This window comes from Aliirhizobium wenxiniae (assembly GCF_014201355.1).
GTDB lineage: Bacteria > Pseudomonadota > Alphaproteobacteria > Rhizobiales > Rhizobiaceae > Neorhizobium > Neorhizobium wenxiniae.
Window position 1 is genome coordinate 1,194,577 of the sequence record NZ_JACHEG010000002.1, and the last position, 56,340, is coordinate 1,250,916.

The window sequence follows — 56,340 nt, forward strand, 5'->3', positions numbered from 1 at the left end:
AATCGGGCGGCGATAATCCCATTCCTCGGCAAGCATGGCGAGACCGCCGGCGACATCGATGATCGACAGAGCGCGCGCACCTGCTTTGACCGCCTCGGCTTCAGCCGTCACGGCGGCGACCATGCGGTCGAAGGCTTCGAGCTCGATCGTCAGCGCCTTGTCGGCGGCGTTGGCGATGCGGCTTTCGAGATCGGCGAGTTCCGTCGTGGTGAAGCGCATGGCATTCGCCATCGTCTGGCGATGGATGAAGCGCGCCTTGGCTTCCGGCGTATCTGTCATCGGGCCGGCATTGCCGGCGGTGACCTCGATGAAATAACCCAGCACGTTGTTATGCTTGATCTTCAGCGACTTGATGCCGGTTTCCTCGGCATATTGCAGCTGCAGGCCGGCAATCACCTTGCGGGACTGGTCGCGCAGGGCACGGACCTCATCGAGGTCCGAATTGGATCCATCGGCCAGAAAACCGCCGTCGCGCTTCAAAAGCGGCAGGTCTTCGGCCAACATGTTGCCGAGCAGGGATTCAACTGCAACCGGAAGGGCCTTGAGATCGACCAGTGCATCGGAGAGTTCATCCGGCAGCATCGATCCATCGAGGAACGATGCCACGCCGCGCGCTGCTTGGAGACCGGTCAGGATTGCACCGAGATCGCGCGGGCCACCACGGTCGAGCGCGAGGCGGGACAGCGCGCGCGGCATGTCCGGGACGTGTTTCAGCGAGCTACGCAGATCGGAACAAAGCGACGGCTCATCGAGCAGGAAGGAAATGGAATCGAGACGGAGATTGATACGATCCGGATCGGTGAGCGGCGACATCAGCCGCTCCGCAAGAAGCCGGGCACCGCCACCGGTGACGGTGCGGTCGATGGCCTTGAGGAGCGTGCCTTCGCGCTCGCCTGACAGGGTCTTGGTCAGTTCGAGATTGCCGCGGGTGGCAGGATCGATGAACAGGGTCGATGCGCCGCTTTCGCGCTCCGGCCGACCAAGTGGCGGGCGTTCCGAGATCTGGGTCTTTTCGACATAGGCGATGGCGGCGGCAGCGGCAGCAAATTCGGCACGGGAAAACGAACCGAAACCATCAAGCGTGCCAACACCGAAATAAAGGGTGATGCGTCCCTCGGACGTGGCACTGTCGAACAGCACCGCCGGCTGCGGCACGGCGACGCGGCCAAGCACATCGAAGACCGGCTTCAGCTCCGGATCATGGAACATCGTATCCGGCATGATCAGTTCGCGCGGCTCGATGCGCAGGATATCGGCAAGCAGGCGCGAAGGATCGGTTTCCGCCAAGCGGAAAACGCCGGTGGAGATATCGATCCAGGCCAGCGCCATCGCCTGCTCGGCACCGCCCTTGATGCGGGCAAGCGTCATCAGATAGTTGGATTCAGAGGCGACGAGCAGCTTTTCCTCGGTGATCGTGCCGGGCGTCACAAGCCGCACGACATCGCGCTTCACAACCGACTTGGAACCGCGCTTCTTGGCTTCTGCCGGGTCTTCCACCTGCTCGCAGACGGCGACACGGAAACCGAGCGCTATCAGCTTCTGCAGATAATCATCGGCCGCATGGACAGGCACGCCGCACATCGGGATATCCTGCCCCATGTGCTGGCCGCGCCTAGTGAGCGTAATGCCAAGCGCCCGGGATGCGTCAATCGCGTCCTGGAAAAACAGTTCGTAGAAATCGCCCATGCGATAGAAGAGCAGCGAACCGGGATTGTTCGCCTTGATCTCGATGAACTGCTCCATCATCGGGGTGGCCGTGGCACGGCTTTCCTCCGAAGCGAGCTGGTCGGGGGTCAGGGCATCGATGGACAAACGTTCAAACTGGGTCACTGGGCCGATTTTCATTGCGCATGGAAAGTCGTGACTCTATCGGTGAAGCCCCTTTGAAGACAACATTTGCAGCAGCTTCAAGCGAAGCTGCCCACAGGAAGCTGGAGGATATGGTCGTGAACGATAAGGCAGGAAGCACGCGAACATCGGTAACCGAGCAGGAAGCACTCGATTTTCACTCCGATGGCCGCCCCGGCAAGCTCGAAATCACCCCGACCAAGCCGATGGCGACGCAGCGCGACCTGTCGCTGGCCTATTCTCCGGGCGTGGCCGTGCCGGTGCTGGCGATCGCTGCCGACGCAGCCAAAGCCTATGATTACACGACGCGCGGCAACATGGTGGCCGTGATTTCGAACGGCACGGCGATCCTCGGCCTCGGCAATCTCGGCGCATTGGCATCGAAACCGGTCATGGAAGGCAAGTCGGTTCTGTTCAAGCGGTTTGCCGATGTCGATTCGATCGATCTTGAAGTCGACACCGAGAATGTCGACGAGTTCATCAACTGCGTGCGTTATCTCGGTCCGTCCTTCGGTGGGATCAATCTCGAAGACATCAAGGCGCCGGAATGTTTCATCATCGAAAGCCGGTTGCGCGAACTGATGGATATTCCGGTTTTCCATGACGACCAGCACGGCACGGCAATCATCGCCGCCGCAGGCCTGATCAATGCGCTGGAGCTGACCGGTCGCGATCTGAAAACCACCAAGCTGGTTTGCAATGGTGCCGGTGCCGCCGCAATTGCCTGTATCGAACTGATCAAGGCGATGGGTTTTGCACCGGAAAACATCATCCTCTGCGACACCAAGGGCGTGATCTATCAGGGCCGTACCGAGGGCATGAACCAGTGGAAGTCGGCGCATGCAGCAAAGACTGACCGCCGCAGCCTGGAAGAAGCGATGAACGGTGCCGATGTGGTGTTCGGCCTCTCCCAGAAAGGAGCCTTCACCGAAGAGATGATCCGTTCGATGGCCGACAAGCCGATCATCTTTGCCATGGCCAACCCGGATCCGGAAATCACGCCCGAGGAAGTGGCGCGCATCCGCGACGATGCGATCATGGCAACCGGCCGCTCGGACTATCCGAACCAGGTCAATAATGTGCTCGGTTTCCCTTACATTTTCCGCGGCGCGCTCGATGTGCGTGCACGTCAGATCAACGACGCGATGAAGATCGCCGCCGCTCAGGCGCTGGCCAATCTTGCCCGCGAGGCGGTGCCGGACGACGTGGCTGCGGCCTATCAGGGTGTGCGTCCGCGTTTCGGCGCACAATACATCATCCCGGTTCCGTTCGATCCTCGCCTGATCTCGGCCATTCCCATGGCGGTTGCGCAGGCTGCAATGGAAAGCGGCGTGGCGCGTCGCGACATTACCGACATCGCCGCTTACGGCCGCGAACTTGCCGCCCGGCGCGATCCGATCGCGGCCACGACCCAGAGCATCTATGACCGGGTGCGGCGTTTCCCGAAGCGGGTTGTATTCGCCGAGGCCGAAGAAGAACAGGTCATGCGCGCCGCGATCTCCTTCTGTAACCAGGATCTCGGCACGTCCATCCTTCTCGGTCGCGACGACGTTATCCGGGCCACAGCGGAGAAAGCCGGGATCGATCTCGACCGACCGGGCATCGAGATCGTCAATGCCCGCATATCGAAGCGGACGGAAGCCTATACCGATCACCTTTATGCCCGGCTTCAGCGACAGGGCTACCTGCTGCGTGACGTGCAGCGCCTGATCAACAATGACCGCAACCATTTTGCGGCAACTATGGTCGCCGTTGGCGATGCGGATGCGATGGTGACCGGCACGACCCGCAACTATGCCTCTGCGCTTGCCGATGTGCGGCGCTGCATCGCGACCAAGCCCGGCCATCGGGTGATCGGGGTCTCGCTCGTCGTTGCCCGCGGCCGAACTATCTTCGTTGCGGACACAGCCGTGCATGACCAGCCGAATGCCGAGGATCTTGCCGACATCGCAACAGAGGCCGCACGCGTTGCGCGCCGCATGGGTTACGAGCCCCGCGTGGCGATGCTTGCTTACTCCAACTTCGGCCAGTCGGTTGGGGAGCGTTCCGAGCGCGTGCGCGAGGCGGTAAAAATCCTCGACAGCCGTCGGGTCGATTTCGAGTATGACGGCGAGATCGCTGCGGACGTGGCGCTCAACGCAACGCGCATGGAGCAGTACCCGTTCTGCAGGCTTTCGGGCACCGCAAACGTGCTGGTCATGCCGGCGATCCATTCGGCTTCGATTGCAACGCGCATGCTGCAGGAACTCGGCGGCTCGACGCTCATCGGCCCGCTTCTGGTCGGTCTCGACAAGTCGGTGCAGATCACCCAGATGGGCGCCAAGGACAGCGAAATCGTCAACATGGCAGCGATCGCAGCTTACAACGCAGGATCGTAAGCATTTCTTGATATGACCCGCCGAGTGAACTAAGTTCAGTGAACTAAGTCCACTCGGGGCAGATGCCATGAAGACGGTCAATATTCACGAAGCAAAGACACACCTTTCGCGCCTCGTCGAAGAGGCCGCGAAAGGCGAAGGGTTCGTCATCGCCAAGGCTGGAAAGCCGATGGTGAAGGTGGTTCCGCTTGAGGATGCGCCCGCAGGCGCCTCAAAGAAGAAACGCCGCATAGGCTTTCTCGATGGCCAGTTTTCCGTGCCGGACGACTTCGATACGATGTTCGCCAAAGAAATCGAAGATATGTTTTACGGCGAAGATAAATGAGGCTCCTCCTGGATTCTCATATTTTGGTCTGGCTTGCCGCCATGAGTATCAAGCTTCCGGCACAGGCCAGACCATTGATAGAAGATATCGATAACACCCTTTTCTTCAGCGCAGCCAGCATATGGGAGCTGTCCGTCAAGCATGCGCTCGGACGAGACAACATACCGGTTCACCCCCGCGTGCTGCATCGCGCTCTATTGGATAACGGCTTTTTAGAGCTGCCCGTGACCAGCGGCCATGCGTTTGCACTTGAAGCCTTGCCGCCAATCCACAAAGACCCGTTCGACCGTATACTGATCGCTCAGGCCACGTCCGAAGGCATGCTTCTGCTCACTTCGGACGAGACCATCGCCAGATATAACGGGCCGATACGGCTCGTTCGCTAGATATCAGCTGGCGAAGCGGCCCGCGTCGGCGCCGAAATGGTTGATGTAGCGGCCGGAAATGACGGCAATCGGCAGGACAATCAGGACGTCGGTGGTGTTGAAGGCCTGGTCGACCACGGCACCGTCGCCGATCATAGCTCCCAGACGCAGGTACCCCTTTACCAGCGGCGGCATTGCGGACAGGGCCTGACGCGGATTGATCTCTTCGGCGGGGATCATGTCCATGTCGCAATAGAGATCCGCCTTTGCCGACACCATCCACTCATCCTTCACCAGCGAGTTCTGGTGGAGGAAGGAAAGGGCAAGCGCATGTTCCTGCGGATCGACACCGGGGAAGGAGGCGCAGCCGAACATGGCGCCCATGCCGTGCCTCAGTGCGTAAGCCCAGTTGCCCTGCCAGAGCAGTTCCACGGTCCGCTTCGTGCGATAGTCTGGCAGAACGCAGGAACGGCCGAGTTCCATGAACTGCTTGTCGGGATGGCGCTTCAGGAGCGGCTCGATATCGAATTCCGATTCGGAATAGAAACCACCATTGGCCATGGCGACTTCTTGACGCAACAGGCGGTAGGTGCCAACGATCTGATCTTCGATTTCGCCATCGATCGCATTGTCGACCACCAGGAGATGATCGCAGATATCGTCATAGCTATCGAAATCGCGCTTGAGATGCATTGCCTCGGGAGGCAGCATCGCATTCATCTCTTCAACGAAAACGCGATAGCGAACCGACTGTGCCGCATCGATCTCCCGGCTGTTGCGCGCAAGCCGTGTTTCCAACGAGCCTATTCGGCCGAATACATCGCTCTTCTCGATGGAAGGCGCCGGTGTCGAGGGATGATCGAGGGTCAATTCGCGGTTCAGGAGTTCGATTGCCATGGTGAGTCACCCGTACCGGTTGGATCACCGCCATTAATCACGTCTCTGCAACAGGAACGTGACATCGATTGTCACAATAGGCTGCGGCTCAGAATCCGTCAACGGAGACGATGACGCGCAATATTCTCCGAGAGAAGATGGCTGATGTCTTCTAGTAAACGGGCTGGTTCTACGGGTTTTTGCAGGACTCTTTGTGCACCGGCAGTCGACGCGTTTTGCAGAGCCTCGTCGCGATCTTCGCCTGTCAGGACGATCACCGGAACTGCGAGACTATTTGTTGTTTTTTCGACCTCGCGCAGGTCGGCGAGAACATCCAACGGATCCCCGCCCGGCATGTTCAGGTCGGTTATAATCAGGTCAGGCCGCGCGCCGGGGGCGCGAACAAGATTGTAGAAACTCGGGACATCCGTGACCCATCGAACCTTGTGACCATTCTTCTGCAGCATGGTACGCAGCAGCATGGCACTGACCGGATCATCTTCGGCAAGAACGATATCCAACTCGTTTTGGATATCGAACGGCACAAATGCTTCGCTCCCCTCCTCATGGGACGGCATGCTCTGCGACTGATTGGCGATACGGCTGAAACCACGCATGCGGCCACTCAACACGTCGACAAGCGACCGCTCTCGCAGGGGGCGGATCAGCCAGGCATCGAACAAATCCTGCGGCTGCGAGGCCCGCTCCTCCGGATTGACGAGAAGAATGCGATGCAGAGGTTTGTGAAGCGGCTCGCAGGCATAATCCGATGCCAGCCGGTGATCGACGATCAGATCCGTGAAAGGCGCTTGCCCTTCCGCCGCTCGGTCGATCAGCATCGACACCTCCTGCGTGCTGCAGAGATGGCGGCAACGGCCGCCCAGCGCCTCGATCGTTGCAACGGTAGCCTGAGCCGTTGGTCCTTGCGGCGCGAGCAAGATCACACGAGACCGCGCCAGCATGCCGCTTCTATCGGTTTCGCCCGCCGCCACATCTTCGGCAAGGCGAACAGGGAAGCGAATTTTGAACGTACTCCCCTCCCCCTTCCGGCTCTTGACCGATAGGGAACCGTCGAACTCTGCCAGAATGCGCGACGCAATGCCGAGGCCGAGGCCGGTCCCTCCACTACGAGCTTCCACCGATCCGACCTGTTCGAACTCACCGAAAATTCGCGCCTGCTCCTGGGGTGTCATTCCCGGACCGGTATCGATGACAGCGATTTCGACGTTCTCCTCGGCAAGGGCCACCCGAACGAGCACACCACCGCTGGAGGTGAATTTTACCGCGTTGCCCATGACATTGAACAAAACCTGGCGGAGGCGGGCGGGATCGAAATCCAGCAATTCCGGGAGATCGGCGGCAAAGGTCGCGGCAATCTCGATGCGTTTTTCGTGGGCGCGTGGAGAGAGCATTTCCACGACGCTTTCCAGCAACTGGCGAAGATTTTCCGCTCTGGTGTTCAGCCGGAACCGGCCTGCCTCCATGGTGGAGAGATCGAGGATATCATCGACCAGCTGGGCCAGGAGATGGCCGGACTGGCGAATGCCGCTGAGATAGTTCTGCTGTTCGGCAGTCAGCTTCGTCTGGCTGAGCAGATGTGTCATGCCGAGAATGCCATTCAGTGGCGTGCGGATCTCATGCACGACCGTCGAAAGGCGGCGCGATTTCGCCTCGCTAGCAGCTTCGGATTCCTTCAGGCGGTTCTTCAGCGAGTGCCTGCCCGGCGACAAACGTGTCAACTGGAAAATAAGGTTCTGCAGTGGGTTCAGGTGTCGAGGGGTTGCGGCTGCGAAGAAATCCATTTCTTCTGGCGGCTCGACGATGAGTTCAGACAATTGCTCCGCCTGCCCTTCAGCAGAATGGGGCTGGGAGAAGGCCTTGGTCAGTCTGTCTTGCAACTCGGCGAGGGTGCGCATGGATTAAGCCTACACGGGCTTTCCTTCGCAATCCTTAGGCCGACGGCTTAACAGGGACTTAATCGCTCGATTTCGATCCGACAAGCTCATCTAGAATAACCAAGCCGGCTCCGATAGTTATGAAGCTGTCGGCCAGATTGAAGACGGCAAACGACCACGTCTCTGTATGAAACAGGATGTAATCTATGACGTGACCATAGACCAAACCGTCGATCAGGTTACCGACAGCGCCGGCTATGATCAGGGTGAAACCTGCATGCGCAAATGTTCTCGAAACCGGGGTGCGGCGCCAAAGCCAGAGAACGACACCAACGATGACGATGCGCATGCCAATGATGAATTCGCGCTCCATGCCGGAGAGAAGCGAGAAAGCAACACCGAGATTATAGGTTCGGAAGAGCGCCAGGAACGGGATGACCGGCACCGCCTCATGCATGGGCAGGTAGGCTTCAACCGCCAGCTTGATCACCTGATCGAGGATGACTGCGGCCACGATGACGATCCCCGCAATCAGGGGGTGGGACAGAGGTGTTACGCCTTTCGTCATGTTCTGTCTTCCAACGTCAGGAGGTGGCGGCGCGCTTCGAAAAGCATGACGGCGGTTGCGACGGCCAGATTGAGACTATCGGCAAGGCCCTGCTGAGGTATGCGAACAGTACGATTGGCGGCCTTGGCCAGATTGTCCGGCAGGCCGGACTGTTCGTTGCCCATCAGGATGACGACCGGCTTGCTCTTGTAGTCGGCCGTTCGGTAATCGACGGCACCGGCAAGATGGGTTGCCACGACATTGACGCCGGAACGTTTCTGCCAGCCAAGAAATTCGTCCACCGAGCATTTCACCACGGGAAGCGCGAAAACCGAGCCCATCGTGGCACGGACGGTTTCCAGTGAGAACGGATCCGTACAATCGCCAACGAGGATGACAGCAGAGGCACCGGCGGCATCGGCAGTGCGGATGATCGTTCCGAGATTGCCGGGATCACGCACGCGGTCCAGAGCCACAATGGTTTCATCGCTTTCAGGCGCCAGGTCTTCCAAGCGCTTCCAGCGCTGCTCGAAAATACCGACAACCATCTGCGGGTTATCGCGGCGGGTGACCGACGAGAGAACCTTTTCCGAGACTTCCAGAACGAGACCGCCATTTGCCACAGTGCGGGTTGCGACCTGCTCGACCAACGGCTTGCCCTTCGCAGCCTTGGCGTAAATCAGTGTGCGAATTTCCCAGCCCAGTTCCAGCGCGTCGATGACGAGCTTCAGGCCTTCGGCCATGAAAATCCCGGCGGCTTCGCGGTCCTTCTTGTTGGAAAGCGCCTTGATATACTTGATGATCGGGTTGGCGAGCGAGGTGACTTCCTTTACCTGCCCAACCTTGCGGGCACCCGGCTTTCTAAAATCGTCTGTCATTGGGAAACCCAGCGGCTGAAGAGTGAGGTGGATAGGGCACGGCCACGGGCCTGGCCGTCGATACCCGTCTCACGAATGACGAGTTCACCCGATTCCACCGTGCCACCGGCACCGCGCATGGTTTCGCGCATCAGCTCGTGGATGGAATAGAAGCTTGCCCGGATGGAATAGGCCGTCAGTACCAGCCCGACGGAATTCTTCGACAGAAGTTCACGGCAGATGTCGAGCATGACGGGCAGGTGCTCGAAAAGCTCCCAAACTTCCCCATTCGGGCCACGGCCAAATTTCGGGGGATCTGTCAGGATGATGTCATAGGTGCTGCCCCGGCGCTCCTCGCGCAGGATGAATTTCATCGCATCCTCGCAGATCCAGCGGATCGGCGCCTTGTCGAGACGCGAAAGAGCCTGGTTTTCCCGCGCCCAGCCGATGGCCTTCTTAGAGGCGTCGACATGGGTCACCTCTGCGCCGGCAGCGGCTGCCACGAGCGACGCTACCCCGGTGTAACCAAAGAGGTTGAGCACCCTGAGCGTACGGCCCTTGGCCTTTGCCTCTTCCACCTGATCCCTTACCCAGGTCCAGTGAACGATCTGCTCGGGAAAAAAGCCCATATGGCGGAATGCGGTAAAGCGGCCCTGAAAATCGATGTCGAGCAGCGAGAGCGGCCAGGTTTCGCCAAGAGCCTCGCGTGGAAACTTCCAGCGGCCCATACCGTCTTCATCGGTGTTGCCGGTGAAGACCGCATCAGCCCTGTTCCAGACGTCCGCAGACAGAGATGGCTGCCAGAGCGCCTGCGCCTCGGGCCTGACGACAAAATACGGACCGTATTTTTCGAGCTTGAGACCCTTGCCGCTGTCGACCAGGTGGAAATCGCCGGCATTCTGCGACTCAAGGATAATCGGGACATTTTCTTTCGGCAGATCGCCCTTGCGTACCATAAGCGGTCGCGTCTGCGCTGCAGACTGGCTGATGACGGGCTTGACCTCGCTCGCCTTGTCGCCTGCCTTCGGACGCGATGCGGCAACGGGAGACTTCGGCTTGCCGGTGGTGCTATGCCGGTCCTGCGCATTGCCGCCCCGAGAAGGAGCCTTCTGCCCCATCCGCTTGTCTCTGCTCTTCAACGGTTGATCCTTCGCTTTCATTTTCGTGCAGATAGCATCTGCAGCGCATTCGGCAAAGCCCATGCGATCACGCGCGACGGAAGCAAATGCGGAGAGCCATATGAGGCTATTAGAGGTCCGCGGGCCGAAAAGATGCTCACGATGTCAGGAAGATTTCATCACAGCGCTTACGCGAGACTGCGAAGGGACCGGGGCCGGTTCCGCCATCTGTCAGCCCCGTCGAGCAGCGATCGCTTTATGCTCTTTCTGCCATTTCACCGCTTCCTTGGCTTCGACGCGAGCCTGGCGGCGATAGCGGCCCTGTTTCCACCACGTCACCGATGCACCGATCGCCATGCCGACGAAAAGTGCCAGGAAAACGAAAACAAAGAAGGGCGCCGAAACGGACAATATGCTGTCTTGCGGACGGAACGGGTTAAGCGCCAGTGTGACAACCTGTCTATTCGCCACCGCCAAGACAATCAGGACGATGCCAATCGGCACGAAAACGACAAGCGACACAATACGCTTAAGCTTCGTCATAGGTCACTCCGGCAATTTCTCATTCAGCCATAGCAGATTGGCCCGGACGCCGCAGTTTCAAGACCCTGCGGCGATATCCACGCTCAATCGTCCTCGTCGGCCATGCCCGGGTTGAGGCGCTCACGCAACTCTTTACCGGTTTTGAAAAACGGTACCCATTTTTCTTCGACAAAGACGCTCTCACCCGTACGGGGGTTGCGCCCGGAGCGCGAGGGACGGTTCTTTACTGAGAACGCGCCGAAACCACGCAGTTCGACCCGGTTGCCGCCAGCAAGCGCATCCGTGATTTCATCGAGCACGGCATTGACGATGTTCTCGACGTCGCGATGGTAGAGATGCGGATTGCGTGCCGCAACGATCTGTACCAATTCGGATTTAATCACGGTTGCCCCCTGAAAAAATTAGATTTTCAACCCTTGCCAACCTGCCAAACCGAGACAAGACCGTCAAGGAACAACTTGCCGGAACCCCAACCATCGATCGCATCCGGCGTGATCGGCAGAGTGATACCGAGATAACGGAAAAGCCCCGTCAGCGCATGGGCAAACCAGAAGGACGACGAGGAATCGCTTTTTTTCCACTCGACAATCGGCAGATCGCGGGAAACGTCGCGCGTATCCAGGTAATCCAGAATGTCGTCGTCGCCGCCGAGCTTGTCGATGAGCTTGACGTTCAAAGCCTGCCTGCCGGTGAAGATCGTGCCGTCAGCAAGTTTCAGAACCTCGTCGCGCGGCAGCTTTCTGCGTTCGGCCACAAGGTCCACAAACCAGCCATAGCTATCCATGATCATGTTGCGGACCATGGTCTTGGCTTCTTCGCTGGCCGGATGGAAGGGCGACGGCTCGGCCTTGAGCGGTGAGGACTTTATTTCCTCGAGCGATACACCGATCTTCTTCATCAGCTCATCGGCCTGCGGATACTGAAAGATAACCCCTATCGACCCTGTGATCGAGCTTTCGCCGGCGATAATCGTGTCTCCGGCCGTAGCGATCATGTAACCGGCAGATGCCGCCAGGGTGCGAATGTCGGAAACGACCGGCTTCTTTTCAGCCACCTTGCGGATGGCCTGATAGAGGCGCTCCCCACCATAGGTGGTTCCGCCAGGCGAGGAAATAGACACGATCAAGGCCTTGGCCTGGCTGCTTTCAGCAATGCGATCAAGACGCTCGACCAGCTCGCGGTCATCCGTGATCATTCCCGAGATGTTCACGCGAGCGATATGGGGTGCGGCAGAACCGGATTGCTCCCCGGACATCGCCCAGTAGGATACGAAGCCAATGGCCGCCAAAAAGATCAATGCCGCGACGCGCCAGAAGCTGAGCTTGCGGCGCAACTGGCGCCGATCCGCGATTGCCATTTGGTCCATAAAATTTCCTTTGATGCCTAAAGCGCTTTACATAGGCCCCTATTTGCCCGATTGCATCGGTTCGTATCACGTTTTTATGTTCTCCATTATTGTTTGTTGAAGAATAAAAACCATATTGGCGGTCGACGATTGATCGCCCTGCCCTAACGGCGAGCGAAGAGATCGCCGGAAACGACGAAATGGAGCTTCATGCTGCAGCATATACGAAAGACAGGAAGCATACTCGCATCGATACAGGCGCCGACAAGCGCTTACGATGCTGCGCTGTCCCATTCTTCGCGCGTCAGCCGGCTGAAAATTCTCCTACCTGTGGCTGCCGGCTTAATTTCGCTTGGTTTTATTGGCGTTGCCATTGTCCGGACCTATCTGCCAGAAAATCTGTCAATCGAGAGCGCCAAAATAGAAGACGGAAAGATTGTCATGGAGCGCCCCGCCATATCCGGCCGCAACAGTGACGGGATCAGCTACTCGATGCTGGCCAACAAAGCTCTTCAGGACATCCAAAACCCTAACAAAATCACGCTCAAGGACGTCAAGGCGGCAGTGCCGATCAATGACGACCTGATCGCGCGCGTAACGGCAACAAGTGCAGATTTCGACCGTGGTGCCGACGTCCTGGATCTGACTGCACCATTCGACGTCAATCTGAGCAATGGGATCACCGCCCACTTCCAATCTGCCCATCTCGATATTCCCGGCGGGACAATGAACACTCCTGATGCGGTGAATATCTCAATGAGCCAAGGCTCTATTGTTGCAGATTCCATGAAGATCACCGATAAGGGGCATACCCTCAACTTCACCGGTAAGGTTCGGGTCCATCTCGATCCTGCAGCCATCCGCAACAAAGGCAAATAGAGCCCGGTCGCCATGATGCATCGTTGTTTTTCACTCAGCATTCCTGCCGCGACCGCGGTGGCCATGTTTTCCTGCCTCAGTGTTTCCGCCTTTGCTCAGTCCACAACGAGCAACATGAGCGGTCTCAAGCTGTCGAATGACCAGCCTATCCAGATCCAGAGCGACCAGCTGGAGATCAAGGATCAGGAAAAAAAGGCTTATTTCACCGGTAATGTGAATGTTGTGCAAGGCACAACCACACTGAAGGCCGGCAAGATGACCGTTCAGTACAAAGAGAAGGCCAATGGCGACGGCGGTGCGGCGTCGATTTCCAGTGGCAACGCCGACATCGACAAGATTTTTCTCGATGATACGGTTTTCCTGAGTTCGGGCACACAGCAAGCGACAGCCGAAGCTGGCCAGTTCGACATGGCGAGCCAGACGTTTGTGCTGACCGGCAAGCAGGTTGTGCTTTCCGATGGACCGAATGTGTTCAAAGGCTGCAAGCTGACTGTGCAAATGGCGAGCGGCCAGGCCAAGCTCGACAGCTGCGGTGGTCGCGTTGAAATCATGCTCGACCCAAAGTCGCGGCCCAAGCAATAGACTCATAACGTGAAACTTCCTTTTCTCCCCCAGTTGACGGCAAGGAAAACACCTTCGCCCGAACCCTTTATCGCACGCGACAAGGCGCGCTATGAAGGGACACTCGTCGCGCATGGACTGTCCAAGACCTACGACACGAGACGCGTTGTGAACGGCGTATCTCTGGTCGTGCGCCGTGGGGAGGCCGTCGGCCTGCTCGGGCCGAATGGCGCAGGCAAAACAACCTGCTTCTACATGATCACCGGCCTCGTTCCGGTCGACGAGGGAATGATCGCGATCAGCGGCAACGAAGTAACGCGCATGCCGATGTATCGCCGGGCGCGGCTTGGTGTCGGCTACCTGCCACAAGAGGCTTCGATCTTTCGTGGGCTGTCGGTGGAAGACAATATCCGTGCCGTACTCGAGGTCCACGAACCGAACCGGGACAAGCGAGAAGCGAAGCTCGACGAATTGCTGGAAGAATTTCACATCAGCCAGCTCCGCAAGTCTGCAGCCGTGGCCCTGTCGGGCGGCGAACGCCGTCGCCTGGAAATTGCCCGGGCACTGGCGACTGACCCGTCGTTCATGCTGCTCGACGAGCCTTTTGCAGGTGTCGATCCAATTTCCGTATCGGATATCCAGAATCTTGTCCGACACTTGACGGCACGCGGCATTGGCGTACTGATAACCGATCACAACGTGCGTGAGACGCTCGGCCTGATCGATAGAGCCTATATCATCCATGCGGGTGAAGTGCTGACCCACGGCCGGGCCTCTGACATCGTCAACAACCAGGATGTCCGTCGACTTTACCTTGGTGACAAGTTCAGCCTTTAAAATAGCGTCACAATTCGGCCGCCTCGGCGCTTGACCAAATCTTCCAAAAAAGCAATTCTTGTGCCAGATGCGCTGATAACGGCTAAGCAATGAGTGCGTGGCCGGGTGTTTTGGGAGTTTAGCGTCCACCATGGGTTTAACCGCCAGCCTTTTCCTGCGACAGACCCAATCGCTTGTGATGACTCCGCAGCTGATGCAGTCGATTCAGCTGCTGCAGATGACGCATTTCGAACTGAACCAGTTCATCGCGCAGGAAATAGAAAAGAACCCACTGCTCGAAATTTCGCCATCAGACGGCGAAACTGGCGCAGAATTGGGCTATGGCGACACAACGGATCACATTGCCGTAGAAGCTGATGTCGATGCGGGAGCATGGCGGGACGAGCAGGGTATCGTCATTACAGAAACGTTTGGCGAAGGCCTGGACGGCGGTACTGAAAACGTCTTTCCCGATGATAAGCCCGAGCGGCGAGGAGATGCGCCCGAGCTAATGGGCCAATGGAAATCGATGCCGGCGGGTGATGCCGGCGAGGATTACGATCTCAACGATTTCATTGCCAGCGAAGTCGGCCTACGGGAGCACATCAGCCAGCAAATCCCGCTGCTGCTCAAACAGTCGCAGGATCGCCTTATTGCCCAGCAGCTAAATGAAGAACTGGACGATGCCGGATATCTTCAGGCCGACCTCGGAGAGATCGCTGCCAGGCTCGGTATAACGACCGAGTACGCCGAGCAAATACTGGTGCGCCTGCAGACACTTGATCCACCCGGCATATTCGCCCGATCGCTCGGCGAATGTCTGGCGATCCAGCTTAAACAAAGGGATCGGCTCGATCCCGCCATGGACACTCTGGTCCGCCACCTGGATCTGTTGGCGAAGCGTGATTTCGCAAATCTCAGAAAGTTATGCGGCGTCGATGACGAGGACCTCATCGACATGCTTGCTGAAATTCGCCAGCTGAACCCGAAGCCGGGTGCGGATTTCGCAACTCAGGTCGCCGATGTGATCTCGCCGGACATCGTCGTCCGCCCTTCCAATATCGGCGGCTGGGCAGTGGAACTCAATCCGGAAACCCTGCCACGCGTTCTGGTCAACCAGACCTATTTTCAGCAGGTATCGAAGAACTGCCCGAAAAACAGCGGGGATTACGCGTTTCTTTCCGATTGCCTGCAGAACGGCAACTGGCTGACCCGCAGCCTGGACCAGCGTGCAAAGACGATCATGAAGGTCGCGACCGAGATCGTCCGCCAGCAGGACGCTTTTCTCATGCACGGTGTCGATCACCTGCGCCCGCTCAATCTGAAGACCGTTGCAGAAGCCATCAAGATGCACGAGTCCACGGTAAGCCGCGTTACTTCGAACAAGTACATGCTTACGCCGAGGGGCATGTTCGAGCTCAAATATTTCTTCACGGTTTCGATCGGATCGGCCGATGAAGGGGGCGACAGCCACTCTGCCGAAGCCGTGCGCCACAAGATCAAGATGCTGATCACACAGGAAGCGGCGGACGCCGTTCTTTCCGATGACGACATCGTGACCAGCCTCAAGCAGGCAGGAGTCGACCTCGCCCGCCGCACGGTCGCCAAGTATCGGGAAGCCATGAACATTCCCTCATCGGTTCAGCGCCGACGAGAGAAGCGCGCCGCGGCCAGAGTAGCCACGTTGTGATCAGCCTTTCAATGCATCCATAGGTCGAGACGTTGACTTCCTTTCCAACGAAGGCTAGAAGCGCCGCCGCTAGCGGGGCTTCCCCATAATTCCGCGCAAGGCAGAACAGATAGCGCTATTTTGCTGCAATCGGTTCGGACGGCTTGGATGAGAGAGCGGCTTGGCGTAGACTGGAACACGCAAGTCACGACAAGAAGGAATAATTCCATGAGTGTGCGTGTTTCCGGTAAGCATATGGAAATCGGTGATTCTTTCCGCCAAAAGATCGAGGACCATATCGGGGAGGCCATAACCAAATATTTCGATGGAGGCTATTCAAGCCAGGTTATCGTAGAGAAATCCGGCCCACGTTTTTCTGCTGATTGCAAAGTGCATCTCGATACGGGGATCGTGCTCCACGCCGCAGGCGAAGCCAATGACCCTCAGGGCAGTTTCGACGCTGCCGCCGAGCGGATCGAGAAGCGTCTGCGTCGCTACAAGCGGCGCCTGAAGGATCACCATGCCGGCAACCAGCCGAATGGATTTGCCGAAGTTGCCTACACGGTCATGGACCGCGTGCCCGACGAGGGCGATGAAGTACCAGAGGATTTCGCCCCAACCATCGTTGCGGAATCCACCAAGCAACTGAGAACGATGTCAGTTGCAACGGCCGTCATGGCTTTGGATATGACGGACGAACCTGTTCTTCTTTTCCGGAGCCCCGGTGACGAGAAGCTGAACATCGTTTACAGGCGCCACGACGGTAATATTGGCTGGATCGACTCCACCAATATCAAGAACTAACGAAACTCGGGAGGCGTCGGCAACGACGCTTCCCCTGCCTTCGCGGCACAAAGGAAGAAACGAATGGCATTGGCAGATCTGCTGCATCAAGATGCGATTATCCCTGCCTTAAAAGCGACCTCCAAGAAACAGCTCCTGCAGGAATTGGCAGCCAAGGCCGCCAAGCTGACGGGCGTTTCCGAACGGGAAATCTTCGACGTCATCCTACAGCGCGAGCGGCTGGGATCGACGGGCGTGGGACATGGCATCGCCATTCCGCATGGCAAGCTCAACGGTATTTCATCGATCAGCGGCATTTTTGCCCGGTTGGAGAGCCCTGTCGATTTCGAGGCGCTGGATGACGAACCGGTGGATCTCGTATTCCTTCTTCTTGCTCCGGAAGGCGCTGGCGCCGACCACCTCAAGGCGCTTTCGCGTATTGCACGTGTGCTGCGTGACCAAGATCTTGCCGCGAAACTGAGGCAGACCGATTCCGCCTCCGCGATCTATGCCTTCCTTAATGAAGAGCAGGCCAATAACGCGGCTTGAATGCCGCTTTCCTTTTCATGAAAATCGATAGATCAGATCATTTCCGCGTTTCTTCGAAACGCGAAACTGTCCCGTCTATTTTTCACCGCGATTCCTGACGCAAAACCGGTCCTCGCTTTTGCTGGTATTGCTTTAGCAGGCGAGATCGGCAACGACGGCGTCGAGGATCAGCATGCCGCTCGGGGTACAGCGTAACCTGGAATTGCCGAGACGCTCGATGAAGCCGTGTTCAAGCAGACGCTGTTCGCGGACAGGGTCTGGATCGCGGCCGGAGAGTTCCTGCCAGCGGGCGAGATCGACGCCTTCGGTGAGGCGCAGCCCCATCAGCAGAAGTTCGTCTGCCTGCTCATCGTAGCCGAGAACTTCCTGATCGTTCATCCCGTGGCCTTCGGCTTCGACACGCTCAAGCCAGGTTTCGGGACGACGCTCGGTGGCGGTGGCGATCTTGTTACGTCCACTGGTAAGACGACCATGTGCACCCGGCCCGATACCTGCATAATCGCCGTAACGCCAATAGGTCAGGTTATGGCGGCTCTCGGCGCCGGGCTTTGCGTGATTGGACACTTCATAAGCCGGCATGCCGTGACGTGCGGTGATTTCCTGCGTTGCCTCATAAAGCAAGGCGGATTGATCGTCATCCGGCACGATGAGCTTGCCTGCCTTGTGCAATCCGTAAAAGGGCGTGCCCTCCTCGATTGTCAACTGGTAGAGCGACAGATGGTCAACGGCGTAGGAAATTGCCTCCTCAAGCTCGGCTTCCCACGCTTCAACCGTCTGCTTGGGCCGGGCATAGATAAGGTCGAAGGACATGCGCGGAAAAATCTCACGCGCCAGCCGTATCGCTTTCAGCGCATCCGCAACGTCATGCAGCCGGCCGAGAAATTTGAGATCGGCATCGTTTAGGGCCTGCACGCCCATGGATACACGATTGACTCCGGCTGCCCGATAACCACGAAAACGCTCCGCCTCGACACTGGAGGGGTTGGCTTCCATGGTGATCTCGATGCCATCCGGAACGTTCCAGTGACGGGCAATGCCGTTGAGGATCGCTTCGACGGTCGAGGGATTCATCAGCGACGGCGTACCGCCGCCAAGAAAGATGCTGGTCACGACTTTCGGACCGCTCATCTTCCGCATCGTTTCCATTTCTTTCAAGAAAGCGGCAGTGAAACGGGCCTGATCCACCGGCTGATGGCGGACATGACTGTTGAAGTCGCAATAGGGACACTTGGCGGCACAGAACGGCCAATGGACATATACGCCGAAGCCCGGCTCGCCCGTATCGGGGAGCAGCGTATCGGGCAAATTAGAGGCTACGGCGTTCACGAAAGGTCAGGCCTCCAGGCAGGTTTCGACGAAAAGCTTGAAGGCGCGGGCACGGTGCGACAGGGCATGTTCGTCGCCCGGCTTCCAGCCATGCTTTTCTTCACTGGTCATTTCGCCGAAGGTCGTCTCGTAACCCTTAGGCTGGAAAAGCGGATCATAACCGAAACCGGCAGTGCCGCGCGGCGGCCAGGCGACCACGCCTTCGACCTCACCGCGGAAGAGTTCGGTATGGCCATCCGGCCAGGCGAGGCAGAGCACGCTGACGAAACGGCAGCTGCGCTTGTCGGGCGTGGTTGCACCCTCTTCCTCAAGCGCTTTTTCGACCTTTTCCATCGCCATCTGGAAATCGCGGCTGCCGTCCTCGCGCTCGGCCCAGTTGGCCGTGTAGACGCCCGGCGCCCCGTCGAGAGCATCGATCACGATGCCGCTGTCGTCGGAGAGAGCCGGAAGGCCGGAAGCCCTGGCAGATGCGAGCGCCTTGATCGTAGCGTTTTCCTCGAATGTGGTGCCGGTTTCATCCGGCTCCTCGAATTTCAGTTCGGCCGCAGACTTGGCCGAGAAACCGAACGGGCCGATCAGCTCGGCGATCTCCCTGATCTTGCCGGCATTATGGCTTGCGACAACGATCGTCTTGGTATCGAGCTTGCGCATGAAAATTCCTATTTTAGGTTCCAGAGCATCGGCTCTGCACATTCCAGGCTATTGCCGGCGGGATCACGGAAATAGATCGAGCGGGCGCCGTTGGGCCAGCGGAAATCGCTTTCGATCACAATGCCTGCCTTGTTGAGCTTTTCGACCATCCTGTCAATCGCCTGCGCATCCATACGGAAACAGAGGTGACCGGGACCGGTTGTGCCGTGCGGCGGGACAGGGAGCGCCTCGGGAGACGGCGGCTTTACCGTCTCCTTCGGATTGAAGATCAGTAGGATCGTCTCTCCGCAACGGAAGAAGACGTGGCGGTTGCCGGCGCGCAGGACTTTCTCAAGTCCCAGCACGCCGCCGTAAAAGCTTTCCGCCGCGTCGAGATCGTCGGTGTAAAGTGCGGTTTCGAGTATGCCTTCGATCACCGCTTCACCTTTCAGGCACCGATGGCGGCCTTTTGCATGGCGACCAGTTCCTGCGTGCCGGCTTCGGCAAGCGTCAGAAGCTGCAGAAATTCCTCGCGGCTGAACGGCTTGCCTTCGGCAGTGCCCTGCACTTCGACGATGCCGCCGGAGCCGGTCATGACGAAGTTGGCGTCGGTTTCAGCCGCAGAATCTTCGAGGTAATCCAGATCGATCACCGGCTGGTTGGCGAAGATACCACAGGAGATTGCCGCGACGTGGTCCTTCAGGACCTTGTCGAGCTTGATCATCGAGCGGGTTTCCATCCACTTGAGGCAATCGTGAAGCGCGATCCAGCCGCCGGTGATCGAGGCGGTACGGGTGCCGCCATCGGCCTGGATGACGTCGCAGTCGATGGTGATCTGCTTTTCACCGAGTGCCTCGAGATCGACGACCGCACGCAGCGAACGGCCGATCAAGCGCTGGATCTCAAGCGTGCGACCGCCCTGCTTGCCGGACGTGGCTTCGCGCTTCATGCGGTCACCGGTGGCGCGCGGCAGCATGCCGTATTCCGCGGTTACCCAGCCCTTGCCGGTGTTGCGCAGCCACGGCGGGGTCTTTTCTTCAAGGCTTGCGGTGCACAGCACGTGCGTGTCGCCGAACTTCACCAGGCAGGAACCTTCGGCATGCTTTGAGAAGTTGCGCTCGAAAGACACTTTGCGCATCTGGTTTACTGGTCTGCCTGAAGGCCGCATTGATCACTCCCTATATCAGCGCACCGCATCTTCAGGCGACAAAGCCCAAGCATGCGATGATCCTTTGATTTTCCGCATCGGATGACAGGCGAATTGTCGCCTATTTCATCTGCTGCAGCGTTTCCCGCCTTCTAAGGTGAGTGGGCATTTTTTGCAAAGAAAAAGCCTTGGCCGCGCCTTATCGTGACAATTGGCACGACATCTGCGATTTCCCTTTTGAGCCCTCCGCTGCAATGACTATATTTTGGAGGCAAGCAAATCGAGGTTACGTGAGGATATGAGCTTTTCTGCGGGTAGAGGCATGGATGTCGGATCAATGCTCGACGAGCGCTCACGTGAGATCTTTCGGCGGATCGTGGAGAGCTATCTCGAAAACGGCGAGCCTCTCGGCTCCCGCAATCTCTCGCGCCTGCTTCCCATGTCGCTCTCGCCGGCATCGGTACGTAATGTGATGAGCGACCTCGAACAGCTGGGCCTGATCTATTCACCGCATATCAGCGCAGGTCGACTGCCGACCCAGAGCGGGCTGCGCTTCTTTGTCGACGCCTTCATGCAGACTGGAAACCTTTCCGATGAGGAACGCGCAAGCATCGATCGACAGGTGCGCCCGAACGACAGGGACCAGACGCTGGAAAACCTGATGACGGATGCGAGCCTGATGCTGTCAGGCGTCTCGCGCGGAGCCGGCATCGTCATTACGACAAAAAGCGATCCGATCCTCAAGCATGTGGAGTTCATCCGGCTGGAACCAACAAAGGCGCTGGCCGTGCTTGTCGGCGATCACAATCAGATCGAAAACCGCATCATCGATTTGCCGGCTGGCGTGACCTCTTCACAGCTTACTGAAGCTGCCAATTTTCTCAACGCGCACCTGACCGGCCAGACGCTTCCAGAATTCCGCGGCCAGATTAAGAAGCTGAAGCAGGAGGTGCAGACGGAAGTCGATGCTCTGGCGCAGGATCTGATCGAGAAAGGCCTTGCGGTCTGGTCAGGCGACAGCGAGGAAGGCAAGCCAACCCAACTCATCGTTCGCGGCCGCGCCAATCTTCTGGAGGGATTGGGAGAGGCTTCGGATCTGGACCGGCTGCGGCTGCTGTTCGACGATCTGGAGAAGAAGGATAGCTTGATCGAAATTCTGGAGCTTGCCGAAGCCGGGTCCGGGGTTCGGATTTTCATCGGATCGGAAAACAAGCTGTTTTCGCTGTCCGGTTCATCGCTGATCGTCGCACCCTATCGCGATGGTGAGGACCGGATCGTCGGGGCCGTCGGCGTGATTGGACCAACCCGGCTCAACTATTCGCGTGTCGTACCGATGGTCGATTATACGGCCCAGTTGATCGCTCGCCTGTCGCGCGGCTCGATGTAAGTCAGCTCCTTCGTCCTCCAAGCCTTGATTTTTTGCCCGCAAACCTCGATATCGAGCCCAAATTCAAGATACAGATCAATCGGAGAACGTCATGACCGACGAAACCAAGAAAACCGGACCTGAAGCAGCTTTCGCGGATAACGAGATCGAAGCTGCAGCAGCCGATTTTGACGGTGCCGCCGAAGAGAATGCTGCTGAAGTTGCAGCCGAGCCGGATCCGCTGGATGTGCTGAAGGCCGAGAATTCCGAACTGCGCGACCGCTTCCTTCGACTTGCTGCCGAAATGGACAATCTGCGCCGCCGAACCGAGCGCGATGTGAAGGACGCCAAGTCATATGCCGTTTCCGGCTTTGCACGTGACATGCTGGCCGTTTCGGACAACCTTCGCCGCGCTCTCGATGCAGTTCCGGCCGACCAGCGCTCTGGCGCGGACGCCACGCTGACGACCCTTCTCGAAGGCGTCGAAATGACCGAACGCGCCATGCTTTCGGCTCTTGAGCGCCACGGCGTGAAAAAGATCGATGCAGAGGGCGAGAAGTTCGACCCGAACTTCCATCAGGCGATGTTCGAAATTCCTAACCCGGCGGTTCCGAACAACACGGTCGTACAGGTCGTGCAGGCAGGCTTCACGATCGGCGACCGCGTTCTGCGCCCGGCCATGGTCGGTGTTGCCAAGGGCGGCCCGAAGACAGAGGCTGCAGCAGGCGACGCCTGATATCCGGCACAGATACCGGAGAGGCGCGCAGGCGTCTCTTCAGTGTGCCGTCTCCAGAGCGGAGCTTGCCAGATTCCTGATAAGCTCCAGCTCCTGCTGAAGATGTATCCGCGTTCGACGATCCGTTTCGGCCAGGGCACTGCCTTCTTCTTCGGCAAGCGCGAAGATAATGTCGAGTTCATCCAGCAAGCCTGGATCCTTGATGGCCAGCAGGGTGATGACGGCTTTCAACAGCTTATCGTTAGCCGCGATCCGAGCGCGCGCTTCTTCATTCATGGTCTTCCTCCAGACGATCGATGGAACATGTAGCGCCTTTCCTCAAAACAAAGGGGGACGGCGAGATGTTTCGAAAGAATTGCGGCCACCTGAACCTCCGCGGATCCCCGATGTCGGCTCCCGACATCATAGGGCCTTGTTTTGGCTTGCGTCATTTAAGCAGGATCAACCTACACTTTTGCGCGATATACTTTGACGTTCGGCAGCGCCCTCAAAGCTTGATCGCGGTCACATACAGCCATTGGGTCGGCAAGCCATCATAGGCGCCGCCTGCTCCCTCTTCGACTGTGATGGATTTCCAGGGGGCGGCCTCGTAACACTCCTGAAGCCAATCCCCTGACGGGTAGTTGAAAAAGCGGCCAAGGGTATCATGTCCCTCGGTTTCGCCTGCCTTGAAACTGGCGTAGAATACTCCGCCCGGGCGCAGGGCCGTATGGATCTTCTGCAGAATGCCGCCAAGCTCGCTACGCGGGACGTGCAACAGGCATGCATTGGCCCAGATACCGTCAAAGGCCGATACCATATCGATATCCTCGAAACGCAGGACCAGAACGGGGACCGAAAGACGCGATGAAGCTTCGCTTGCCATCTCCAGGATGCCGTCGGTGGGCAGGACATCAAAACCGCGGGCAATCATGACGGCGCTGTCGCGGCCACTGCCGCAGCCGAGCTCCAGAATGGTTGCTCCGGCAGAAAGCCCAGCGAGAAAGGTATCCAGCCGTTTCAGGCTCGCATCCGAAAGCGCCGCCGCATATGTTGCCGCGTTGTCGGAATAGAAGCGCGATGTCGGATCGTCCTTACGATGCATTGTCGTCTTACCGCTGCGACAGGAGAAGCTTCGTGCCGAAGCCGACAAAAACCGTTGCGACGCCGAGATCGATCTTCCGTTTTGCCTTGAGGTAAGCCGCCGCCACTCGTGGATGAGTAATCAATGCAACGAGGCAGCTGTAATAAAGCGCCGAGACGGTCACCATTACCCCGATCGCAGCAACACCGTAAAGAAATGGCGTGCCGGCCGGCATGCTGACAGCGAAAAGCGAGGCGACGAAGAGTGCGGATTTCGGATTGGCGAGATTGGTCGCCAATCCCATGCGGTAAGCTGTCTTCAACGAAATATCGGCCTTGGTGAGGATGGCCTCTGGTGCTCTGCGCGCCTTTCTGACGTCAATAAACACACGAATACCGAGCCAGATCAGATAAAGACCGCCGGCAATTTTCAAAGCCAGATAGGCAAAGGGTGCCGCCTGAAAAAGAGCATTGATGCCGAGCCATCCGGCGATGCCCCAACACAGCGTGCCGGTAATAGTCCCCATGACCGCAGAGATCGCCACCTTGCGCGGTGCCGTCAGACAGTAGCGGATTACCAGAAGCGTATTCGGTCCCGGCGTGATGCAGGCAACGCCCCAGATCATAGCGACGGATAACAGGAACATGCAGAGCCTCTTGCTCGATCATCGGCATTTTCCCAGAAGTTCGACTTGCGGGCTCAACGCGTCAAGAGCCGATCTTCGAGAGCACCCATTATCGTCATGGATCTCGAAATAGAAAATGGGCCGCTCCTTGCGGAACGACCCATCCGGTCATCAAATTTGGCTCAGCGGCCGATCATGCGTTATTCTCATTGATCAGGCGCTTCAGGAGCTCGACCTCATGGCCGAGCTTGCTGTCGTCGCCGATCAATTCCTCGATCTTGCGCACCGCGTGAAGAACGGTCGTGTGATCGCGTCCGCCGAAACGACGCCCAATTTCCGGGAAGGAACGCGGCGTCATGGTCTTTGCCAGATACATGGCAATCTGGCGCGGCTTGACGATGACGCGGGTACGACGGTTCGAAACGAGTTCCTGACGCGACACGTTATAGTGACGGGCAACGACGCGTTGGATATCCTCGATACGGACGCGCTTTGCCTCGCCGGCGCCAACCAGATGCGCCAGAAGCTCATCAACCCGCTCGATGGAAAGCGAGGGCTCGAACGAACGACGGAACAGAAGCTGGTTGAAGGCACCTTCCAGTTCGCGGCCGCTGCTGGCGACGTTACGGGCAACGTGGCTGAGGATTTCAGTCGGAATATCGAGCGACGGATCGTCCTGCTTGGCAGCCTGCAGACGACCCTTGAGCATTTCCAGACGCATTTCGTATTCGGGGGATTCCAGCTCGATGGCAACGCCGCCCTGAAGACGCGAGCGGACGCGCGGATCGAGCGATTCCAGCTCCCAGGGCGCACGGTCTGCTGCCACCACAACCTGCTTTGCGCTGTCGAGCAGCATGTTGAGGAGGTGGCAGAATTCGTTCTGGATCATCTTACCCTGCAGAAACTGCATGTCGTCGATGATCAGGAGATCGATATTGCGCAAGCTGTCCTTGAGCGTCAGGGCATCATTGTCACGGATCGCAGTAGCGAAACGCCACATGAAATACTCAGCCGTCAGGTAGACCACACGCGGGTTACGGTTGCTGCCGACGGCAGCGTTGGCAATCGCCTGAAGAAGATGCGTCTTGCCGAGACCCACATTCGAATGAATGAAGAGCGGGTTGAAGCGCACGGCGCCTGCACCGGCTTCGGCGATCGTCTTTGCGGCGGCAAGCGCCACGCGATTGGAAGAACCTTCGATATAGGTCTCGAAGGTATAACGGCTATCAAGAGGAGAGCCGAACAACGGCCCGGACTGCGTATTGCGCGTCGCAGTTGAGGCAGCAGACAGCGGCGCCGGAAAGGTCGCGATCTTGCCGATTTCACGCGGCTGCGAAGCGCGATTGAAACTGGTTGCAGCGTTGTTTTCGACCGGAGCCGGTCGCTGTTCGACAACACCGGGAGCCTTGACCGCGCGGCTTGCGCTGCGGACCAGGATTTCCACCTTGAGAATTTCCTTGTCCTCTTCCTTGAAGAGGCCTTCGATCAGCTCGAGATACCGGTTGTTGATCCAGGACTTCAGGAAAGTCGTCGGAACGGTGAGCCGCACGACGCTTTTTGATACAGAATGAAGCTTAAGACGCGCAAACCAACTTGCATAAACATCCTGACCGACCTGCGCCTTCAATCGCGCACTGAACCGCTCGAAAAGAGCATCATGCTGCATTTCCGCTGTTTCCCCTGCCGCTTGGGAGCAAACTGTATCGAATCCCTGTCGCGCACGGTCGCTGTCACCAAGTGCCCGTGTCGATACGGTATTGATCTGCATTATTTGCCGCCTTCTGAATGGAGCCCGGCGAACTGATTTCGCCAGACATAGTCGTAAATTTCACCGAACCCTTCCCGCTAAGGAAAGGCTTTAAATCGTCCCCTTAATTTTCCCAGCTTCATCCGCCAGAACGAAGCTCATCTTCCGGTCCGCCTCGTTCAGGCCGGTCGATACGGGTCACCCCTATGTCTCATCCTCGTACGAGACATCATGAGTGCGGAATGCCAACAAACCGCCGAGGCGGGCTGCGGACACAAAAAGACTGCGGCCGAAAAGCATGCACTTTTCGGTTTGCAACCCTAAGTTTATGGAAAACGGGAGTTCTTGTCCCGCAGCAAAGAACGTGAAACATCCGCGACCTTCTCTTGATTGAGACTGTCAGCGGAAGCTCCTGAAGTTGTCCCCGAGCCCCTTGCTGGAAGCCATTTAGGCAGGATCACCTGGCAAGATCAACAGTGTTTTTTACCCAAAATTAAGCGCCGGGCGTTGACTCTTGCCGCGTGTTTAGAATGTCGCAGAGCCTGTCATAAAGAATCGCTGTTGAATCAATGAGATTCAAATTTGGCCAGCCACAACCATCGCGATTCACAGGAAAAATAAAAAATCGCTTGACTCTGTTTTGACCCTCGAAGGTCCGGCCGGAATGAACGCAAAAGCCAAACTAATGCCCGTAAGTCTCTAATAAACCTGCATTTTCCTTGTCACGCATATGACACGAAACCGTTATTGAGCCGAGCAACGACCGGTTGAAAAGGCAGAATCAAAGAAAGCCCGGTCGTTAGACCAGGCTCTCTTAAAACTTTGAAATTGATAGCCGGCTTAGGCGGAAAGTGCCTTCACGCGAGCAGCAAGACGAGACACCTTGCGGGATGCCGTGTTGCTGTGAAGAACGCCCTTGGTAGCGGCGCGAGCGATCTCAGGCTGAGCAGCCTTGAGTGCTTCAGCAGCAACAGATACGTCACCGGTTGCGATAGCTTCTTCAACCTTACGGATGAAGCCGCGAACGCGCGAACGGCGAGCCTTGTTGACTGCGGTGCGGCGAGCGATCTTGCGGGTCGCTTTTTTCGCCGAAGTTGTATTGGCCATTTCATGCCTCTCTACGAATTCGAACCAACACTCCACCGTTGCCGCCGGTCCTGCGACCCATCATCCAGCAATTCGGGAGCAATAGAGGAAGCCGCATAAAGGCTTTCCCAACTGTGGGCGGGCATATAGCGGGAATACCTGCCCCAGTCAACGCGCTTTTTAAGCCTCTACCTATTGGAAAAGGCGGGTTTGCGCTTTTCGACAAAGGCGGCCATGCCTTCCTTCTGGTCGGCGGTGGCAAACAGCGACTGGAATACACGGCGCTCGAAACGCAGCCCTTCAGCAAGCGTTACCTCAAAGGACCGGTTGACGGCCTCCTTCGCCATCAGCGTGGCGGCACGCGGGAACCCGGCAATCTTCTCTGCGGCGGCCAGCGTTTCGTCCATCAGCCTGTCGGCGTCCACCACACGCGATACGAGTCCCGCGCGCTCGGCTTCTGCGGCATCCATCATCCGGCCGGTCAGGACCAGGTCCATGGCCTTGGCCTTACCAACGGCACGCGTGAGGCGCTGCGAGCCGCCCATGCCCGGAATGACGCCGAGCGTGATCTCCGGCTGGCCGAATTTCGCCGTGTCGGACGCAATGATGAAGTCGCACATCATGGCAAGCTCGCAGCCTCCCCCGAGCGCGAAACCGGAAACGGCGGCGATCAGCGGCTTGCGGAAGGCGGCCACGGCGTCCCAGCCGGAGATGAAGTCACCGACATAGGCGTCGACAAATTCGAGCGACTGCATTTCCTTGATGTCGGCGCCGGCGGCAAAGGCCTTTTCGGAACCGGTGAGGACGACGACGGCAACACTCTCGTCATTGTCATAGGCGCTCAGCGCCGCCGTCAACTCGGTCATGACGACCGAATTCAGCGCGTTGAGTGCCTTGGGACGGTTGAGCGTGACAATCGCGACCGCTCCGCGGGTTTCGGTCAGTATCGTCTCGTAGTCGGATTCAAGGGTCACCGGGTTATCCTCCAAAATCGTCGGCGGCTTATTTCTGGCAGGCCTGGCAATAAAAGGTCGACCTGCCGGATTGCGTGATGCGTTCAACGGTACCGTTGCAGCCTGGCATGCGACAAGCCCCGCCCTCGCGATCATAGACAGAGAAGGAATGCTGGAAATAACCGAGCGATCCATCCGTCTGGATGTGATCGCGCAGGGACGAGCCTCCGGCGGCGATGGCATCGGCAATCACGGCGCGGATTGCCTCGGTCAGCAACAGCAATTCCTTTTTGGGCTTTCCTTTCGGCGTCACCAGCGTGCCCGACTGGCGTTTGGGTGACAGATGCGACCGCCACAGGGCTTCACAGACATAGATATTGCCGAGACCGGCGATTACCGTCTGGTCGAGAAGCGCGCCTTTCAGCGGTTGGTTTTTGCCGCTCAGGCGCCCGGCCAGATAATCGGCATCAAGAGCATTGCCGGTCGGCTCCGGCCCGAGCTCGGCAAAGGCCGGATAAAGATCGAGTTCGCTGCGCTTCCACAGATGCATGAAGCCGAAACGGCGCGGGTCGTTATAGATGACCTTCTGCGCTCTGCCGTCACGCTCGACATGGAAGATGACATGGTCATGCTTACTGTCTTTCGAGCGGGCATGATGAAAGTCGCCCTGAACCTCATCCTCGATGCGGAACGATCCCGACATGCCGAGATGGCTGATGACCGTCAGGTTATCCTCCAGATCAATCAGCAGATATTTTGCACGTCGGCCGAGGGAGACGATATGGCGTCCGGCAACCCGTTCGGCAAAGGCTTCAGGAAACGGAAAACGAAGATCGGGGCGGTTCTGTTGAAGCCGCGTCAAAAGCGCGCCTTCCATGACCGGAGCAAGCCCCCTTCTCACGGTCTCGACCTCTGGCAATTCGGGCATGGATACCTAACTTCCTGTTTCAACAACCGCGCCGGTGATCTATAGACCGGACGGACAATTGATTTACCGACCGGGCCATCCACCACATAGCGATCCACAATCGGTTTCGCTACCATCGGAGACCCAAGGAAAAAGACGTTAAGGAGTAACCGATGACCGATGCCCGAACCGGCGCCCATGGCGGAATGGAAACCTCCTATGGCTTCCGCCAGGTGGCCGACGGAGAAAAGCAGGGTCTGGTCAACGACGTCTTTCACAAGGTCGCCAAGCGCTACGACATCATGAATGACGTGATGTCGGCCGGCATGCACCGCGTCTGGAAGGATGCGATGATCGCAGCGCTCTCGCCGCGCAAGGAAGAAGGCTACAAGACACTCGACGTTGCCGGCGGCACCGGCGACATCGCCTTCCGCATCGTGGAAGCCTCCGGCCGCAAGGCACATACCACGGTTCTCGATATCAACGGTTCGATGCTTGCCGTCGGCGCAGAACGTGCCGCGAAGAAGAAGCTTTCAGACAATCTCGATTTCGTCGAGGCCAATGCGGAATCGCTGCCTTTCGAAAACAATTCCTTCGACGCCTATACGGTCGCCTTCGGCATTCGCAACGTGCCGCGCATCGATGTGGCTTTGTCGGAAGCCTATCGCGTGCTGAAGCGCGGCGGACGGCTTCTGGTTCTGGAATTCTCCGAAGTCGAGATGCCGTTGCTCGACAAGTTCTATGAAGAATGGTCGTTCAAGGCGATCCCGCAATTCGGCAAGATGATCACCGGCGATGCCGAACCCTATCAGTATCTGGTGGAATCGATCCGCAAATTCCCCAACCAGGAGAATTTCGCCACGATGATCCGCGAGGCCGGTTTTTCACGCGTAAGCTATACCAATTACACCGGCGGCATCGCTGCGCTGCATTCCGGCTGGAAGCTCTAAGGCATGAGCACGATCGGCGCCTATTTCCGGCTCGCCCGTGTCGGCTGGGTCCTTGTCCGCGAAGGTGTGGTTTCCGCGCTTCCGACCGAAGACATGCCGCCGGCTGTCGGCTTTGCCAAATCGATGCTCGAGCCGCTCGCGCGCTTTCGGGCGAAAAAGCAGGCACGCAGCGAGAGGCTGACGCGCGCCGTCGATCGGCTCGGGCCGTCCTATGTGAAGATCGGCCAGTTTCTTGCCACGCGTCCGGATGTCGTCGGCGTCGACTGGGCTGTCGATCTTGCCATGCTGCAGGACCGCATGGCGTTTTTCCCGACGGAAGCCGCCAAGAATGCGATCCAGACTTCGCTCGGTCGTCCGATCGAAGATCTCTACACGTCCTTCGAAGAACCGATTGCCGCCGCTTCCATCGCGCAGGTTCATCCGGCGCATGTCCACGGCAAACAGGTTGCCGTGAAGGTCGTGCGCCCCGGGGTGCGCCAGCGTTTTGCCCATGACATCGAGGGCATGTATGTGGTTGCCCGCATGCAGGAGCGGCTTCTGCCCTCCAGCCGGCGTCTTCGCCCGATCGAGGTCACACGCACGCTCGAACAGACGACCAAGATGGAAATGGACCTGCGCCTCGAGGCGGCGGCCCTTTCCGAGATTGCCGAAAATACCAAGGATGATCCGGGTTTTCGCGTTCCGACCGTCGATTGGGAGCGGACCGGCCGCGACGTCATCACCATGGAGTGGATCGACGGCATCAAGATGAACGATGTCGAGGCACTGCGTGCCGCCGGTCACAATCTGGAAAAGCTCGCCGAAGTGCTGATCCAGTCCTTCCTGCGGCATACGCTGCGCGACGGCTTCTTCCATGCAGACATGCATCCCGGCAATCTGTTCGTTGAGCGGGACGGCACGATCGTCGCCGTCGACATGGGCATTACCGGGCGACTAGGCAAGAAGGAACGGCGGTTCCTTGCCGAGATCCTATTCGGCTTCATTACCCGCGACTACATGCGCGTTGCCGAAGTGCATTTCGAGGCCGGTTACGTGCCCGGTCATCATGACGTGGCAGCCTTCGCCCAGGCGATCCGCGCGATCGGAGAGCCGATCCACGGCCAGCCGGCAGAGACGATTTCGATGGCGCGGCTTCTGGCCCTGCTGTTCGAAGTGACCGACCTTTTCGAGATGCAGACCCGGCCGGAACTGATCCTCTTGCAGAAGACGATGGTGGTGGTCGAAGGCGTGTCGCGCATGCTCAACCCGCGCTTCAACATGTGGAAGGCCTCGGAGCCGGTCGTAGGCGATTGGATCCGTGACAATCTCGGGCCGAAGCGAGTGGTCTCGGACGTGAAGGATGGCCTGAAGGCAATCGTGAAGCTTGCGGAAGCAGCCCCCGAGATCGCCGCGCAGACGGGCAAGTTCCATCAGGAACTGGTCCATATGAGCGAAAATGGCCTGCGTTTCGATCCCGAGACGGCGGAAGCGATCGGAAAGGCGGAAGCACGGCACAGCCGTTACGGAAGATGGGCGCTGTGGGTGATTGCGGCCACACTCGTCTATATCGCCGTGACGCTCTGACAGGTTTTCACGCGACATCGCCTTTCGCATTTCGGGATATCCCACGGCCGCATTTCCAATAATCTGGGAGCATGGCAAAGCAGATGTCCGAGACGAAATTTCCCATTCAGTTGACCGGCCAGCCGCTTGGCTTTGCGGAACTTCTGGTGATCGGCGATGGCCGCGCCTCGGTCAGCGCCGAGCCGGACGGCATGGCCCGCGTTCGGGCAGCAAGGGCCATTCTCGAACAGGCGATTGCAGACGGCATGCCTGTCTATGGCGCGACGACCGGCGTCGGCGCGATGAAGGATATCGAATGGTCGAGCGACGAACTCGACCAGTTCAATCTCGGCCTGGTGCGCGCCCATCATTTCGGCACCGGCGATCCCTTTCCGACCGAGGTCGTGCGCAACGCGATTGCGCTCCGGATCAATACGGCGCTGACCGGTTATGTCGGCTGCACAACGGAGTTGGTGGAGAGTTATCTCGCGCTGCTTGAGGCCGATGTCATTCCCGTCGTTCGCCGCACGGGTTCGATTGGTTGCGCCGATATCGGCCTGATGGGACAGATCGGCGCGGTTCTGACCGGTGTCGGTGAGGCCGTATACCGAGGCCGACGAATGCCCGCGACAGAAGCTTTTGCAGCGGCAGGCATTTCGCCACAGCGGATGGCGCCGCGCGACAGCCTTGCCTCACTCAGCGTCAATTCTGTAAGTTTCGCCGCCGCAGCCCGGATCATGCGCGGGGCTGCCGGTGCGTTGCGCGTATTGCTTGCCACCGGCCTCACCGCATCCGGAGCGATGGGCGCCTCGCGCGATCCCTGGCTTGCCGTCACTCATGTGGGCACGGCGCGGGAAGCGATGATCGGCTCCTGGCTGCTGAATGCCTCCCAGGGCTGGGATTGGCCGAGCGGCACCCATGTGCAGGATCCACTCAGTCTTCGAATGATCCCGCAGGTATTCGGTGCGGTGTTCGAGAGCGTGCTGACCTCCGGTCACAAGATCCTGGCGGCGACAGGCCGCTCCGACGATAATCCCGTGATTGCCGACGGCCGGGTGCTGACATCGGGCGGATCGCTGCCGCTCGACGTGACGGTGCTGATGGAATCAGCGGTGCTCTGCATGGCGCATGCGGCCCGCAATTCCTTCAACCGTTGCGTCCTTTTGGGCAACGGCCAGCGGCGCGACCTGCCGGTCAATCTCGTGCCGCCGGGCGCGATCGCCACCGGCTTCGGGCCGATCATCAAGCTTGCGGGCGATATTTATTCGCGGGTGCTTTCAATGAGCAATCCGGTCTCGGCCCAGTCGATCGTCGTGGCTGGCGGGATGGAGGACGAGGCCGCCTTCCTGCCTCTCGTGGTCGAACGTTTCGAGCGGCAGGTTCGAGCCGTCAGGCGTCTGGCGGGCCTGGAGGCGCTTCTGGCCGCACAGGCGATGGATATCCATGGCGACAAGCCGGGTGGTGCAGTCGGGCTGATCTATGAAGTGGTGCGCAAACACGCAGCCTTCTATACGGTCGATCGCGCGCTCTCGGCGGAAGTGGAAGCGATCGAAGAGGAACTTGCCTCCGACGCCTTTCTGTCGAAGCTGATCGCGATCTCGCCCATTCACGCGATCGACGATTTCTTCGCGCTTGGTGGTTTCGGCATGCAGGGTATCGAGACCTGACCGGATTTCAAGCGAAAAGCCGAACTTTCCCAGGTCTTTGCCATCGCCATACCGCGCGCCGGTCTTGATTCCGCCGAGTTCTTCATAGCTCTTTAAGGAATACATTCCTCTTCCCGGAGATTGCCTATGGCCTTGGGTCCTACGCAACGCCTGAAGGACGGTATCGCAGCCGTCGAAACCATGACCCGTTTCGCGCTTGCCGTGCTGGCACTGGCTTCGGGCGTCTATACCTATCTCGGCGTCCGCTCGATCCTCGACGGATCGCCGACCGGTGTCTTCTTCGCTGCGATCATCTACTCGGTTTCTGTCTCGGTGGGCATCTATGCCTTCTGGTCCTACATGGCGCGTTTCTACCCGCATATCACCAGCCGGACGGGCAGGACCGCGATGCTGTTCGTAATGGCGACCGGCGCGGCGATGATCCTCGCCATGTCGAGCTGGCTGAATGCGGCAGCGCTTGCGGGCTCTGCCGCCGTCGAGCAGCATCTTTCGGAAACAGTTGAAGGTTATTCCGCCGATCTGGATCGCGCCCATCAGAACGTGCTGGCGGTCCAGAGCCTTCTGCCGGATATCCAGCGCGCCTCGGAACGGTTCTCCCAGCTCGCCGCCGTCGAGCGGCAATCGGGATCGCTGACCGGCACGACGGGATCAGGCAGCGTGGTGCAGCTCCTGACCCAGATGTCGGGACAGATGAAGTCGCTCGAAGCCAATATCAACGGTTCGCGCGAGCAAGTGGCGGATCTCTTCGAGCAAGGGCAGAAGCGGCTTGAAACGATGCGTTCGCTGATTTCGGCGCCCGGCCGGATCGAGCCTCGCGCCGACCAGTTTTCGACAGAAGCGGTAGCGCTGACCGGCGTGATCAGTTCGCTTGCCCAGACCTCGATCGCCCCATCGATCCGCCGCGCGGCGGACGATCTCTCGCTCGGCTTCATTGCGCCTGTCGCAGATGGCAGCGATGCCAACCTCATCAACCGGCAGGATCAGGTGATGACGACCGTCAGAGCTTCGGTTGCGGCCCAGTCCAAGGCGCTTGCAAAAGCGGCCGACGAAATCCTAGCCAGAGCGCCGGTCGCAGAACGCCGCTTCGTGCCGCTGTCTTCGGCCGAAGCCGTGCTGCATTACGCACAGGATTTCATTCCCGCATGGGCCGGAGCCATCTCGATCGATCTTCTGCCGGGCGTGATGGTGTTCATTCTCGCCGTCGCGCATGCTTCCATCCGCAGGCAGGAGGAGAAGCTGCCCTATGCGGAGCGCATCACGGCGGCTGAACTGATGCGGGCAGTTGAAATCCAGCGCGCGCTTTCGGCCAGCGGTGTCGATCTCGAGGCTGCAGTTACCAGAGCGGAGAAGGAAGAGAGCAAGGCGGAAGGCGAAGACGCCGCCGAGGAACCGAACAACATCACCAATCTCGATCCGCGCACGCGTGGCAGGGACAGGCTGCATGACGATCGGTGAGGCCATTCGCCGGATCGATGACGGCGTGCTGATGCGCTGCGTGTTCTATGTGTTGCTGGCCGCGTCCTTGACCTTTCTGGTAATCGACGTGCGCGAGATCACCACTGCGAATGCGGAATTGCCGGGTTTCGATCCGATGCATGACGACCAGCCCGTATTACCTCCGGCGCTGACGGACGGGCGTCCTGCCTCTCCGCCGGTCGAGCCTGCGAGCCCGAGCGAGGTTTTGCGCAAGGCGATGACTTTCGAGCTCAAACCCGGCGGCGTGCTGATGGCGGAAGGGACGATCGATCCCGGTGCCGCGGGCCGTTTCGCGCAGGAGATCGAGGCTCGCGGGGAATATGTGAAAACCGTACATCTGAATTCGCCGGGCGGCTCGGTGGATGATGCGATTGCTATGTCGAAGCTCATTCGCGAGAAGAAGCTTCAGACCATAATCGCCTCGCGCGGGCTTTGCGCCTCATCCTGCCCGATCGTGTTTTCCGGCGGGGTAGAACGCATCGCGGAAAAAGAGGCCGTCATCGGCGTGCATCAGGTCTTCAACGGCAGCCGCGACCGGCCTTCCGCGGAACAAGCGATGTCGAGCGCGCAATCGACGACGGCGCGGGTTGCCCGGCATCTGGAAGAAATGGGCATAGGCTCAGCCCTGTGGCTGCACGCGCTGGAGACGCCGCCCGACCGGCTCTATTATTTGAGCGAAAAGGAAATGGCGGATTTCAAGCTGGTCACCCAGCCGATCCGGGCTGCCCGGACCGGCGGATAGCAATGGCCGCTTATCTGGCCTTACGACAGCTCAGGAAATAGGCCGTCTGTCCGGCGACCAGAGCGAGCGCCAGCATGATGCCGGTAAAGGTAATGACCGCCGACCAGCCGCCGGCACTCCAGAACTTGCCGCCGATCGAACCGGCGATGCTGGACCCCAGATAATAGGCCAGAAGGTAAAGCGAGGAGGCATGCCCCTTGTTGCTACCGGCCAGACGCCCGATCAGGGCGCTTGCCACCGCATGGGCCATGAAAAAGCCCGCCGTCAGCATGGCTATGCCGAGAATGATGAGGATGAGCGGCGATGCCAGGGTGGTCATCAGTCCAGAAAACATCAGGATAATGCCCGCCATCATCACCTGGAACTGGCCGAAACGGTCGCTCAGCGTGCCGCCGACCCAGGACGAGCCGACGCCACAGAGATAGGCGGTGAAGATCAGGCCGAGTTCTGTCTGGTTGAGGTGATAGGGTTCGACCACCAGCCGGAAGCCGGAATAGTTGTAGATGGTGACAAATGAGCCCATCAACAGAAAACCGATGAGGAAAAGCAGCGCCAGTGGGCCTTTTTTGACGTGGCCGAGCCAGGCCGAGACGTGATGGCTGGCATTGGACCGGCGCGGCTTGAAGTTGCGCGACGGCGGCAGCATGGTGAAGAAACCGATGGCAGCCGCGATGCCGAAAGCGCCGATGACGGCCAGCGCCACGCGCCAGGACAGATACTCGGCGAGAATGCCGGTGAAGACACGCCCAGACATGCCGCCCAGCGCATTGCCGGCGATATAGAGGCCCATGGCGGCACCGATCCCCTTGGGATCGATCTCTTCCGACAGATAGGCCATGGCAACGGCCGGGACGCCACCGAGCAGCAGGCCTTCCAGCGCGCGGATAACAAGGATGAGGTTCCAGCTCGGCATGACGGCGCAGGCAAGCGTGCAGAGCGAGGCCCCCATCAACGAACAGAACATCAGGCTGCGGCGACCGAAACGTTCGGAGATCGCGGCAGCACAGAAGATGGCCAGTGCAAGCAAACCCGTCGACAGCGACAGTGACAATGAGCTCATCGCCGGGCTGACTTTGAACTCGTCGGCGAAGATCGGCATCAACGGCTGCACGCAGTATAGCAGCGCAAAGGTCGAATAACCGGACATGAAAAGTGCCAGGCTAGCCTTTCGGTAGCCTGGCGTACCGCGCGTCAGATATTGCTTGGGAGGATTAGACTGAGGCGCGGTAATCGTGGGTTCTAGAATATCGATTTCGGAAGCTAAAGGACGGCTGGCGGCGGCGGACGGCATGATAAAAAGACCTTCTGGAATACGCCGAATCTAGCCAGCATGCGTTCATGTGTCCAATATATGGAGGACGCGTTCGTGATAGGTTTTGGATATGGAGCTTCGACATCTTCGTTATTTCGTCGCCGTCGCGGAAGAACTGAATTTCACCAGAGCAGCGGCAAAACTCGGCATCGGCCAACCGCCGCTCAGCCAGCAGATCCGTGACCTCGAAACGGAAATCGGCTCGCAGCTGTTTCACCGGGTGGCGCATGGCGCAGAACTGACGGCGGCGGGTGTCGCCTTTCTTGCAGAGGCGAGGATCTCGCTTGCGGCGGCGGATCACGCGAAACTTGCTGCTCAAAGGGCTGCGCGCGGCGAAACGGGCCGCCTGACACTCGGTTTTACGGCCTCCGCAACGTTTAACCCGGCCGTGACGACTATCATCCGGCAGTTTCGGGCGCGATGGCCGGAGGTTGCCCTGTCGCTGATCGAGATGAACAGCAACTGGCTGATGGAAAAGCTCTCAAGAGGTGAACTCGACGTTGCCTTCATCCGGCCGGGGCTGGAAGATCCGAAAGACGTGCGGCTGAAACGCATGGCCGACGAACAGATGCTGGTCGCGCTTCCCGCCGGCCACCCGCTTGCGGCACAAAGCCGCGTGAAGCTTGCAAGCCTTGCCGGCGAGCCTTTCATCATATTTCCGCGCAATATGGGGCTCAGCCTCTATACCGACATCCTGCAGGCCTGCAAGGAAGCCGGTTTCGAGCTGACGGTGACGCAGGAAGCCCCGCAAATCCCGTCGGTCGTCAACCTGGTTGCGGCTGGGCTCGGCGTGTCGATCGTGCCGAAATCGCTGGCGAAGATCGAAATCGACGGCGTCGTGTTTCGACCGATAGAAGGGCCTCCGCTGGTGGCGCGACTGGGGATCGCCATGATGAAGGAACAACGATCCCCGATCGCACTCAATCTTTTCGGGCTTGTTCAGACGAGCTAGTCAGCCCTTTGTCTCGCGCTCACAAAAAGTGATGCGGTTGCTGAACGGATCGATGACGGTGACTTCCAGCCCCCAAGGCGCCTGTTCCAGCCCCGGACGCATATACGGATAGTTCTTTCCGATAAGTTCTTTCTGGAAGGCCGCCGCCCCCGACATGGGGACGAAGACGCGCGCGCCGGGCGAGGCATCTCCGGCGTGTTCGGAGAGATGGATCAGCATGCCGCTGCGCGACATCTGGCAGTAAAGCGGTGCGGTGGGCGCGAAGCGATGTTCCCAATCGACGCCAAATCCGAGGAAATCCCGATAGAACTCCATCGCCTTTGCCACATCGAAAATGCGGAAGATCGGGATGGCGGGCTGGATGGTGATCGGGTCTTTTCGTTCTGTCGGAACGGCTGCTTCTATCTTTGCTGCCAGAATGTTCCAGTCGTCATAGCCGAACTGCGCCGAGACCAGTTCCAGTGCCCCACTGTGGGAGATTTCGACATTCTGTTCGGCAAGCGCCTCGCGCAGGCTTTTTGCCATTAGTTTCGCATCGCGGAAATCGCGCATGACATTATCCTTTCAACGGACGAACGGCCAAATCAGGGCCCGCATTGCTGATCCGTTCGTCATCATTGGCCGGATGGTCACGATGATGGTCGGTGGATGCGTTCACCATGGCAAAATACCGCGGGCGGCTGGCCGCATCCGGCCATGCGAATTGGTAGCGCCGCGGATTGTCGCAGGCAAGTGGCTGCCAGCCCCTCACCACATGCCATTCACCACTTGGGAGGAAAGGCGATTGCAACTTTGAGGACAAGGTCTTAGCTTCCGGGCACTTCAATGGCAGGCAAGACTATGGAACTCTCCGGCAAGCGTATTCTCCTCATCATCTCGGGCGGCATCGCGGCCTATAAGAGCCTCGACCTGATCCGCCGGCTGCGTGAGCGCGGCGCGGAGGTGCGGCCGCTGATGACGAAATCGGCGCAGGAATTCGTCACCCCGCTTGCCGTCGGCGCGCTCTCTTCAGGCCATGTCTATACGGAACTCTTTTCGCGCGAAGACGAGCAGGATGTCGGACACATCAGGCTGGCGCGCGATTGCGATCTCGTGCTGGTGGCACCCGCTACGGCAAACCTGATGGCGAAGATGGCGCATGGGCTGGCCGACGATCTGGCGAGCACCGTTCTGCTTGCCACTGACCGGCCGGTTCTCGTCGCGCCGGCCATGAACCCGAAAATGTGGGATGCGGCACCGACGCGCCGCAATGTCGAGGTTCTCAAGCGAGACGGCATTTCCTTCATCGGCCCGATGGCCGGCGAAATGGCGGAAAGCAACGAGGCAGGCATCGGCCGCATGGCCGAACCACTGCAGATCTCAGCCGCGGTGATCGACTTGCTCAATGCGGGCGCAAAGCCGCTTGAAGGCCGAACCGCGATCGTTACCTCCGGCCCGACCCATGAACCGATCGACCCTGTTCGCTACATCGCAAACCGGTCTTCCGGGCGTCAGGGGCATGCAATTGCCGCAGCGCTGGCAAAGCTCGGCGCCAAGGTTACGCTGGTTTCCGGTCCGGTGACGATCCCCGATCCGGCCGGCGTGACCACCGTTCATGTCGAGACCGCGAGCGAAATGCTGGAGGCTGTGACCGCGCAACTCCCCACCGATATCGCAGTAATGGTGGCAGCCGTTGCCGACTGGCGCGTGGTGTCATCCGCCGATCAGAAGATCAAGAAGCAGCCAGGAGAGGCCCCTGCCCCGCTGCAACTGGCGGAGAACCCGGATATCCTGAAAACCGTGGGCCATCATGCCCGACGGCCGAAACTCGTTATCGGCTTTGCGGCCGAGACGCAGAATGTCGAGGCCAACGGCCGCGCCAAGCTGGAGCGGAAGGGGGCCGACATGATCGTTGCTAACGACGTCTCGCCGGAGACCGGGGTGATGGGCGGCAATAGAAACCGCGTAAAGATCATTTCCGCCAAGGGCATTGATGAGTGGCCCGATCTCGCAAAGGATGAGGTGGCCGGGCGACTGGCGGCACTGATCGCCTCCAGACTGCCGAACTGAGACAGGAGCCATGACCATGAACCTGTTCACGAAAAAGGGTTTCGATGCCTTCGTGAAGAGATTGCCGGGAACCTCCTTCGTCGACCAATGGGACAGCCACGTCGCCAAGGTGGGCGACAAGGTGTTCACCCTTCTCGGCGAAGGCGACGAGGCTCGGATCGTGGTGAAATGTTCGGAGGAAAGTTTTGAAATCCTGACGGCGCTCGAAGGGGTCGGCCAAGCTCCCTATTTCGCCAAACGCAAATGGGTGGAGATTCGGGCGAGTGCACCGCTTTCAGAGGAGGAAGTCGTGCATTACCTCACCCGTTCCTACGATCTGGTGGCTGCCGGACTGACGAAGAAACTGCGGCTGGAGCTTGGGATCACGCTACCCGTGGTATGAAGATCAGGCGGCCTCGGCGAGCAGCTTCGGCTGAAACAGCAGCGCCTGCATGCCATCCGGGCAAACCTTGACGGCGCTGCCATCCGGGATTTCCACCCAGGTATCGGCCTCGTCGTTCAAAGGTTCGGAGACGAGGCAATAACCGCTTTTGGCACCTGCCGGGCCGGCCATAGGTGCTGCATAAAGCGTCGGCGGCTTGTGATCGGTGGCGTAACGCACGGCATAAAGCTGCTTGCCGTCAGAGAAACAGGCGGTAAAGCGCACGAGCGCCTCGCCGGATTTTTCCATCGATAGCGCCTCGACCGTGGCAACGGCCTTTTCCATTGCGCCCAGCGGATCGGCATCGAGGCCCAACTGCAGCGCGAGAAGGAAGATCATTTCGCTATCGGTCGTGCCGGTTCGGGCGCTGAACAGATCATCGGAGAGCATGCTTTCCAGGCGGCGGCGAATGCGATCGAAATTGGCGATCTGGCCGTTATGCATGAACGACCAGTGGCCGTGAACGAAGGGATGACAGTTGTCGCGCCGGGTTGCGCCCGTTGTTGCCGCGCGGACATGAGCAAGGAAAAGCGATGAGCGGATCTGCCTTGCGAGGCTTCTCAGATTGCAGTCGGACCAGGCGGGCAGAACGTCGCGATAACGACCCGGCTCAGGCCTGTCGCCATACCAGGCGATGCCGAAACCATCTCCGTTTGTCGCCGTCTTGGCGCGGGTTGCACAATGGGATTGCTCTATGAGGGAATGGGCAGGTGATGAAACAAGCTCTTCCAGATAAAGCGGTTCGCCTCGATAGGCAGCCCAGCGGCACATGGATTTTTTAACTCCGATAGAGATCGCGGCCAAACGTGGCGCATTGGGAGGAGGGTCGGGTTATTCGCCTAATGAAAAGTTAAGCTAACAGTATTCGTGACGGAAATGCGACGGGCGAAACTTCACGTTTTGCAACGCACATTAAGACTGTTGTGTGCCGGCAACGCTTTTCGGCTTACCCGCACGGTACCGTACAGACGGCCCCATTTGCGGCCATTCCGTGGCATCAAGGGTTGCCGATGTTCCACCTCGGCCTAGATACGACTTCATGTCGCAACAAGCAAAGCCACGTGAAGCCCGGGATTCCTCCGGTTTCACACCATCCGGACCAGTGGTTTCGGGTCTTCTCAGAGACTTCGACCGCTGGGCACTGTTTCTTGATATAGACGGGACGCTGATCGATCTGGCAGACACGCCTGATGGGATCATCGTTCCACCGGATCTCCCCACCACTCTTCACACGGTCTCTAAAAAATTCGGTGGCGCTCTGGCGCTGGTAACAGGCCGCGCCCTGCCTTATGCCGACCGGCTTTTCGAACCCTACCGGTTTCCGATCGCGGGCCTTCATGGCGCTGAACGACGGATGTCGGATGGGCTGATAGAGCGCGTCACCACGACACCGGAATTCGAAGTGGTGAAGGAACGCCTTGCGACAGAGGCCGCAGGACTGGACGGCGTGCTGATCGAGGACAAGGGGGCCGCAATCGGCGCGCATTACCGGCAGGCACCGCAACTTCAGGCCGAGCTTGAAGCGCTGATGGAACGCGCCGCCATAGATGCAGGCAGCGACTTCATTTTACAGCGCGGCAAGATGGTGATCGAACTTCGCCCGGCGCAAGCCAGCAAGGGTGAAGCTGTGCGACGCTTCCTCAGCGAACCCTGCTTTGAAGGCCGCTTACCGGTTGCGATCGGTGACGATCTGACCGACGAAGCCATGTTTGCGACCGCCAATGTGCTTGGCGGCCTGTCGATCAGGATCGGCGAGGCGAGCCTGCCTGACGGGAAGACCACGCAGGCGGCGATGCTTATCTCTTCCGCGGCCGAGCTGCGCGATATTTTGGCTGGTCTTTCTCGATAATGCGCCGGCTGTACTTCATCATTGGAAGGAATTTAATTTGAGCCGCCTTGTGGTCGTTTCAAACCGTGTCACCGTTCCCAAAAAGGCTGGCGATGCGCCGGCCGGCGGTCTGGCCGTTGCCCTGCAGGCGGCGCTCGAAGAGCGCGGTGGCATCTGGATGGGCTGGTCGGGCAATTCCAGCGGGGATCGCGAGCCGGAAAAACTGGATGTCCGCGAGATCGGTAACATCACCTATGCGCTGACCGACCTCACCGATACCGATGTCGAGGAATATTACCACGGCTTTGCCAACCGGGTGCTCTGGCCGATCTGCCACTACCGGCTGGATCTGGCGGAATATGGCCGCAAGGAAATGGCGGGCTATTTTCGCGTCAACCGTTTCTTCGCCCACAAGCTGGCGCCGCTCCTCAAGGAAGACGACATCATCTGGGTGCATGACTATCACCTGATCCCGCTGGCGGCCGAATTGCGACAGATGGGCTTCAAGAACAAGATCGGTTTCTTCCTGCACATCCCCTGGCCGCCGGCAGACGTGCTGTTTGCGATGCCGGTGCATGAGCAGATCATGCGCGGGCTATCGCAATATGACCTCGTCGGCTTTCACACCGATTTCGACCTCGACAATTTCGGCGGCGGCCTTGTGCGCGAAGGGATTGGAGAGCGGCTTGAGGGTGGCAAAAAATTCTCCACCTACGGCCGCACCTTCAAGGGCGGCGCTTATCCGATCTCCATCGAAACCGAGGCCTTTGCCAAATATGCGGTGAAGGCATCACGCAATGCGATGGTGAAGAAGGCCAAGGAAAGCATCGAAGGCCGCGATCTCATCATCGGCGTGGACAGGCTGGATTATTCCAAGGGCATTACCCAGCGTATCGATGCGTTCGAACAGTTCGTGCGGCTGAACCCTGCCTATCAGAACAAGGTGACCTATCTGCAGGTCACGCCGAAATCCCGCTCCGAGGTTCCGGAATACGAACAGATGCAGCGAACGGTGGCCGAACAGGCCGGACGCGTCAACGGCGCTCTCGGCCAGGTCGACTGGACCCCAATCCGCTATGTGAACCGGTCCGTGCCGCGACCTCTTCTGGCCGGCCTCTACCGCCTTGCCAAGATCGGGCTCGTCACGCCGCTACGCGACGGCATGAACCTCGTCGCCAAGGAATATGTAGCAGCCCAAGACCCGGAAGATCCGGGCGTGCTGGTGCTCTCGCGTTTTGCCGGTGCTGCCCGCGAGTTGACCGGCGCTTTGCTGGTCAACCCTTACGATATCGAGGGCACGGCACATGCCATCGCCCGCGGCCTCAGCATGTCGCTCGACGAGCGCAAGCAGCGCTGGGAAAAGATGATGAACCATCTTCTGGAATACGACATCAACCGCTGGTGCGACGATTTTCTCAAGGACCTGACGACGGATTGACGGGCATCCGTCCCGCTTGACAGGCGGCCGTACACCGGATTGGTTGGCGGCCACTCAATCTGGCATAGGAGAACCACGATGAAGATCAGCGCACGCAATCGTTTCAAGGGCAAGGTCGTCGACGTCAAGAAGGGCGCAACAACGGCCCATGTGCGCATCGACCTCGGCAACGGCCTGATCGTCACCTCTTCGATCACCAACGAAGCAGTAGACGAGCTCGAACTTACCGTCGGTTCCGACGCCTATGCCGTGATCAAGGCTTCGGACGTGATGGTCGCTATCGACTGATCACATTCGTGGGGCGGAGAGATTCCGCCCCATTCGCCGCCAACAGAATTTCCTCGCTCAGTCGTAAACCTTGAGCGTGTGCTGCTTGAGCGGTTCGGCCAGAATTTCCTTGTGAATCTCGCCAAGCGCCTTGAGATAGGGCTGCGCAAAATGTTCATCCAAGGCTGCCTGATCCCGCCATGTTTCGCGGATGAAGAAGGTGCCGGGTGTATTGATGTCCTCAAGGACTACAAACTGGATGCAGCCTTCCTCGCGTCGCGTGGGCTCGACGATTGCCAATGTCGCTTCGCGAAGCTGGTCTTCCTTGCCGGGTTTGGCGCGAAAGGCAAAAATGGCTTCAATCATGTGATTGCTCCTAAATGCATGAAATAAGGCCCTTCCAAACCGAAGGGTCGGGGCGGTCCGGCATGGGACCATCCCCGCTTAAAGGGAGCCAAGAACCTTGCTTCATTCAAGAGACGAATGGTTGTAAATACGTCAGGGACGGTGCCTTACGCCTGACGGCTCAAGCCTTCTGACAATAATGCGCAGTCGGAGCGTTTACGTCAGTCTGGTAGTCACCGGGCTGCGGCGGCGCGATCGGCTTGAACAGGGTGCGATCCGGCTTCAAATCGATCAGCGGCGTGCTGTCGAGACAATCAAGTCCGCGCACCAGAAGCACATTGCCTTCGACACCTTCCAGCTTGACGATGGAGGTTCCGATCGGGTTCGGCCGGACAGGCGAGCGCAGCGAAAATGTGCCATGCACTTCGCCATTGCTCGCCGGGCTCTGCAGCACCAGATCCCTGCGCGACTGATGAAGCCAATAGAGAATTTCGAGCCGCTCGAAGACCTCGACGCCTTTCAGCGCCGCAACCCATGGCTCATAGATCTCGATCCTGCAAAGCGGCCCGTCATGCCGACCCTGGCGAGGCGTTTCCATGCGGGATGTCCAGGGCGTCGAAATGACACCGATGAAGGTAAGGCCCGCATCAGTCGGCGCTGGCGGCGTCACCGACACCTCGTTCTGACGGATTTCGTTCTCGCGCACCATTCTCAATCTCCTGGTCCAAGACGCGGTGAGCAGACCTTGGAGCTGCCGCCCGGCAGCACGCCCATCACCACCTCGATGTTATAAAGCTGTTTCACCCGCTCAACCGTCAGAACATCCGCCGGGGCCCCGAGCCCTGCCAGACGTCCCTCGTGCAGCATGGCAACGCGATCGGCGACCATGAAGACATGATCGGGATTGTGGGTGGAGAGCACCACCGCCATGCCTTCGCTCGCCAACCGGCGGACATGGCCGAGCACCCGCATCTGGTTGCCGTAGTCCAGACTGGCTGCGGGTTCATCCATGACCAGCACTTTCGGCTGTTGCGCCAAGGCACGGGCAATGAGTGTCATCTGCCGTTCGCCACCCGAAATTTCGGTATAGGGCCGGTCCGAAAGATGCGCCATGCCTAGCCTTTCGAGTGCGGCCGATGCCACCTCGCGATCGGTACGGCCAGGTGCGGAAAAGGGCGCTACCTGTGCCGCACGTCCCATCAGAACGACATCACGCACGGTGAATGGAAACAGGGCGGCATGCGCCTGCGGCACATAGGCGATGCACCTTGCTCGCTCTTTTCGATCGAGTGTTTCGAGCGGCGCGGTATCGAGAAAAACCTCTCCGCCGAGTGGAGCCAAAAGGCCGAGCATGGTCTTGAACAAGGTCGTCTTGCCGGCACCGTTGGGCCCGAGCAACGCCAGAACCTCGCCGGGGCGCAAGATCAGGCTGACGCCGCCGCCGACCTGGCGAGTGCCGTAACCGAAGGCGAGATCACGCAGCTCCAGCATCAGGACCAGCCTCTCTTGCCGGATGCGAGCAGCCAGAGGAAGAACGGCGCTCCGACGACGGCGGTCAGGATACCGAGCGGGATTTCGGCCAGCGCCACGCTGCGCGCCAGGGTGTCGACGACCAGCATGTAGCCGCCGCCAAGCAAAAGCGCGGCGGGCAGAAGCCGGCGGAAGTCCGGGCCGACCAGCAATCGCGCGACATGCGGGATCACCAGACCAACCCATCCGACGATACCGGCAATCGACACGGAGGCGGCCGTGATCAGCGTTGCACCGAAAATCAGCGCCAGACGCATCAGTCTGGTATCGACACCCAGCGTCTGAGCCTCTTCATCGCCCAGTGTCATGACATTCATGCGCCAGCGCAGAGCCACAAGCGGCAGAAGACCGATGACCATGGCCGGCAGGATGGAGCCGACATCAGCGCGGGTAACGGCCGTGAGGCTGCCAAGCAGCCAATAGGTGATGGCCGGCAGCTGGTCATAGGGATCGGCAAGGATCTTGACCAGTGAGATACCCGCGCCGACGATGGCACCGATCGCGACGCCGGCCAGGACCAGCGTCAGCACAGGGTCACGGCCGCGCACGGCGGCTCCCACGCCGTAAACGGCTGCGACGGCCAGCAGCCCGCCGAAAAAGCTCATGAGCTGGATGACAGGCACCGGCATTTTCAGGAAGATGGCGAGCACTGCGCCGAGACTGGCACCTGCAGACACGCCGAGAATATCCGGAGAAACGAGCGGATTGCGAAACAGGCCCTGATAGGTGGCACCGGCCGCAGCCAATGCCGCACCGATCAGTAGGCCCGCAATCACCCGCGGCAGACGGACATTCCAGATCACCGTCTGCTGGATCGGATCGACATCCGGCTGACCACCGGTCAAACCGGCAAAGAGAACGCGCAGGATAGCCGAGGGTGGCACCGAATATTTGCCGATCGCCATCGAGGCCATCGCCAGCACGGTTACACCAAGGATGCCGAAGACGACCAGCTTCCGGTTTCCGCGATCAGGATCTTGCGCGCTGTTCATCAGTGCTTTTCGATCGCGCCCTTCAGAAGGGTATCGAGCTGAGCATCCGTGACCTCGACCTGATAGAAGAGCTTGAAGAATTTCTGCACATCCGCCTTCAGGTCCACGTCAAAGGTTTTGGGATAAAGCAGCGCTTCCAGCCAGCGGATGCCGATCAGGCGATTGATGCCGGGGGGCGAGTCGAACCAGCCGAAGGGAAGCGATGGTGCGGCAAACACCTTGCCATTTTTGACCGCCGCAACGCTTGCCCAGGATGGATCGTTCTTTACCGCGGAAATGAATTTCGGGCTGGCACCGAGGATGATTTCCGGGTTCCAGCCGAGCACCTGCTCCAGCGAGACATTGGTGAGCCCGCCCTTGCCGGCAGCGGCCGCGACATTGGTGGCGCCGGCAGCTTCGAGGATCTCGAGGTTGATCGAGCCGGAAAGCCCCGTCTCCAGCCCTTCCGGGCCACGGCCATAATAGACCTTCGGCCGTTCGCCGGCCGGCACTTTGGCAAGCCCCTCGCCCAGATCCTTCAGCGTGGTTTCGGCATAGGCCGCAAGCTCTTCTGCACGCGGCGTAACGCCGAGCAGCTCTCCGACCTGGCGCAGTGTTTTTGCCGAATTCGCAAAACTGCCGTCAATCAACACGTAGGAAATACCGGTCTGCTGCTGCACCTTGTCGGCCAGCGAAATATAGGTCGGGTTGACGGAGCCGACATCGATGATGAGATCGGGTTTTGCCGCGATGACCGCCTCCATATTGGCGGTGCCGCCCTGGCCCGTCAGTCGACCATAGGTCGGCAGATCACGGACGGAGGGGAGCAGGAACTGCTTTTCCTCACCGCTCGGTTCGCGCACCCAGCCGGTCAGCTTTTCGGGCGCGAGCACATAAACAAGAACGGAAGCCGGAGGACCGGCAGTCAGGACACGGGTGACATTGTCCGGAATCTCGACAGTGCGGCCACCCGCGTCGGTAAATGGCCGCGCCCAGACGGAGGTGCTACAGATGGACAGAAAGGCAATGGTAACGGCGCTGATCAGCTTCAGCATGATGGGCTCCCCCGAACAGAATGGAACCCAGTATGGCACTACGAGATATCCGATGGAATATCTCGTAGTGAAGGAGATTGCCTAAATCGATCAGGTGTGACGGAAGGTGCGGGCCACTTCCATTGCGGTAATCCGGGCGATAAAGCTCAATAATGTTCCAGCTAGAGCAGACAGCAACATTCGAGCAGATCATCAAGAAAAGCCGGTTTCTGGCGATCGCGCTCCCGATCGCGACCGAAGAGGAAGCGAAGGCGGCGATTGCTGCCCATGCAGAGGCCGGCGCCAACCACAATTGCTGGGCATGGCGGATCGGGGCGGCCTATCGGTTTTCCGATGACGGAGAGCCGAGCGGCACGGCGGGAAAACCGATCCTGGCCGCAATCGACGGCCAATCTTTGACCAATGTCGTGGTGATCGTGACCCGGTGGTTCGGCGGGATATTGCTCGGCAGCGGCGGTCTGGTGCGAGCCTATGGCGGCACGGCGGCCGCATGCCTGAGAAGCGCTCCGATGGTGGAGCTGAAGCCTTCCGTGGAAGGTCACGTGCGGCTCGACTTTTCGGATCTGGCGCGCGTCAAGGCGCGGCTTCAGGCGATCGTCGACCTCGGCATCGCCGAGGAGCAGTTTACCGCAACCGGGGCCGACCTCGTGCTTCGCGTACCGGAAGCAGAGGTCGAGGCCGTGTCGCGGCTGATTTCCGACCTCACCAGCGGCAGGTCGGAGCTGAAGATCGATTGATCGGGATCACGCCGCCTTTTATCACGCTGCCTTGGCGACGTGATATTCCTTGATGGCGGCCATCTTGATCGACGGATAACGCTCAGCTTCATAACGCAGCGAAAACGCATCCTGGGCCAGGAATACCGGATCGCCATCGAGATCGCGGGCGATATCACCGCGCTTGACGGTGAGGAATTTCTCCAGATCCACCTTGTTGTCCGACGAAATCCAGCGGCAGACAGAGAAGCGCGACATTTCGAAAGAGACCGGCAGGCTGTATTCCGCTGAAAGCCGCTCCTTCAACACGTCGAGCTGCAGCGCGCCGACGACGCCGACGATGGCAGGCGAGCCATCTTCCGGCTGGAAGAGCTGCACGACGCCTTCTTCCGCCATCTGCTGCAGGGCTTCCTTGAGCTTTTTTGCCTTCATCGCATCCCCCAACCGCACGCGGCGGAGAATTTCCGGCGAGAAGTTCGGGACGCCCTGGAAGACCAGCGACTCGCCTTCGGTCAGCGTGTCGCCGATACGAAGCGTGCCGTGGTTCGGAATGCCGACCACGTCGCCGGCATAGGCCGTATCGGCAATGTGGCGCTGCGAGGCGAAAAAGAACTGCGGCGCGGTGAGGCCGAGCTGCTTGCCGGTGCGGGCAAGCCTTGCCTTCATGCCGCGCTCCAGCTTGCCGGAGCAGATACGCGCAAACGCGATACGGTCGCGGTGGTTGGGGTCCATGTTTGCCTGGATCTTGAAGACGAAGGCCGTCATCTTGTCTTCGGCGGCATGGACGGTGCGGATATCGGCCACCTGGTCGCGCGGCGGCGGGGCGAAATCGCCGAGCGCATTGATCAGGTCACGCACACCGAAATTGCGCAGTGCCGAACCGAAGAAGACCGGCGTCATATGGCCTTCGAGGAAGGCCTGGCGGTCGAACGGGCGGCAGGCTTCAAGCGCCAGCTCCACCTCTTCGACGAAAGCGGCGCGCTCGTTTTCCGGCAGGCGGTCCATGACGGCCTGCGGGCCGTTGACCGAGATCGCCTCTTCGCTATCAGGACCACGCACCTTGTTTTCGGCAAGATGATAGGAGCCGCAGAAGCTTTTGGAGCGGCCGATCGGCCAGGTGATCGGAGCGGTATCCAGCGCCAGCTTCTCTTCGACCTCATCGAGAATCTCGAAGATGTCGCGGCTTTCGCGGTCCATCTTGTTGACGAAGGTGATGATCGGGATGTCGCGCATGCGGCAGACTTCGAAAAGCTTCAGCGTACGCGGCTCGATACCCTTGGCGGCGTCGATGACCATGATGGCAGCATCGACCGCCGTCAGCGTGCGATAGGTATCGTCGGCGAAGTCTTCGTGACCCGGCGTATCGAGGATGTTGAAGACCTTGTCATTGTATTCGAAGGTCATCACCGAGGTAACGACCGAAATGCCGCGCTCGCGCTCGATCTTCATCCAGTCGGACCGCGTCTGGATGCGATCCTTCTTCGCCTTGACCTCACCGGCGAGCTGAATGGCACCGCCGAACAGAAGCAGTTTTTCGGTCAGCGTCGTCTTGCCCGCGTCCGGGTGGGCGATGATCGCAAATGTACGGCGGCGAGAAACCGCCTCTGCCAGAGTTTCGGCCATGTCAGCAACAATCCTTCGAGTTGCCGCGTATCTAGCGACTTAGTGGATAAGTTTCAATTCGTGTTTGACCTCGGCAGCCGTGACCGGGCTAATGGAATGATGAACGCTCACACCCCGTCTTCCCCCAAGCTCAATCTCGTCCGCCTGCCGAATGGCGATGGCCTGGATCTTCCCTCCTATGAAACCACCGGTGCCGCCGGCATGGATTTGCGTGCTGCGGTGGCCGAAAACGAACCGATGACGCTGGCTCCAGGCAAGCGCGCTTTGGTGCCGACAGGCTTCATCTTCGAGGTCCCTCCAGGTTTCGAGGCGCAGATCCGTCCGCGCTCCGGCCTTGCCTTCAAGAACGGCATCACCTGCCTCAACACGCCCGGCACGATCGACAGCGATTATCGCGGCGAGGTGAAGGTGCTGCTGATCAATCTCGGCGAAGACGATTTCGTCATCACCCGCAGCATGCGCATCGCCCAGATGGTTATTGCGCCGGTGACGCAGGTGCAGGTAGCCGAAATCAGCGAAACGACGGAGACCGTACGCGGTACCGGAGGTTTCGGCTCGACCGGCGTTTGACTTGATCGACGCAAGGGCGTGGCGCCAAACGGCGCGCGCCGACGTTGACGGCTATCAAGATTGCTTCAACTGCAGCATGGCTTTGCGCCAGGCCCGTCATCGATAGAAGGATATTTCGCCTTTTTTTGATGTCCCGAGACGAAATCGTCCTCGCTTGTTGCCCCTTCGAACACTATTTTTCGACCAACTGTTCTAGTGGAGAAACGACAATGTCGGTGAACAAACCGGGCCGTGGCCGCATCTATTCCTCGATCACCGAGACGATCGGTGACACGCCACTCGTAAGGCTGGACAAGCTGGCGAAGGAAAAGGGCGTGAAGGCCACGATCCTCGCCAAGCTCGAGTTCTTCAACCCGATCGCATCGGTCAAGGACCGGATCGGCGTTGCGATGATCGAAAGCCTGGAAGCACAGGGCAAGATCACTGCCGGCAAGACCACGCTTGTCGAGCCGACCTCGGGCAATACCGGTATCGCGCTTGCCTTTGCGGCTGCCGCCAAGGGTTACAAGCTGATCCTGACCATGCCGGAAACCATGTCCGTAGAGCGTCGCAAGATGCTGGCGCTGCTTGGTGCGGAACTGGTTCTGACCGAAGGCCCGAAGGGCATGAAGGGCGCGATCGCCAAGGCGGAAGAACTTGCCGCAACGCTTCCGGATGCGATCATTCCGCAGCAGTTCGAAAATGAGGCCAATCCGGAAATCCACCGCAAGACGACGGCCGAGGAAATCTGGAACGATACCGACGGAAAGGTGGACATCTTTGTTGCCGGCATCGGCACCGGCGGCACGATCACCGGCGTCGGCCAGGTGCTTAAGGGCCGCAAGCCTGACCTGAAGGTCATTGCCGTCGAGCCGAAGGAATCGCCCGTTCTTTCCGGCGGCGAACCCGGTCCGCACAAGATCCAGGGCATCGGCGCGGGCTTTGCGCCAAAGATCCTCGATACGAAGATCTATGACGAGATCGTCACGGTTGCGAGCGCCGACGCTCTGGAGACGGCCCGCCATGTGGCCGCTCTCGAAGGCGTGCCGGTCGGCATTTCCTCCGGTGCAGCTCTGAAGGCAGCCATCGAAGTGGGCAGCCGCCCCGAAAATGCCGACAAGACGATCGTCGTCATCATCCCGTCCTTCGCAGAGCGTTATCTTTCGACCGCGCTGTTCGACGGACTGGGCGGCTAGAGCATTTCCGGACGCAAAACCGGTTCCCAGTTTCGCTGGAATTGCTCTCCCCCTCCCCTCAAGCCGCTGCGATGGCCAGCAGCTCGCTGGCCATGCGGTAGGAAATCGCCTCCGCCAGATGCAGCCGGCCGACGGTCGGCTTTCCGTCGAGATCGGCGAGTGTGCGGGCGACTTTCAGAACCCGATGATATCCGCGAGCGGAGAATTTCAGTTTCTCCGCCGCATCCCTCAGCAGTTGCAGGCCGGACGCATCAGGCTCCGCCACCTTCTCGATCAGTGCGGTCGAGCAGCGCGCATTGGTGAGCGGCCCCGACAGGCCCGCCGCAAGATAACGATCCTGCTGCAGTTCTCTCGCTGCATAAACGCGTTTGGCGACGTCGGCGCTGCTTTCGGCAGGCGCAGGCCGGATCAGGTCCGATGCGGACACCGCCGGCACGTCGATGCGGATATCGATACGATCCATCAACGGCGCGGAAATGCGGGCCTGATAATCCGATGCACAGCGCGGTCCGCGGGCGCAGGAATGACCGGGTTCACCCGCCATTCCGCAGCGGCAGGGGTTCATCGCCGCGATGAGCTGGATACTGGCCGGATAGGAAACACGGTGATTGGCGCGGGCGATGACACATTCGCCGGTCTCCAGCGGCTGGCGCAGGGCATCCAGTACCTGCGGCGAGAATTCAGGAAACTCGTCGAGAAACAGGACACCGTGATGGGCAAGCGACGCCTCGCCCGGTTTTGCCCGCAGGCCGCCGCCGACAAGTGCCGCCATGGTGGCCGAATGATGGGGCGTGCGATAGGGTCGGCGATCCGAGAGTTTTCCGCCTGAAAGCTGGCCGGCGATCGAATGGATCATCGAGACTTCCAGCAGTTCGGCTGCCGAAAGCGGTGGCAGGATGGAGGGAAGCCGGGCCGCCAGCATCGACTTGCCTGATCCTGGAGGACCGACAAAAAGCAGATTATGTCCGCCAGCCGCCGCGACTTCCAAGGCCCGCTTGGCGCTTTCCTGCCCCTTGATCTCGGCCAGATCCGGCAAATTGGCCGGGAGTGCCCGAATGGCGGGCTGTGGCCTCGAGATGACCTGAGTACCGCGAAAATGATTGGCGAGCGCGATCAGGCTGCGCGGGGCGATAATATCGACATCCGGTCCGGCCCAGGCCGCTTCCGATCCGCTATCTGCAGGGCAGATCAAACCTTTGCCGACGGCATTGGCGCTGATCGCTGCGGGAAGCGCGCCGGCGACGGCCGCCAGCGTGCCATCGAGGTTCAATTCGCCGATGACGACATGATCGGAGACCGCATCTCCCGGAATGGCACCAAGTGCCGTCATCAGGCCGAGTGCGATGGCCAGATCGAAATGGGAGCCTTCCTTGGGCAGATCCGCCGGCGCGAGATTGACCGTCACCTTTTTCGGCGGCATGGCGAGGCCGGAGGCATGGAGTGCGGCCTGTACCCGCTCGCGACTTTCTGCAACCGCCTTGTCCGGCAGGCCGACGATATGCATGCCCATCTTGCCCGGGCCGACCATGACCTGAACGTCGACGGGAACGCCTTCTATGCCCTGGAATGCAATGGTACTGACGCGTGAAACCATGCCAATCGCTCCCACAGATCATGTCCGGAACGACTGCCCTGCCCCACGGCCTGCCTTCGCGCCACCACAACCATAAGCTGACACGGCGCAAGAATTAAAACAAGAACAAAAATCGAACAAACGAAACAAAAAAGGCGCCCGGTCAGGCGCCTCTCCGTCACATCGAAGACTAACCTCAGTTGAGCTTGGCTTCGATCGCATCCCACATCAGGCTTGCGACATCGGCGCCGCCGAATTTCTTCACTTCGCGGATGCCGGTCGGCGAGGTCACGTTGATCTCGGTCATGTAGTCGCCGATCACATCGATGCCGACGAAGATGAAGCCGCGCTCGCGCAGGGCAGGTCCGATGCGGGCGCAGATTTCCTTTTCGCGGGTCGTCAACTCGGTCGGCTCGGCGCGACCGCCAACGTGCATGTTGGAGCGGCTGTCGGTTTCGGCCGGGACACGGTTGATTGCGCCGACCGGCTCGCCATCAACGAGCAGGATGCGCTTGTCGCCCTTGCGGACCTCTTTCAGATAACCTTGGGCGATATAGGGCTCGCCGCGATACATCTGGCCGAACATTTCCAGAAGCGAGGTGAAGTTGCGATCATCGCGGGCGGAATGGAAAACGCCGGCGCCGCCATTGCCGTAAAGTGGCTTCAGGATGATGTCGCCCAGCTCCTGGCGGAAGGCGGCGATTTCTTCCGGATCACGCGAGATCAAGGTCGGCGGCATCAGGTCGGCGAATTCGGTGACGAAGATCTTTTCCGGCGAATTGCGCACCCAGGCCGGGTCGTTGACGACGAGCGTCTTCGGATGAACGCGCTCAAGAAGATGGGTCGAGGTGATGTAACCCATGTCGAAGGGCGGATCCTGGCGCAGAAGCACGACGTCCATCTGAGAGAGATCGACGCGCTGCTTTTCACCAAGCGTGAAATGGTCACCCTTGATGTCGCGAACCTGCAGCGGCTCAACCGCCGCAAAGATCTTGCCGTCGCGCATGGTCAGGCGATCGGGCGTGTAATGGAAAAGCTCGTAGCCGCGGGATTGGGCCTCCAAGGTCATTGCGAAGGTGGAATCGCCAGCAATGTTGATGCTGGAAATATGGTCCATCTGGATTGCGACCTTGCGAACATGCGCCATGAGTTTCGTCCCCGATAAAGATGCCGCCTGAATTTGGGCTTGCCTGATTTAGGATGGCATAGGCCCGAAAGCAATGCGGCCGGGAACAATCCCGGCCGCACAGATCAAACTCGCATGGATCCGGCGCTTCAGGCGACCGGCTCGGCCACTGCGGCGACTGCCGTTGCGGGCGCACGCACATCCAGACGCCTGCCTGTCTCGGCGTCGAAGAAATGCAGCTTCGACGGGTCGATCGAAAGCCGCATGCTGTCCGTGATTTCGGCTTCGCCGGACAGCGCAATCGTCACGGCCTGATCGCCGACCAGACCGTGGGCGAGACGCTGCGAGCCGAGTTCCTCGACATATTCGACGGTGAAGGGCATGCCTTCGGCAGACGATACCACGCGCAGGTCTTCGGCGCGCAGGCCGACGGTTACGGCACCGGAGGTCGGCGCGTAACCGTTGAGCGAAATCTGCGACGGGCCGATGGCGAGCCTGTCGCCCTGCAGCTCCGCCTTGACAAGGTTCATGGCCGGAGAGCCGATGAAGCTAGCCACGAAGGTTGAGGCCGGGGTGTGATAGACATCCAGCGGCGAACCGACCTGCTCGATCTTTCCACCGTTGAGGACGACGAGACGATCGGCAAGCGTCATCGCTTCCAACTGGTCATGGGTGACGTAGATCGAGGTCGTGCCGAGGCGGCGCTGCAGGCGCTTGATCTCGCCGCGCATGGAAACGCGCAGCTTGGCATCGAGGTTCGACAGCGGCTCATCGAAAAGGAAGGCCGCGGGCTTGCGGACGATGGCGCGGCCCATGGCAACACGCTGGCGCTGACCACCGGAAAGCGCGCGCGGCTTGCGATCCAGATACTGGGTGATTTCGAGCATGCGGGCGGCCTCGGCTACGCGAGCATCGATCTCGGCCTTCGGCGTCTTGCGGTTCTTCAACCCGTATTCGAGGTTCTGGCGCACCGTCATATGCGGGTAGAGCGCATAGTTCTGGAACACCATGGCGATGTCCCGGTCGGCGGGTTCGACCTCGTTGACCACGCGGTCACCGATCTTCACCGTGCCTTCGGAAATGGCCTCAAGGCCTGCGACCATGCGCAGAAGCGTGGACTTGCCACAGCCGGAAGGGCCGACGAGGACGATGAACTCGCCGTCCTTTATGTCGAGGTCGATATCGGTGACGGCACGGACGCCGCCGTTATAAATCTTGCCAACGCTGCTGATGTCGATCGCGGCCATTGTCGTTTTCCTTACTTGTCGCTTTCGGTCAGGCCCTTGATGAACCAGCTCTGGAAGATCACCACGATTGCCACGGGCGGGAGCATGGCGAGAACCGCCAGGGCGAATGCCTCGTTGTAATCGGGGATGTTCGAGCCGACCCAGACCTGAAGGATGGATTTGATGCCGCGCATCAGCGTGAAGAAGCTCTCGTCGGTCGTCATCATCATCGGCCAGAGATACTGGTTCCAGCCATAGACGAACATGATGATGAAGATCGCGGCGATCATGGTGCGCGAGATCGGCACCAGAATGTCGATGAAGAACTTGAACGGACCTGCACCATCGATTCGAGCCGCTTCCAGCAGTTCTTCCGGCACGGACTTGAAGAACTGGCGGAAGTAGAAGGTGCCGGTGGCCGAGGCCAGCAAAGGCACGATCAGGCCGCTATAGGTGTTCAGCAGCCCGAGATCCGACATGACCTGATAGGAGGGCATGATGCGCACTTCGAGCGGCAGAAGCAGGGTGGTGAAGATCACCCAGAAGGAGAGTGTCGCCATGGGGAAACGGAAATAGACGATGGCATAGGCGGCCATCATCGACAGGAGAATCTTGCCGATGGCGAAACCGACACCGAGGATCAACGAGTTCATCACCATGCGAGCGCCGGTGATATCGCCGGTAAAGCCGCCCTTCTGCGTCAGCACCTTTTCGTAGGTGGCGATGAAGTTGTCGCCCCAGGCGAGCGACAGGCCATTCATGTGAATGTCAGCTGCCGTGTGGGTGGACGTCATGAAAGCGACCACGACCGGCATGCAGAGAAACAGCGAGCCGAGGATGAGGACG

58 protein-coding genes (2 of these 58 cut by a window edge) are annotated in these 56,340 nt (G+C 59.3%); 25 read left to right on the forward strand and 33 right to left on the reverse strand.

What is annotated here, in order from left to right:
• A protein-coding gene (mutS, locus tag HNQ72_RS13675; RefSeq protein WP_373289443.1) for a DNA mismatch repair protein MutS crosses the window boundary here: on the reverse strand, nt 1-1,746 show its 5' portion. The gene continues 906 nt to the left of window position 1, outside the view; 1,746 of the gene's 2,652 nt are visible here — the first part of the coding sequence; it begins with the start codon at nt 1,744-1,746; its stop codon lies off the left edge, out of view.
• 194 nt (nt 1,747-1,940) lie between these two features.
• Here mutS and HNQ72_RS13680 point away from each other — a divergent pair, with 194 nt between their 5' ends.
• The 3 genes from HNQ72_RS13680 (at nt 1,941) to HNQ72_RS13690 (ending at nt 4,937) form a co-directional block, all read left to right on the forward strand.
• The gene (locus HNQ72_RS13680) at nt 1,941-4,226 is read left to right on the forward strand and encodes an NADP-dependent malic enzyme (protein ID WP_183992751.1); all 2,286 of its coding nucleotides are present in this window, start codon (nt 1,941-1,943) and stop codon (nt 4,224-4,226) included.
• A 67-nt stretch (nt 4,227-4,293) separates the two neighbouring features.
• Complete coding sequence (locus HNQ72_RS13685; RefSeq protein ID WP_183992752.1) at nt 4,294-4,551, forward strand: type II toxin-antitoxin system Phd/YefM family antitoxin; 258 nt, start codon at nt 4,294-4,296, stop codon at nt 4,549-4,551.
• Complete coding sequence (locus HNQ72_RS13690) at nt 4,548-4,937, forward strand: type II toxin-antitoxin system VapC family toxin (protein WP_183992753.1); 390 nt, start codon at nt 4,548-4,550, stop codon at nt 4,935-4,937. The genes HNQ72_RS13685 and HNQ72_RS13690 overlap by 4 nt, the downstream gene beginning before the upstream one ends.
• A 3-nt stretch (nt 4,938-4,940) precedes the next feature.
• Here the strand turns inward: HNQ72_RS13690 and olsB are convergent, their stop codons facing one another.
• The 8 genes from olsB to sppA all read right to left on the reverse strand — a co-directional run bounded on the left by olsB (nt 4,941) and on the right by sppA (nt 12,118).
• The gene (gene olsB, locus HNQ72_RS13695; RefSeq protein WP_183992754.1) at nt 4,941-5,813 is read right to left on the reverse strand and encodes a l-ornithine N(alpha)-acyltransferase; all 873 of its coding nucleotides are present in this window, start codon (nt 5,811-5,813) and stop codon (nt 4,941-4,943) included.
• 98 nt (nt 5,814-5,911) lie between these two features.
• Entirely contained in the window at nt 5,912-7,708 is a 1,797-nt protein-coding gene (locus tag HNQ72_RS13700; RefSeq protein WP_183992755.1) for a hybrid sensor histidine kinase/response regulator, read from the reverse strand.
• Between the two features lie 58 nt (nt 7,709-7,766).
• Nucleotides 7,767-8,255, reverse strand: a complete 489-nt coding sequence (gene lspA / locus HNQ72_RS13705; RefSeq protein ID WP_183992756.1) for a signal peptidase II — start codon at nt 8,253-8,255, stop codon at nt 7,767-7,769.
• Nucleotides 8,252-9,112 (reverse strand): TrmH family RNA methyltransferase, encoded by an 861-nt coding sequence (locus HNQ72_RS13710; protein ID WP_183992757.1) that lies wholly within the window; start codon nt 9,110-9,112, stop codon nt 8,252-8,254. Before HNQ72_RS13710 ends, lspA begins: the two co-directional genes overlap by 4 nt.
• A complete protein-coding gene (locus HNQ72_RS13715) occupies nt 9,109-10,230 on the reverse strand; it encodes a class I SAM-dependent methyltransferase (protein ID WP_373289417.1) in 1,122 nt (373 codons plus the stop codon). The genes HNQ72_RS13710 and HNQ72_RS13715 overlap by 4 nt, the downstream gene beginning before the upstream one ends.
• Before the next feature lie 210 nt (nt 10,231-10,440).
• Nucleotides 10,441-10,752 carry a lipopolysaccharide assembly protein LapA domain-containing protein gene (locus HNQ72_RS13720; protein WP_183992758.1) on the reverse strand — a complete coding sequence of 104 codons (312 nt, stop codon included), beginning with the start codon at nt 10,750-10,752 and terminating at the stop codon, nt 10,441-10,443.
• A gap of 83 nt (nt 10,753-10,835) precedes the next feature.
• The gene (locus HNQ72_RS13725) at nt 10,836-11,135 is read right to left on the reverse strand and encodes an integration host factor subunit beta (protein ID WP_112454414.1); all 300 of its coding nucleotides are present in this window, start codon (nt 11,133-11,135) and stop codon (nt 10,836-10,838) included.
• Nucleotides 11,136-11,161: 26 nt separating this feature from the next.
• Nucleotides 11,162-12,118, reverse strand: coding sequence for a signal peptide peptidase SppA (gene sppA, locus HNQ72_RS13730; protein ID WP_183992759.1), 957 nt, complete (start codon nt 12,116-12,118; stop codon nt 11,162-11,164).
• A gap of 189 nt (nt 12,119-12,307) precedes the next feature.
• Here sppA and lptC point away from each other — a divergent pair, with 189 nt between their 5' ends.
• The 6 genes from lptC (at nt 12,308) to ptsN (ending at nt 17,354) form a co-directional block, all read left to right on the forward strand.
• Nucleotides 12,308-12,976: an LPS export ABC transporter periplasmic protein LptC gene (lptC, locus tag HNQ72_RS13735; protein ID WP_183992760.1), complete on the forward strand. Its 669-nt coding sequence runs from the start codon at nt 12,308-12,310 to the stop codon at nt 12,974-12,976.
• A gap of 12 nt (nt 12,977-12,988) precedes the next feature.
• Nucleotides 12,989-13,558: an LptA/OstA family protein gene (locus tag HNQ72_RS13740; protein WP_183823591.1), complete on the forward strand. Its 570-nt coding sequence runs from the start codon at nt 12,989-12,991 to the stop codon at nt 13,556-13,558.
• A 33-nt stretch (nt 13,559-13,591) separates the two neighbouring features.
• A complete protein-coding gene (gene lptB, locus HNQ72_RS13745) occupies nt 13,592-14,374 on the forward strand; it encodes an LPS export ABC transporter ATP-binding protein (protein ID WP_183993132.1) in 783 nt (260 codons plus the stop codon).
• A 130-nt stretch (nt 14,375-14,504) separates the two neighbouring features.
• The gene (gene rpoN / locus HNQ72_RS13750) at nt 14,505-16,043 is read left to right on the forward strand and encodes an RNA polymerase factor sigma-54 (protein WP_183993133.1); all 1,539 of its coding nucleotides are present in this window, start codon (nt 14,505-14,507) and stop codon (nt 16,041-16,043) included.
• 207 nt (nt 16,044-16,250) lie between these two features.
• Nucleotides 16,251-16,826, forward strand: a complete 576-nt coding sequence (hpf, locus tag HNQ72_RS13755; protein ID WP_183993134.1) for a ribosome hibernation-promoting factor, HPF/YfiA family — start codon at nt 16,251-16,253, stop codon at nt 16,824-16,826.
• A gap of 63 nt (nt 16,827-16,889) precedes the next feature.
• On the forward strand, nt 16,890-17,354 hold the full coding sequence (ptsN, locus tag HNQ72_RS13760; RefSeq protein ID WP_183992761.1) for a PTS IIA-like nitrogen regulatory protein PtsN: 465 nt from the start codon (nt 16,890-16,892) through the stop codon (nt 17,352-17,354).
• Between the two features lie 132 nt (nt 17,355-17,486).
• Here ptsN and hemW read toward each other — a convergent pair whose 3' ends face one another.
• From hemW to rph, 4 genes are read right to left on the reverse strand one after another with little or no spacing between them, the layout of a single operon-like run.
• Nucleotides 17,487-18,680 carry a radical SAM family heme chaperone HemW gene (gene hemW / locus HNQ72_RS13765; RefSeq protein ID WP_183992762.1) on the reverse strand — a complete coding sequence of 398 codons (1,194 nt, stop codon included), beginning with the start codon at nt 18,678-18,680 and terminating at the stop codon, nt 17,487-17,489.
• Nucleotides 18,681-18,686: 6 nt separating this feature from the next.
• Nucleotides 18,687-19,331: an RdgB/HAM1 family non-canonical purine NTP pyrophosphatase gene (rdgB, locus tag HNQ72_RS13770; RefSeq protein WP_183992763.1), complete on the reverse strand. Its 645-nt coding sequence runs from the start codon at nt 19,329-19,331 to the stop codon at nt 18,687-18,689.
• 8 nt (nt 19,332-19,339) lie between these two features.
• Complete coding sequence (locus HNQ72_RS13775; RefSeq protein WP_183992764.1) at nt 19,340-19,747, reverse strand: VOC family protein; 408 nt, start codon at nt 19,745-19,747, stop codon at nt 19,340-19,342.
• Between the two features lie 11 nt (nt 19,748-19,758).
• Nucleotides 19,759-20,478, reverse strand: coding sequence for a ribonuclease PH (rph, locus tag HNQ72_RS13780; RefSeq protein WP_183992765.1), 720 nt, complete (start codon nt 20,476-20,478; stop codon nt 19,759-19,761).
• 277 nt (nt 20,479-20,755) lie between these two features.
• Between rph and hrcA the strand changes: the two genes are divergently transcribed.
• Nucleotides 20,756-21,844: a heat-inducible transcriptional repressor HrcA gene (hrcA, locus tag HNQ72_RS13785; RefSeq protein WP_148146009.1), complete on the forward strand. Its 1,089-nt coding sequence runs from the start codon at nt 20,756-20,758 to the stop codon at nt 21,842-21,844.
• Between the two features lie 91 nt (nt 21,845-21,935).
• Nucleotides 21,936-22,559, forward strand: coding sequence for a nucleotide exchange factor GrpE (gene grpE, locus HNQ72_RS13790; RefSeq protein ID WP_183992766.1), 624 nt, complete (start codon nt 21,936-21,938; stop codon nt 22,557-22,559).
• Between the two features lie 39 nt (nt 22,560-22,598).
• Here grpE and HNQ72_RS13795 read toward each other — a convergent pair whose 3' ends face one another.
• The 7 genes from HNQ72_RS13795 to mutM all read right to left on the reverse strand — a co-directional run bounded on the left by HNQ72_RS13795 (nt 22,599) and on the right by mutM (nt 28,961).
• Entirely contained in the window at nt 22,599-22,835 is a 237-nt protein-coding gene (locus tag HNQ72_RS13795) for a hypothetical protein (RefSeq protein WP_183992767.1), read from the reverse strand.
• 211 nt (nt 22,836-23,046) lie between these two features.
• Nucleotides 23,047-23,643, reverse strand: coding sequence for a class I SAM-dependent methyltransferase (locus HNQ72_RS13800; RefSeq protein WP_183992768.1), 597 nt, complete (start codon nt 23,641-23,643; stop codon nt 23,047-23,049).
• A 7-nt stretch (nt 23,644-23,650) separates the two neighbouring features.
• Complete coding sequence (locus HNQ72_RS13805; RefSeq protein ID WP_183992769.1) at nt 23,651-24,268, reverse strand: LysE family translocator; 618 nt, start codon at nt 24,266-24,268, stop codon at nt 23,651-23,653.
• Nucleotides 24,269-24,440: 172 nt separating this feature from the next.
• Nucleotides 24,441-26,015: a chromosomal replication initiator protein DnaA gene (dnaA, locus tag HNQ72_RS13810; protein ID WP_183992770.1), complete on the reverse strand. Its 1,575-nt coding sequence runs from the start codon at nt 26,013-26,015 to the stop codon at nt 24,441-24,443.
• An 819-nt stretch (nt 26,016-26,834) separates the two neighbouring features.
• Entirely contained in the window at nt 26,835-27,101 is a 267-nt protein-coding gene (gene rpsT, locus HNQ72_RS13815) for a 30S ribosomal protein S20 (protein WP_112507133.1), read from the reverse strand.
• A gap of 167 nt (nt 27,102-27,268) precedes the next feature.
• Nucleotides 27,269-28,054: an enoyl-CoA hydratase gene (locus HNQ72_RS13820; protein ID WP_244654373.1), complete on the reverse strand. Its 786-nt coding sequence runs from the start codon at nt 28,052-28,054 to the stop codon at nt 27,269-27,271.
• Nucleotides 28,055-28,082: 28 nt separating this feature from the next.
• Nucleotides 28,083-28,961 (reverse strand): bifunctional DNA-formamidopyrimidine glycosylase/DNA-(apurinic or apyrimidinic site) lyase, encoded by an 879-nt coding sequence (gene mutM, locus HNQ72_RS13825; protein WP_183992772.1) that lies wholly within the window; start codon nt 28,959-28,961, stop codon nt 28,083-28,085.
• A gap of 152 nt (nt 28,962-29,113) precedes the next feature.
• On the opposite strand from mutM, the gene ubiE reads away from it, so the two are divergent.
• The 5 genes from ubiE (at nt 29,114) to HNQ72_RS13850 (ending at nt 35,317) form a co-directional block, all read left to right on the forward strand.
• Entirely contained in the window at nt 29,114-29,890 is a 777-nt protein-coding gene (gene ubiE / locus HNQ72_RS13830) for a bifunctional demethylmenaquinone methyltransferase/2-methoxy-6-polyprenyl-1,4-benzoquinol methylase UbiE (protein ID WP_183992773.1), read from the forward strand.
• Between the two features lie 3 nt (nt 29,891-29,893).
• A complete protein-coding gene (gene ubiB, locus HNQ72_RS13835) occupies nt 29,894-31,453 on the forward strand; it encodes a 2-polyprenylphenol 6-hydroxylase (RefSeq protein ID WP_183992774.1) in 1,560 nt (519 codons plus the stop codon).
• A gap of 83 nt (nt 31,454-31,536) precedes the next feature.
• Entirely contained in the window at nt 31,537-33,099 is a 1,563-nt protein-coding gene (locus HNQ72_RS13840) for an aromatic amino acid ammonia-lyase (protein ID WP_183992775.1), read from the forward strand.
• A gap of 126 nt (nt 33,100-33,225) precedes the next feature.
• The gene (locus HNQ72_RS13845) at nt 33,226-34,554 is read left to right on the forward strand and encodes a hypothetical protein (RefSeq protein ID WP_183992776.1); all 1,329 of its coding nucleotides are present in this window, start codon (nt 33,226-33,228) and stop codon (nt 34,552-34,554) included.
• A complete protein-coding gene (locus HNQ72_RS13850; RefSeq protein ID WP_183992777.1) occupies nt 34,541-35,317 on the forward strand; it encodes a COG3904 family protein in 777 nt (258 codons plus the stop codon). Before HNQ72_RS13845 ends, HNQ72_RS13850 begins: the two co-directional genes overlap by 14 nt.
• 10 nt (nt 35,318-35,327) lie before the next feature.
• On the opposite strand, the gene HNQ72_RS13855 is transcribed toward HNQ72_RS13850, so the two are convergent.
• Entirely contained in the window at nt 35,328-36,608 is a 1,281-nt protein-coding gene (locus HNQ72_RS13855; protein ID WP_183992778.1) for an MFS transporter, read from the reverse strand.
• 91 nt (nt 36,609-36,699) lie between these two features.
• Here HNQ72_RS13855 and HNQ72_RS13860 point away from each other — a divergent pair, with 91 nt between their 5' ends.
• Nucleotides 36,700-37,581: a LysR family transcriptional regulator gene (locus HNQ72_RS13860; RefSeq protein ID WP_183992779.1), complete on the forward strand. Its 882-nt coding sequence runs from the start codon at nt 36,700-36,702 to the stop codon at nt 37,579-37,581.
• On the opposite strand, the gene HNQ72_RS13865 is transcribed toward HNQ72_RS13860, so the two are convergent.
• Entirely contained in the window at nt 37,582-38,133 is a 552-nt protein-coding gene (locus tag HNQ72_RS13865; RefSeq protein WP_183992780.1) for a glyoxalase superfamily protein, read from the reverse strand. It abuts the gene before it with no gap.
• Between the two features lie 288 nt (nt 38,134-38,421).
• Here HNQ72_RS13865 and coaBC point away from each other — a divergent pair, with 288 nt between their 5' ends.
• Nucleotides 38,422-39,630 carry a bifunctional phosphopantothenoylcysteine decarboxylase/phosphopantothenate--cysteine ligase CoaBC gene (coaBC, locus tag HNQ72_RS13870; protein WP_183993135.1) on the forward strand — a complete coding sequence of 403 codons (1,209 nt, stop codon included), beginning with the start codon at nt 38,422-38,424 and terminating at the stop codon, nt 39,628-39,630.
• A 16-nt stretch (nt 39,631-39,646) separates the two neighbouring features.
• Nucleotides 39,647-40,012 (forward strand): MmcQ/YjbR family DNA-binding protein, encoded by a 366-nt coding sequence (locus HNQ72_RS13875; protein ID WP_183992781.1) that lies wholly within the window; start codon nt 39,647-39,649, stop codon nt 40,010-40,012.
• A gap of 3 nt (nt 40,013-40,015) precedes the next feature.
• On the opposite strand, the gene HNQ72_RS13880 is transcribed toward HNQ72_RS13875, so the two are convergent.
• Entirely contained in the window at nt 40,016-40,822 is an 807-nt protein-coding gene (locus HNQ72_RS13880; RefSeq protein WP_183992782.1) for a class II glutamine amidotransferase, read from the reverse strand.
• A 268-nt stretch (nt 40,823-41,090) separates the two neighbouring features.
• Here HNQ72_RS13880 and otsB point away from each other — a divergent pair, with 268 nt between their 5' ends.
• From otsB to HNQ72_RS13895, 3 genes are all read left to right on the forward strand, one after another.
• Entirely contained in the window at nt 41,091-41,900 is an 810-nt protein-coding gene (otsB, locus tag HNQ72_RS13885) for a trehalose-phosphatase (RefSeq protein ID WP_183992783.1), read from the forward strand.
• 37 nt (nt 41,901-41,937) lie between these two features.
• Nucleotides 41,938-43,317: an alpha,alpha-trehalose-phosphate synthase (UDP-forming) gene (gene otsA / locus HNQ72_RS13890; RefSeq protein ID WP_183992784.1), complete on the forward strand. Its 1,380-nt coding sequence runs from the start codon at nt 41,938-41,940 to the stop codon at nt 43,315-43,317.
• A gap of 78 nt (nt 43,318-43,395) precedes the next feature.
• The gene (locus tag HNQ72_RS13895) at nt 43,396-43,605 is read left to right on the forward strand and encodes a TOBE domain-containing protein (RefSeq protein ID WP_112507101.1); all 210 of its coding nucleotides are present in this window, start codon (nt 43,396-43,398) and stop codon (nt 43,603-43,605) included.
• A 57-nt stretch (nt 43,606-43,662) separates the two neighbouring features.
• On the opposite strand, the gene HNQ72_RS13900 is transcribed toward HNQ72_RS13895, so the two are convergent.
• From HNQ72_RS13900 to HNQ72_RS13920, 5 genes are all read right to left on the reverse strand, one after another.
• A complete protein-coding gene (locus tag HNQ72_RS13900) occupies nt 43,663-43,950 on the reverse strand; it encodes a putative quinol monooxygenase (RefSeq protein WP_183992785.1) in 288 nt (95 codons plus the stop codon).
• Nucleotides 43,951-44,110: 160 nt separating this feature from the next.
• Nucleotides 44,111-44,638, reverse strand: a complete 528-nt coding sequence (gene tsaA, locus HNQ72_RS13905) for a tRNA (N6-threonylcarbamoyladenosine(37)-N6)-methyltransferase TrmO (RefSeq protein WP_183992786.1) — start codon at nt 44,636-44,638, stop codon at nt 44,111-44,113.
• 2 nt (nt 44,639-44,640) lie between these two features.
• Complete coding sequence (locus HNQ72_RS13910; protein ID WP_183993136.1) at nt 44,641-45,423, reverse strand: ABC transporter ATP-binding protein; 783 nt, start codon at nt 45,421-45,423, stop codon at nt 44,641-44,643.
• Entirely contained in the window at nt 45,420-46,451 is a 1,032-nt protein-coding gene (locus tag HNQ72_RS13915) for a FecCD family ABC transporter permease (RefSeq protein WP_183992787.1), read from the reverse strand. The genes HNQ72_RS13910 and HNQ72_RS13915 overlap by 4 nt, the downstream gene beginning before the upstream one ends.
• Entirely contained in the window at nt 46,451-47,485 is a 1,035-nt protein-coding gene (locus tag HNQ72_RS13920) for an iron ABC transporter substrate-binding protein (RefSeq protein ID WP_183992788.1), read from the reverse strand. The genes HNQ72_RS13915 and HNQ72_RS13920 overlap by 1 nt, the downstream gene beginning before the upstream one ends.
• 152 nt (nt 47,486-47,637) lie before the next feature.
• Between HNQ72_RS13920 and HNQ72_RS13925 the strand changes: the two genes are divergently transcribed.
• A complete protein-coding gene (locus HNQ72_RS13925) occupies nt 47,638-48,222 on the forward strand; it encodes an IMPACT family protein (protein ID WP_183992789.1) in 585 nt (194 codons plus the stop codon).
• A 21-nt stretch (nt 48,223-48,243) separates the two neighbouring features.
• Here the strand turns inward: HNQ72_RS13925 and HNQ72_RS13930 are convergent, their stop codons facing one another.
• Nucleotides 48,244-49,824, reverse strand: a complete 1,581-nt coding sequence (locus tag HNQ72_RS13930) for a peptide chain release factor 3 (protein WP_183992790.1) — start codon at nt 49,822-49,824, stop codon at nt 48,244-48,246.
• 99 nt (nt 49,825-49,923) lie between these two features.
• Here HNQ72_RS13930 and dut point away from each other — a divergent pair, with 99 nt between their 5' ends.
• Both dut and cysK read left to right on the forward strand, forming a co-directional pair.
• Nucleotides 49,924-50,394 (forward strand): dUTP diphosphatase, encoded by a 471-nt coding sequence (gene dut, locus HNQ72_RS13935; RefSeq protein ID WP_183993137.1) that lies wholly within the window; start codon nt 49,924-49,926, stop codon nt 50,392-50,394.
• A gap of 209 nt (nt 50,395-50,603) precedes the next feature.
• Complete coding sequence (cysK, locus tag HNQ72_RS13940) at nt 50,604-51,569, forward strand: cysteine synthase A (RefSeq protein WP_183992791.1); 966 nt, start codon at nt 50,604-50,606, stop codon at nt 51,567-51,569.
• A gap of 58 nt (nt 51,570-51,627) precedes the next feature.
• On the opposite strand, the gene HNQ72_RS13945 is transcribed toward cysK, so the two are convergent.
• The 4 genes from HNQ72_RS13945 to HNQ72_RS13960 form a co-directional block, all read right to left on the reverse strand.
• Nucleotides 51,628-53,163, reverse strand: a complete 1,536-nt coding sequence (locus tag HNQ72_RS13945) for a YifB family Mg chelatase-like AAA ATPase (RefSeq protein WP_183992792.1) — start codon at nt 53,161-53,163, stop codon at nt 51,628-51,630.
• Nucleotides 53,164-53,338: 175 nt separating this feature from the next.
• Nucleotides 53,339-54,289 (reverse strand): glutathione synthase, encoded by a 951-nt coding sequence (gene gshB / locus HNQ72_RS13950; protein ID WP_183992793.1) that lies wholly within the window; start codon nt 54,287-54,289, stop codon nt 53,339-53,341.
• 128 nt (nt 54,290-54,417) lie between these two features.
• Nucleotides 54,418-55,515, reverse strand: coding sequence for a sn-glycerol-3-phosphate import ATP-binding protein UgpC (locus HNQ72_RS13955; protein ID WP_183992794.1), 1,098 nt, complete (start codon nt 55,513-55,515; stop codon nt 54,418-54,420).
• Between the two features lie 11 nt (nt 55,516-55,526).
• Nucleotides 55,527-56,340: the 3' portion of an ABC transporter permease subunit gene (locus HNQ72_RS13960; RefSeq protein WP_183992795.1), read on the reverse strand. Its footprint extends 29 nt past the window's final position; 814 of the gene's 843 nt are visible here — the last part of the coding sequence; its start codon lies off the right edge, out of view; its stop codon occupies nt 55,527-55,529.

Coding starts and splice junctions, on each gene's coding strand:
- HNQ72_RS13680 (WP_183992751.1), top strand. CDS start 1,941: ATGGTCGTGAACGATAAGGCAGGAAGCACGCGAACATCGGTAACCGAG.
- HNQ72_RS13685 (WP_183992752.1), top strand. CDS start 4,294: ATGAAGACGGTCAATATTCACGAAGCAAAGACACACCTTTCGCGCCTC.
- HNQ72_RS13690 (WP_183992753.1), top strand. CDS start 4,548: ATGAGGCTCCTCCTGGATTCTCATATTTTGGTCTGGCTTGCCGCCATG.
- olsB (WP_183992754.1), bottom strand. CDS start 5,813: ATGGCAATCGAACTCCTGAACCGCGAATTGACCCTCGATCATCCCTCG.
- HNQ72_RS13700 (WP_183992755.1), bottom strand. CDS start 7,708: ATGCGCACCCTCGCCGAGTTGCAAGACAGACTGACCAAGGCCTTCTCC.
- lspA (WP_183992756.1), bottom strand. CDS start 8,255: ATGACGAAAGGCGTAACACCTCTGTCCCACCCCCTGATTGCGGGGATC.
- HNQ72_RS13710 (WP_183992757.1), bottom strand. CDS start 9,112: ATGACAGACGATTTTAGAAAGCCGGGTGCCCGCAAGGTTGGGCAGGTA.
- HNQ72_RS13720 (WP_183992758.1), bottom strand. CDS start 10,752: ATGACGAAGCTTAAGCGTATTGTGTCGCTTGTCGTTTTCGTGCCGATT.
- sppA (WP_183992759.1), bottom strand. CDS start 12,118: ATGGACCAAATGGCAATCGCGGATCGGCGCCAGTTGCGCCGCAAGCTC.
- lptC (WP_183992760.1), top strand. CDS start 12,308: ATGCTGCAGCATATACGAAAGACAGGAAGCATACTCGCATCGATACAG.
- HNQ72_RS13740 (WP_183823591.1), top strand. CDS start 12,989: ATGATGCATCGTTGTTTTTCACTCAGCATTCCTGCCGCGACCGCGGTG.
- rpoN (WP_183993133.1), top strand. CDS start 14,505: ATGGGTTTAACCGCCAGCCTTTTCCTGCGACAGACCCAATCGCTTGTG.
- hpf (WP_183993134.1), top strand. CDS start 16,251: ATGAGTGTGCGTGTTTCCGGTAAGCATATGGAAATCGGTGATTCTTTC.
- ptsN (WP_183992761.1), top strand. CDS start 16,890: ATGGCATTGGCAGATCTGCTGCATCAAGATGCGATTATCCCTGCCTTA.
- rdgB (WP_183992763.1), bottom strand. CDS start 19,331: ATGCGCAAGCTCGATACCAAGACGATCGTTGTCGCAAGCCATAATGCC.
- rph (WP_183992765.1), bottom strand. CDS start 20,478: ATGCGGCCTTCAGGCAGACCAGTAAACCAGATGCGCAAAGTGTCTTTC.
- hrcA (WP_148146009.1), top strand. CDS start 20,756: ATGAGCTTTTCTGCGGGTAGAGGCATGGATGTCGGATCAATGCTCGAC.
- grpE (WP_183992766.1), top strand. CDS start 21,936: ATGACCGACGAAACCAAGAAAACCGGACCTGAAGCAGCTTTCGCGGAT.
- HNQ72_RS13795 (WP_183992767.1), bottom strand. CDS start 22,835: ATGAATGAAGAAGCGCGCGCTCGGATCGCGGCTAACGATAAGCTGTTG.
- HNQ72_RS13800 (WP_183992768.1), bottom strand. CDS start 23,643: ATGCATCGTAAGGACGATCCGACATCGCGCTTCTATTCCGACAACGCG.
- HNQ72_RS13805 (WP_183992769.1), bottom strand. CDS start 24,268: ATGTTCCTGTTATCCGTCGCTATGATCTGGGGCGTTGCCTGCATCACG.
- dnaA (WP_183992770.1), bottom strand. CDS start 26,015: ATGCAGATCAATACCGTATCGACACGGGCACTTGGTGACAGCGACCGT.
- rpsT (WP_112507133.1), bottom strand. CDS start 27,101: ATGGCCAATACAACTTCGGCGAAAAAAGCGACCCGCAAGATCGCTCGC.
- mutM (WP_183992772.1), bottom strand. CDS start 28,961: ATGCCCGAATTGCCAGAGGTCGAGACCGTGAGAAGGGGGCTTGCTCCG.
- ubiE (WP_183992773.1), top strand. CDS start 29,114: ATGACCGATGCCCGAACCGGCGCCCATGGCGGAATGGAAACCTCCTAT.
- ubiB (WP_183992774.1), top strand. CDS start 29,894: ATGAGCACGATCGGCGCCTATTTCCGGCTCGCCCGTGTCGGCTGGGTC.
- HNQ72_RS13840 (WP_183992775.1), top strand. CDS start 31,537: ATGTCCGAGACGAAATTTCCCATTCAGTTGACCGGCCAGCCGCTTGGC.
- HNQ72_RS13845 (WP_183992776.1), top strand. CDS start 33,226: ATGGCCTTGGGTCCTACGCAACGCCTGAAGGACGGTATCGCAGCCGTC.
- HNQ72_RS13850 (WP_183992777.1), top strand. CDS start 34,541: ATGACGATCGGTGAGGCCATTCGCCGGATCGATGACGGCGTGCTGATG.
- HNQ72_RS13855 (WP_183992778.1), bottom strand. CDS start 36,608: ATGCCGTCCGCCGCCGCCAGCCGTCCTTTAGCTTCCGAAATCGATATT.
- HNQ72_RS13860 (WP_183992779.1), top strand. CDS start 36,700: ATGGAGCTTCGACATCTTCGTTATTTCGTCGCCGTCGCGGAAGAACTG.
- HNQ72_RS13865 (WP_183992780.1), bottom strand. CDS start 38,133: ATGCGCGATTTCCGCGATGCGAAACTAATGGCAAAAAGCCTGCGCGAG.
- coaBC (WP_183993135.1), top strand. CDS start 38,422: ATGGAACTCTCCGGCAAGCGTATTCTCCTCATCATCTCGGGCGGCATC.
- HNQ72_RS13875 (WP_183992781.1), top strand. CDS start 39,647: ATGAACCTGTTCACGAAAAAGGGTTTCGATGCCTTCGTGAAGAGATTG.
- HNQ72_RS13880 (WP_183992782.1), bottom strand. CDS start 40,822: ATGTGCCGCTGGGCTGCCTATCGAGGCGAACCGCTTTATCTGGAAGAG.
- otsB (WP_183992783.1), top strand. CDS start 41,091: ATGTCGCAACAAGCAAAGCCACGTGAAGCCCGGGATTCCTCCGGTTTC.
- HNQ72_RS13895 (WP_112507101.1), top strand. CDS start 43,396: ATGAAGATCAGCGCACGCAATCGTTTCAAGGGCAAGGTCGTCGACGTC.
- HNQ72_RS13900 (WP_183992785.1), bottom strand. CDS start 43,950: ATGATTGAAGCCATTTTTGCCTTTCGCGCCAAACCCGGCAAGGAAGAC.
- tsaA (WP_183992786.1), bottom strand. CDS start 44,638: ATGGTGCGCGAGAACGAAATCCGTCAGAACGAGGTGTCGGTGACGCCG.
- HNQ72_RS13915 (WP_183992787.1), bottom strand. CDS start 46,451: ATGAACAGCGCGCAAGATCCTGATCGCGGAAACCGGAAGCTGGTCGTC.
- HNQ72_RS13920 (WP_183992788.1), bottom strand. CDS start 47,485: ATGCTGAAGCTGATCAGCGCCGTTACCATTGCCTTTCTGTCCATCTGT.
- HNQ72_RS13925 (WP_183992789.1), top strand. CDS start 47,638: ATGTTCCAGCTAGAGCAGACAGCAACATTCGAGCAGATCATCAAGAAA.
- HNQ72_RS13930 (WP_183992790.1), bottom strand. CDS start 49,824: ATGGCCGAAACTCTGGCAGAGGCGGTTTCTCGCCGCCGTACATTTGCG.
- dut (WP_183993137.1), top strand. CDS start 49,924: ATGAACGCTCACACCCCGTCTTCCCCCAAGCTCAATCTCGTCCGCCTG.
- cysK (WP_183992791.1), top strand. CDS start 50,604: ATGTCGGTGAACAAACCGGGCCGTGGCCGCATCTATTCCTCGATCACC.
- HNQ72_RS13945 (WP_183992792.1), bottom strand. CDS start 53,163: ATGGTTTCACGCGTCAGTACCATTGCATTCCAGGGCATAGAAGGCGTT.
- gshB (WP_183992793.1), bottom strand. CDS start 54,289: ATGGCGCATGTTCGCAAGGTCGCAATCCAGATGGACCATATTTCCAGC.
- HNQ72_RS13955 (WP_183992794.1), bottom strand. CDS start 55,515: ATGGCCGCGATCGACATCAGCAGCGTTGGCAAGATTTATAACGGCGGC.